Source organism: Hassallia byssoidea VB512170, assembly GCF_000817785.2.
GTDB classification, from domain to species: Bacteria; Cyanobacteriota; Cyanobacteriia; order Cyanobacteriales; family Nostocaceae; genus Hassallia; species Hassallia carrinoi.
The window spans coordinates 57,672-114,841 of record NZ_JTCM02000010.1; the positions used below are offsets into that span (position 1 = coordinate 57,672).

At 42.5% G+C, this 57,170-nt stretch carries 54 protein-coding genes and 2 pseudogenes (1 of these 56 only partly in view); 23 read left to right on the plus strand and 33 right to left on the minus strand.

Annotated features, from left to right (window positions below):
• Positions 1-4,024, minus strand: partial view of a hybrid sensor histidine kinase/response regulator gene (locus PI95_RS07475; protein ID WP_039739273.1) — the 5' portion only. Its footprint begins 1,904 nt before the window's first position; the window shows 4,024 of its 5,928 coding nt (coding positions 1-4,024); its start codon is at positions 4,022-4,024; the stop codon falls past the left edge of the window.
• 337 nt (positions 4,025-4,361) lie between these two features.
• Here PI95_RS07475 and PI95_RS07480 point away from each other — a divergent pair, with 337 nt between their 5' ends.
• Positions 4,362-4,688: a hypothetical protein gene (locus PI95_RS07480; RefSeq protein WP_039739275.1), complete on the plus strand. Its 327-nt coding sequence runs from the start codon at positions 4,362-4,364 to the stop codon at positions 4,686-4,688.
• Here the strand turns inward: PI95_RS07480 and PI95_RS07485 are convergent.
• Both PI95_RS07485 and PI95_RS35670 read right to left on the minus strand, forming a co-directional pair.
• On the minus strand, positions 4,654-5,094 hold the full coding sequence (locus tag PI95_RS07485; RefSeq protein WP_039739278.1) for a response regulator: 441 nt from the start codon (positions 5,092-5,094) through the stop codon (positions 4,654-4,656). The genes PI95_RS07480 and PI95_RS07485 overlap by 35 nt on opposite strands.
• Positions 5,095-5,732: 638 nt before the next feature.
• Positions 5,733-8,456 (minus strand): PAS domain-containing sensor histidine kinase, encoded by a 2,724-nt coding sequence (locus PI95_RS35670; protein WP_052324776.1) that lies wholly within the window; start codon positions 8,454-8,456, stop codon positions 5,733-5,735.
• A gap of 164 nt (positions 8,457-8,620) precedes the next feature.
• On the opposite strand from PI95_RS35670, the gene PI95_RS07495 reads away from it, so the two are divergent.
• Both PI95_RS07495 and PI95_RS07500 read left to right on the plus strand, forming a co-directional pair.
• Positions 8,621-8,857: a hypothetical protein gene (locus PI95_RS07495; protein WP_163518697.1), complete on the plus strand. Its 237-nt coding sequence runs from the start codon at positions 8,621-8,623 to the stop codon at positions 8,855-8,857.
• Between the two features lie 460 nt (positions 8,858-9,317).
• Positions 9,318-11,075, plus strand: a complete 1,758-nt coding sequence (locus tag PI95_RS07500; RefSeq protein ID WP_039739282.1) for an S-layer homology domain-containing protein — start codon at positions 9,318-9,320, stop codon at positions 11,073-11,075.
• A 56-nt stretch (positions 11,076-11,131) separates the two neighbouring features.
• Here the strand turns inward: PI95_RS07500 and PI95_RS07505 are convergent, their stop codons facing one another.
• Positions 11,132-12,091, minus strand: coding sequence for an aldo/keto reductase (locus tag PI95_RS07505; RefSeq protein ID WP_039739284.1), 960 nt, complete (start codon positions 12,089-12,091; stop codon positions 11,132-11,134).
• A 584-nt stretch (positions 12,092-12,675) separates the two neighbouring features.
• Here PI95_RS07505 and PI95_RS07510 point away from each other — a divergent pair.
• The 4 genes from PI95_RS07510 to PI95_RS07525 all read left to right on the plus strand — a co-directional run bounded on the left by PI95_RS07510 (position 12,676) and on the right by PI95_RS07525 (position 16,221).
• Positions 12,676-13,266, plus strand: coding sequence for a DUF1802 family protein (locus PI95_RS07510; protein ID WP_039739285.1), 591 nt, complete (start codon positions 12,676-12,678; stop codon positions 13,264-13,266).
• A gap of 335 nt (positions 13,267-13,601) precedes the next feature.
• Entirely contained in the window at positions 13,602-13,853 is a 252-nt protein-coding gene (locus tag PI95_RS07515; protein ID WP_039739287.1) for a hypothetical protein, read from the plus strand.
• Between the two features lie 436 nt (positions 13,854-14,289).
• On the plus strand, positions 14,290-14,970 hold the full coding sequence (locus PI95_RS07520) for a serine/threonine-protein kinase (protein ID WP_039739288.1): 681 nt from the start codon (positions 14,290-14,292) through the stop codon (positions 14,968-14,970).
• A 54-nt stretch (positions 14,971-15,024) separates the two neighbouring features.
• On the plus strand, positions 15,025-16,221 hold the full coding sequence (locus tag PI95_RS07525; RefSeq protein ID WP_039739290.1) for a DUF4336 domain-containing protein: 1,197 nt from the start codon (positions 15,025-15,027) through the stop codon (positions 16,219-16,221).
• A 54-nt stretch (positions 16,222-16,275) separates the two neighbouring features.
• Here the strand turns inward: PI95_RS07525 and PI95_RS07530 are convergent, their stop codons facing one another.
• From PI95_RS07530 to PI95_RS07550, 5 genes are all read right to left on the minus strand, one after another.
• Positions 16,276-17,994: an RluA family pseudouridine synthase gene (locus PI95_RS07530; protein ID WP_039739292.1), complete on the minus strand. Its 1,719-nt coding sequence runs from the start codon at positions 17,992-17,994 to the stop codon at positions 16,276-16,278.
• A 477-nt stretch (positions 17,995-18,471) separates the two neighbouring features.
• Positions 18,472-20,883 carry a cytochrome c family protein gene (locus PI95_RS07535; protein ID WP_163518698.1) on the minus strand — a complete coding sequence of 804 codons (2,412 nt, stop codon included), beginning with the start codon at positions 20,881-20,883 and terminating at the stop codon, positions 18,472-18,474.
• Positions 20,884-21,761: 878 nt separating this feature from the next.
• A complete protein-coding gene (locus PI95_RS07540) occupies positions 21,762-23,090 on the minus strand; it encodes a GTPase family protein (RefSeq protein WP_039740527.1) in 1,329 nt (442 codons plus the stop codon).
• Positions 23,091-23,531: 441 nt separating this feature from the next.
• Positions 23,532-24,101 (minus strand): Uma2 family endonuclease, encoded by a 570-nt coding sequence (locus PI95_RS07545; protein WP_039739295.1) that lies wholly within the window; start codon positions 24,099-24,101, stop codon positions 23,532-23,534.
• Positions 24,102-24,240: 139 nt separating this feature from the next.
• On the minus strand, positions 24,241-24,888 hold the full coding sequence (locus PI95_RS07550) for a bifunctional 4-hydroxy-2-oxoglutarate aldolase/2-dehydro-3-deoxy-phosphogluconate aldolase (protein WP_039739297.1): 648 nt from the start codon (positions 24,886-24,888) through the stop codon (positions 24,241-24,243).
• A gap of 244 nt (positions 24,889-25,132) precedes the next feature.
• Here PI95_RS07550 and PI95_RS07555 point away from each other — a divergent pair, with 244 nt between their 5' ends.
• The 4 genes from PI95_RS07555 (at position 25,133) to PI95_RS07570 (ending at position 29,599) form a co-directional block, all read left to right on the plus strand.
• Positions 25,133-26,224, plus strand: a complete 1,092-nt coding sequence (locus PI95_RS07555) for a WD40 repeat domain-containing protein (protein ID WP_039739299.1) — start codon at positions 25,133-25,135, stop codon at positions 26,222-26,224.
• A gap of 275 nt (positions 26,225-26,499) precedes the next feature.
• Entirely contained in the window at positions 26,500-27,342 is an 843-nt protein-coding gene (locus PI95_RS07560; protein WP_039739301.1) for a DUF2382 domain-containing protein, read from the plus strand.
• 251 nt (positions 27,343-27,593) lie between these two features.
• A complete protein-coding gene (locus PI95_RS07565; protein WP_039739303.1) occupies positions 27,594-28,550 on the plus strand; it encodes a DUF2382 domain-containing protein in 957 nt (318 codons plus the stop codon).
• Between the two features lie 167 nt (positions 28,551-28,717).
• Positions 28,718-29,599 carry a DUF2382 domain-containing protein gene (locus PI95_RS07570; RefSeq protein ID WP_039739305.1) on the plus strand — a complete coding sequence of 294 codons (882 nt, stop codon included), beginning with the start codon at positions 28,718-28,720 and terminating at the stop codon, positions 29,597-29,599.
• Between the two features lie 60 nt (positions 29,600-29,659).
• On the opposite strand, the gene PI95_RS07575 is transcribed toward PI95_RS07570, so the two are convergent.
• Positions 29,660-29,905: a hypothetical protein gene (locus tag PI95_RS07575; protein WP_039739306.1), complete on the minus strand. Its 246-nt coding sequence runs from the start codon at positions 29,903-29,905 to the stop codon at positions 29,660-29,662.
• A 233-nt stretch (positions 29,906-30,138) separates the two neighbouring features.
• Between PI95_RS07575 and PI95_RS07580 the strand changes: the two genes are divergently transcribed.
• Complete coding sequence (locus tag PI95_RS07580; protein WP_039739308.1) at positions 30,139-31,053, plus strand: ion channel; 915 nt, start codon at positions 30,139-30,141, stop codon at positions 31,051-31,053.
• A 20-nt stretch (positions 31,054-31,073) separates the two neighbouring features.
• Here the strand turns inward: PI95_RS07580 and PI95_RS07585 are convergent, their stop codons facing one another.
• Entirely contained in the window at positions 31,074-31,256 is a 183-nt protein-coding gene (locus PI95_RS07585; protein WP_163518699.1) for a hypothetical protein, read from the minus strand.
• A gap of 113 nt (positions 31,257-31,369) precedes the next feature.
• On the opposite strand from PI95_RS07585, the gene PI95_RS07590 reads away from it, so the two are divergent.
• Both PI95_RS07590 and PI95_RS35100 read left to right on the plus strand, forming a co-directional pair.
• Positions 31,370-33,037, plus strand: coding sequence for an alpha/beta hydrolase (locus PI95_RS07590; RefSeq protein WP_039739310.1), 1,668 nt, complete (start codon positions 31,370-31,372; stop codon positions 33,035-33,037).
• Between the two features lie 17 nt (positions 33,038-33,054).
• The gene (locus PI95_RS35100; protein WP_201280334.1) at positions 33,055-33,216 is read left to right on the plus strand and encodes a hypothetical protein; all 162 of its coding nucleotides are present in this window, start codon (positions 33,055-33,057) and stop codon (positions 33,214-33,216) included.
• Positions 33,217-33,306: 90 nt separating this feature from the next.
• Here the strand turns inward: PI95_RS35100 and PI95_RS07595 are convergent, their stop codons facing one another.
• Together PI95_RS07595 and PI95_RS07600 are read right to left on the minus strand one after the other, a co-directional pair.
• Positions 33,307-34,077 carry a hypothetical protein gene (locus PI95_RS07595; RefSeq protein ID WP_039739311.1) on the minus strand — a complete coding sequence of 257 codons (771 nt, stop codon included), beginning with the start codon at positions 34,075-34,077 and terminating at the stop codon, positions 33,307-33,309.
• Positions 34,078-34,458: 381 nt separating this feature from the next.
• Complete coding sequence (locus PI95_RS07600; RefSeq protein WP_039739313.1) at positions 34,459-35,604, minus strand: NAD(P)/FAD-dependent oxidoreductase; 1,146 nt, start codon at positions 35,602-35,604, stop codon at positions 34,459-34,461.
• A 44-nt stretch (positions 35,605-35,648) separates the two neighbouring features.
• Between PI95_RS07600 and PI95_RS07605 the strand changes: the two genes are divergently transcribed.
• Positions 35,649-36,155 carry a GNAT family N-acetyltransferase gene (locus PI95_RS07605; protein ID WP_039739314.1) on the plus strand — a complete coding sequence of 169 codons (507 nt, stop codon included), beginning with the start codon at positions 35,649-35,651 and terminating at the stop codon, positions 36,153-36,155.
• 64 nt (positions 36,156-36,219) lie between these two features.
• Here PI95_RS07605 and PI95_RS07610 read toward each other — a convergent pair whose 3' ends face one another.
• The 5 genes from PI95_RS07610 to PI95_RS37435 form a co-directional block, all read right to left on the minus strand.
• Positions 36,220-37,596 carry an AtzE family amidohydrolase gene (locus PI95_RS07610; protein ID WP_039739321.1) on the minus strand — a complete coding sequence of 459 codons (1,377 nt, stop codon included), beginning with the start codon at positions 37,594-37,596 and terminating at the stop codon, positions 36,220-36,222.
• Entirely contained in the window at positions 37,593-37,778 is a 186-nt protein-coding gene (locus tag PI95_RS07615) for a DUF4089 domain-containing protein (RefSeq protein ID WP_039739323.1), read from the minus strand. Before PI95_RS07615 ends, PI95_RS07610 begins: the two co-directional genes overlap by 4 nt.
• A 40-nt stretch (positions 37,779-37,818) precedes the next feature.
• Positions 37,819-38,163, minus strand: a complete 345-nt coding sequence (locus PI95_RS07620; RefSeq protein ID WP_039739325.1) for a DUF952 domain-containing protein — start codon at positions 38,161-38,163, stop codon at positions 37,819-37,821.
• Between the two features lie 105 nt (positions 38,164-38,268).
• On the minus strand, positions 38,269-38,484 hold the full coding sequence (locus PI95_RS07625) for a DUF6887 family protein (RefSeq protein WP_039739327.1): 216 nt from the start codon (positions 38,482-38,484) through the stop codon (positions 38,269-38,271).
• Positions 38,481-38,660 (minus strand): DUF6888 family protein, encoded by a 180-nt coding sequence (locus tag PI95_RS37435; protein WP_373695690.1) that lies wholly within the window; start codon positions 38,658-38,660, stop codon positions 38,481-38,483. The genes PI95_RS07625 and PI95_RS37435 overlap by 4 nt, the downstream gene beginning before the upstream one ends.
• Positions 38,661-38,841: 181 nt before the next feature.
• On the opposite strand from PI95_RS37435, the gene PI95_RS07630 reads away from it, so the two are divergent.
• The 3 genes and pseudogenes from PI95_RS07630 to PI95_RS07635 all read left to right on the plus strand — a co-directional run bounded on the left by PI95_RS07630 (position 38,842) and on the right by PI95_RS07635 (position 40,546).
• Positions 38,842-39,477 carry a 2OG-Fe(II) oxygenase gene (locus PI95_RS07630; RefSeq protein WP_039739329.1) on the plus strand — a complete coding sequence of 212 codons (636 nt, stop codon included), beginning with the start codon at positions 38,842-38,844 and terminating at the stop codon, positions 39,475-39,477.
• Positions 39,478-39,538: 61 nt separating this feature from the next.
• A pseudogene (locus PI95_RS37650) lies at positions 39,539-39,863 on the plus strand (IS701 family transposase); the annotation flags it as partial.
• A 272-nt stretch (positions 39,864-40,135) separates the two neighbouring features.
• Positions 40,136-40,546: a hypothetical protein gene (locus PI95_RS07635; RefSeq protein ID WP_039739330.1), complete on the plus strand. Its 411-nt coding sequence runs from the start codon at positions 40,136-40,138 to the stop codon at positions 40,544-40,546.
• 164 nt (positions 40,547-40,710) lie between these two features.
• Here PI95_RS07635 and PI95_RS07640 read toward each other — a convergent pair whose 3' ends face one another.
• From PI95_RS07640 to egtC, 6 genes are all read right to left on the minus strand, one after another.
• Complete coding sequence (locus tag PI95_RS07640) at positions 40,711-41,751, minus strand: SMP-30/gluconolactonase/LRE family protein (RefSeq protein ID WP_163518700.1); 1,041 nt, start codon at positions 41,749-41,751, stop codon at positions 40,711-40,713.
• A gap of 389 nt (positions 41,752-42,140) precedes the next feature.
• Positions 42,141-42,362: a hypothetical protein gene (locus PI95_RS07645; RefSeq protein ID WP_039739331.1), complete on the minus strand. Its 222-nt coding sequence runs from the start codon at positions 42,360-42,362 to the stop codon at positions 42,141-42,143.
• 253 nt (positions 42,363-42,615) lie between these two features.
• Positions 42,616-43,650: an L-histidine N(alpha)-methyltransferase gene (gene egtD, locus PI95_RS07650; protein WP_039739334.1), complete on the minus strand. Its 1,035-nt coding sequence runs from the start codon at positions 43,648-43,650 to the stop codon at positions 42,616-42,618.
• A gap of 147 nt (positions 43,651-43,797) precedes the next feature.
• Positions 43,798-43,962, minus strand: a complete 165-nt coding sequence (locus PI95_RS07655) for a hypothetical protein (protein WP_163518701.1) — start codon at positions 43,960-43,962, stop codon at positions 43,798-43,800.
• A gap of 31 nt (positions 43,963-43,993) precedes the next feature.
• Positions 43,994-45,346 (minus strand): SUMF1/EgtB/PvdO family nonheme iron enzyme, encoded by a 1,353-nt coding sequence (locus PI95_RS07660; protein WP_039739337.1) that lies wholly within the window; start codon positions 45,344-45,346, stop codon positions 43,994-43,996.
• The gene (gene egtC / locus PI95_RS07665; RefSeq protein WP_039739339.1) at positions 45,321-46,109 is read right to left on the minus strand and encodes an ergothioneine biosynthesis protein EgtC; all 789 of its coding nucleotides are present in this window, start codon (positions 46,107-46,109) and stop codon (positions 45,321-45,323) included. Before egtC ends, PI95_RS07660 begins: the two co-directional genes overlap by 26 nt.
• A 178-nt stretch (positions 46,110-46,287) precedes the next feature.
• On the opposite strand from egtC, the gene PI95_RS07670 reads away from it, so the two are divergent.
• Together PI95_RS07670 and PI95_RS07675 are read left to right on the plus strand one after the other, a co-directional pair.
• On the plus strand, positions 46,288-46,635 hold the full coding sequence (locus tag PI95_RS07670) for a DUF6717 family protein (protein WP_039739341.1): 348 nt from the start codon (positions 46,288-46,290) through the stop codon (positions 46,633-46,635).
• A 68-nt stretch (positions 46,636-46,703) separates the two neighbouring features.
• A complete protein-coding gene (locus tag PI95_RS07675; RefSeq protein WP_039739344.1) occupies positions 46,704-47,462 on the plus strand; it encodes a nucleotidyltransferase domain-containing protein in 759 nt (252 codons plus the stop codon).
• A 145-nt stretch (positions 47,463-47,607) separates the two neighbouring features.
• Here the strand turns inward: PI95_RS07675 and PI95_RS07680 are convergent, their stop codons facing one another.
• The 9 genes from PI95_RS07680 to PI95_RS07720 all read right to left on the minus strand — a co-directional run bounded on the left by PI95_RS07680 (position 47,608) and on the right by PI95_RS07720 (position 53,104).
• Complete coding sequence (locus PI95_RS07680; protein ID WP_039739347.1) at positions 47,608-47,988, minus strand: DUF423 domain-containing protein; 381 nt, start codon at positions 47,986-47,988, stop codon at positions 47,608-47,610.
• A gap of 30 nt (positions 47,989-48,018) precedes the next feature.
• The gene (locus tag PI95_RS07685) at positions 48,019-48,504 is read right to left on the minus strand and encodes a hypothetical protein (RefSeq protein WP_039739351.1); all 486 of its coding nucleotides are present in this window, start codon (positions 48,502-48,504) and stop codon (positions 48,019-48,021) included.
• An 87-nt stretch (positions 48,505-48,591) separates the two neighbouring features.
• Positions 48,592-48,867 carry a type II toxin-antitoxin system RelE family toxin gene (locus PI95_RS07690; RefSeq protein ID WP_039739354.1) on the minus strand — a complete coding sequence of 92 codons (276 nt, stop codon included), beginning with the start codon at positions 48,865-48,867 and terminating at the stop codon, positions 48,592-48,594.
• Positions 48,860-49,153, minus strand: a complete 294-nt coding sequence (locus PI95_RS07695; RefSeq protein WP_039739357.1) for a type II toxin-antitoxin system Phd/YefM family antitoxin — start codon at positions 49,151-49,153, stop codon at positions 48,860-48,862. Before PI95_RS07695 ends, PI95_RS07690 begins: the two co-directional genes overlap by 8 nt.
• 6 nt (positions 49,154-49,159) lie before the next feature.
• Positions 49,160-50,362 (minus strand): RNA-guided endonuclease InsQ/TnpB family protein, encoded by a 1,203-nt coding sequence (locus PI95_RS07700; RefSeq protein WP_039739360.1) that lies wholly within the window; start codon positions 50,360-50,362, stop codon positions 49,160-49,162.
• Between the two features lie 151 nt (positions 50,363-50,513).
• Positions 50,514-50,936: a hypothetical protein gene (locus PI95_RS07705; RefSeq protein ID WP_039739362.1), complete on the minus strand. Its 423-nt coding sequence runs from the start codon at positions 50,934-50,936 to the stop codon at positions 50,514-50,516.
• Between the two features lie 43 nt (positions 50,937-50,979).
• Positions 50,980-51,666 (minus strand): magnesium protoporphyrin IX methyltransferase, encoded by a 687-nt coding sequence (gene bchM, locus PI95_RS07710; RefSeq protein WP_039739364.1) that lies wholly within the window; start codon positions 51,664-51,666, stop codon positions 50,980-50,982.
• 80 nt (positions 51,667-51,746) lie between these two features.
• On the minus strand, positions 51,747-52,946 hold the full coding sequence (gene nagA / locus PI95_RS07715) for an N-acetylglucosamine-6-phosphate deacetylase (protein WP_039740532.1): 1,200 nt from the start codon (positions 52,944-52,946) through the stop codon (positions 51,747-51,749).
• Complete coding sequence (locus PI95_RS07720; RefSeq protein WP_236116968.1) at positions 52,946-53,104, minus strand: hypothetical protein; 159 nt, start codon at positions 53,102-53,104, stop codon at positions 52,946-52,948. The genes nagA and PI95_RS07720 overlap by 1 nt, the downstream gene beginning before the upstream one ends.
• An 11-nt stretch (positions 53,105-53,115) precedes the next feature.
• Between PI95_RS07720 and purE the strand changes: the two genes are divergently transcribed.
• The 3 genes and pseudogenes from purE to PI95_RS07735 all read left to right on the plus strand — a co-directional run.
• Complete coding sequence (gene purE, locus PI95_RS07725) at positions 53,116-53,622, plus strand: 5-(carboxyamino)imidazole ribonucleotide mutase (protein WP_039739366.1); 507 nt, start codon at positions 53,116-53,118, stop codon at positions 53,620-53,622.
• Between the two features lie 994 nt (positions 53,623-54,616).
• The gene (locus PI95_RS07730; protein WP_039740534.1) at positions 54,617-56,020 is read left to right on the plus strand and encodes an ammonium transporter; all 1,404 of its coding nucleotides are present in this window, start codon (positions 54,617-54,619) and stop codon (positions 56,018-56,020) included.
• Positions 56,021-56,210: 190 nt separating this feature from the next.
• Positions 56,211-57,044, plus strand: a pseudogene (locus tag PI95_RS07735) (SGNH/GDSL hydrolase family protein); the annotation flags it as partial.
• Positions 57,045-57,170: the final 126 nt, after the last annotated feature.

Genomic DNA, 57,170 nt, shown 5'->3' on the forward strand with positions numbered 1-57,170 from the left:
AAGTGCCTTCTACATGATTTTGCAAGTCGGTAAATAAAGTTTCCTCGATTTCCACCGACATTGTACCAGACTCGATTTTTGCTAAATCAAGAATGTCATTAATTAATCCCAGCAAATCGTTACCAGCAGAGTAAATCGTGTAGCTGTATTCGACTTGCTTTTGGGTCAAGTTGCGTTCGGTATTGTCTGCCAGCAGTCGGGCGAGAATAAGTAAACTGTTTAAAGGTGTCCGCAATTCGTGGGACATATTCGCCAAAAACTGCGACTTATATTTAGATGTCATTGACAGTTGTTCGGCTTTTTCTTCTATCGCTTGACGCGCTTGTTCGATTTCGCGATTTTTCCGTTCTACTTCTCGGTTTTGCATTGCCAAAAGTTCGGCTTTTTCTTCTAACTCTTCGTTAGTTTGCTGCAATTGTTCTTGCTGACGTTTTAGCAAGTCTTCGGAAGCTTTGAGAGATTGTGCTTGTTGTTCAAGTCGTTTGTTGGTGTCGGTAAGTTCTTTTTGCTGACTTTGCAGTTCTTCTGTGAGAGATTGCGACTGTTTGAGTAATTCTTCCGTCCGCATACTGGCAGCGATGGTGTTCAGCACGATCGCGATACTTTCTGTCAGTTGATCTAAGAAAGTCAGGTGAATTTCACTAAAGCGGTGCATTGATGCAAGTTCGATGACGGCGGTAACTTGTCCTTCAAATAATACAGGCAAGACAACCACATTCATCGGCGAAGCTTCGCCTAAACCGGAAGCAATTGTAATATATTCCTGCGGCACATGAGTTAAGAGAATTCGCTCTTTTTCTAAAGCGCATTGTCCTACCAAACCTTCGCCCAAGTGAAAACGATTTGATAAGTTTTTCCGTTCGCGGTAAGCGTAGCTGCTGAGGAGTTTCAAGAAGGAGGGGTGATTTTCGCTACTCTCCATCATGAAGAAGACACCGTGTTGAGCCGCCACCAAGGGCGCCAATTCTGACAAAATCAATTTGGTGACTGTTTCTAAATCCCGTTGTCCTTGCAAGATGCGGGTAAATCTTGCCAAGTTGGTTTTCAGCCAATCTTGTTCGGTGTTTTTCTGGGTTGTCTCCCGCAAATTGGCGATCATTTGGTTGATGTTGTCTTTGAGAATCGCTACTTCTCCTTGCGCTTCCACGGAAATCGATCGCGTTAAATCTCCTTTGGTTACACCGATCGCTACTTCGGCAATTGCCCGGACTTGCGTTGTCAAATTCGCTGCTAGTTCGTTTACGTTGTCTGTTAAATCGCGCCACAATCCTGATGCACCGGGAACTTTCGCTTGTCCGCCTAATTTACCTTCACTTCCTACTTCTCGCGCTACTGTTGTTACTTGATCGGCGAAGGTTGCCAAGGTATCGATCATTTCGTTGATTGTATCAGCTAAGGTTTCGATTTCTCCTTGGGCATCTAACATTAGTTTGCGTTTTAAGTCACCGTTAGCTACTGCCGTGACGACTTTGGCGATACCTCGTACCTGCGCTGTTAAGTTGCCTGCCATCGAGTTGACATTATCGGTCAAATCTTTCCAAATGCCTGCCACACCTGTAACTTGGGCTTGACCGCCTAATTTTCCTTCGGTGCCGACTTCTCGCGCTACCCTAGTGACTTCTGATGCAAAGGAACTCAGTTGATCTACCATTGTGTTGATGGTGTTTTTCAACTCTAAAATTTCGCCTTTGACATCGACGGTGATTTTTTTGGATAAATTACCATTAGCGATCGCACCCGCAACTTCGGCTATGTTTCGCACTTGTCCTGTGAGGTTGTCTGCCATTAAGTTGACATTATCGGTCAAATCTTTCCAAATTCCCGCAACACCCCGCACATATGCTTGTACACCCAACTTACCTTCGGTTCCCACTTCCCTAACAACCCGCGTTACTTCCGACGCAAAGGAGTTAAGTTGATCCACCATTGTATTGATGGTGTTTTTCAACTCTAAAATTTCTCCTTTCACATCCACGGTGATTTTCTTCGACAAGTCACCGTTTGCAACTGCGGTTGTCACTTCTGCGATGTTTCGCACTTGTGCAGTCAAACTACCCGCCATGAAGTTTACACTGTCGGTTAAGTCTTTCCACGTACCCGCGACACCCCTGACTTCGGCTTGTACGCCTAATTTACCTTCGGAACCAACTTCTCGCGCTACCCGCGTTACTTCACTAGAAAAGGAGTTGAGTTGATCTACCATCGTGTTGACGGTGTTTTTCAACTCTAAAATTTCCCCTTTCACATCGACGGTGATTTTCTTCGACAAGTCACCATTTGCGACTGCGGTTGTCACTTCCGCGATGTTTCGCACTTGGGAAGTTAAACTACCCGCCATGAAGTTTACACTATCAGTTAAGTCTTTCCACGTACCCGCGACACCGCGCACATCAGCTTGTCCGCCAAGTTTTCCTTCAGAACCAACTTCCCGCGCTACCCGTGTCACTTCCGACGCAAAGGAGTTGAGTTGATCCACCATAATATTGATGGTGTTTTTTAACTCCAAAATTTCCCCTTTGACATCGACGGTGATTTTTTTGGAAAGATCGCCTTTAGCGATCGCTGTGGCAACTTCTGCAATATTACGCACCTGTCCTGTCAAATTGCCTGCCATCAAGTTGACATTATCCGTCAAATCTTTCCAAGTTCCTGCCACTCCTCTAACTTCAGCTTGTGCCCCCAATTTCCCTTCGGTTCCCACCTCCCGCGCTACCCGCGTTACTTCCGAGGCAAAGGAATTAAGCTGATCCACCATTGTATTAATAGTGTTTTTCAACTCCAAAATTTCGCCTTTGACATCAACGGTAATTTTCTTCGATAAGTCACCGTTTGCCACCGCTGTTGTCACTTCTGCAATATTACGCACTTGTGCGGTTAAACTTCCTGCCATAAAGTTCACCGATTCAGTTAAGTCTTTCCACGTACCCGCCACGCCGCGAACTTCTGCTTGTCCGCCGAGTTTGCCTTCTGCGCCTACCTCCCTTGCAACCCGCGTTACTTCACTAGCAAAGGAGTTAAGCTGATCCACCATCGTGTTGACGGTGTTTTTCAAGTCTAAAATTTCCCCTTTGACATTGACGGTAATTTTCTTGGACAAGTCACCATTTGCTACCGCCGTTGTTACTTCCGCAATATTACGCACCTGTGCTGTCAAATTGCCTGCCATCGAGTTGACACTATCAGTCAGGTCTTTCCAAGTTCCCGCGACACCGCGCACATCTGCTTGTACGCCCAATTTCCCTTCGTTTCCCACTTCTCGTGCTACTCTGGTGACTTCACTAGCAAAGGAATTAAGTTGATCTACCATCGTGTTGATGGTGTTTTTCAAGTCTAAAATTTCGCCTTTGACATTGACGGTGATTTTCTTCGACAAGTCACCGTTAGCGACTGCGGTTGTTACTTCGGCAATATTCCGCACTTGATCGGTCAAGTTGCCTGCCATCAAGTTTACACTGTCGGTTAAGTCTTTCCACGTACCCGCTACTTCTGGAACTTGTGCTTGTACGCCTAATTTTCCTTCGGTTCCCACCTCCCTTGCTACCCGCGTTACTTCGGAGGCGAAGGAGTTGAGTTGATCTACCATTTTATTGACAATTTGGGCAGTTTGCAGAAACTCACCTTGCAAAGGTCTACCTTGAGTTTCGGTGGCGATCGCTTGCGATAAATCTCCATTCGCTACTGCCCGAATTACCCGCGCTGTCTCCGCTGTCGGTTGCACCAAGTCTGTAACTAACGTGTTAACTGACTCAACCGCAGCTTTCCAAGAACCTTTAGCATTTCCCAGCGTTGCCCGCTCGTTAATTTTACCTTCTTTACCGACAACATTACTCACACGTTCTAACTCAGCCGCCATCCGCTCATTCATATCAATGATATCGTTGAGGGTGTCAGCGATTTTTCCTCCTATACCAGTATGATCTAGCGGCATCCGTGCAGAAAAATTTCCTTTCTTTACCTCTGCTAAAATTCTTAAAAGTTGCTTTAGGTCAAGATTATCTGTATCATTTGCTATTTGTGTTGTCATCGCTTTATTTTTAAGGAATATTCGTTGTTAGGTTTTGCGCTAATCAGTTTCATTTGTTAGATGGCAAGCAGATACAACCTTGATGCCATACTAATGGTTAATATCAAAAGTAATATATTCAGCATTATGCAATTTAGAAGGCAATATCCGCTTCTACCTGAGGTAGAGGCAAGTTTATAATTAATCTATCCTCAGATAGATGATTAAATATACATACTACGCAGATATTTGAATTTGAGTTCGGGCGTTATAGTTTCTCGATAATTCGCCTTGAGATTCAGCCCACAAAGCTAATTTTAACAACCCTGCCCCCCTTCCCATCTTAGGAGGAACAACCTTGCAAGACGAACCCCAGGACGAAAACTTGAAAGGTCTGAAAGCTCATTTAAACAATTTAGTCGAAGCTGTAGTCAAAGCTGTGGTGATGGCAAATCAGACACAAGAACTTGATGATGTACTGATGATTAGAGACGAGTTGCATCGTCTGCCGGACTACTTAATGACAGAGGTGATTAACGACGTTATCTTAAATTTAGTAAAAATAGATGCTGATTTGTGTCGCTGGTTTATTATAGATATTTTTCTGCGTGATGCCCAAGCAGAAGGCAAAGCTGATGTTGCCGAGAGAATTAACTTGCTAATCGCTGATTTGCAAAGGCGTTAGCTGAAGAATCTTTCATCGCTAAAATGGTACTTACCTGCTTTAGCAATTCATCAAAGTCAATTGGCTTACAGATAAAACCTTCTACTGCCACATCAAATTGCTCAGATGTATCTAGTTGTTCGCAGCCTGTAATCAGAATAATTGGAATAAAAGGCAAATTAGTGTTTTGCCGAATGCATTGAACCACTTCATAACCATGCATTCCTGGCATCATCACATCCAACAGCAGCAAAGCCGGAGGTTCTGCTTCAATCATCGAAAGAGCATCCTGCCCATTATCAGCAACTTCTACTTGATATCCTTCTGCCTGCAAAACTGTCTCAATCAAGAATAAGTTATCAGGTGTATCATCAACAACTAAAATACGTTTAACTTGTGAATCAGATGGTAGATCCAAACTTTCCATATAATAAGCATTTAGTATTCCTTAGCTTTAGTGTGTTGGCTGCAAGTCTTTAATTACTTCCGCCCAAAGGGGGATTTATAGAAGATTGGGCATTGGGCATTGGGGATTGGGCATTGGGCATTGGGCATTGGGGAGGCAGTGCGTTGGACGGGTTCCCCGGCTTGAAGCACCTGCCGTCATTGGGCATGGGGGATGGGGTGTGTTTTCAAGTTTTAAAGCCCTCAGCCACCGAAGCCGCTGGCTATACGAACAGAACTGACGAAGGTGGGCTAAATTCGTAATATTGCTAGCTTGCCTAATCGCGGGCTTTGTACGCGCAACGCTGCACTCTTTTTGTGGAGATGTCTAATGCGTCGGCTTGCATTATGAATACATCGGTCCGTTATCTTATAACATCGGTCCGTTATCTTATAACATCGACCCGTTATCTTATAACATCGACCTGTTATCTTATAACATCGACCTGCAAAAATTAACCCACCCTTTGTTTAACCAAGCCGAGGTTAACTTTTAATCGCACCTCTAACTAAAATTACTGTACTCTCTACAATTTACAACACTGGATGCATTCATGAAGTGACTCCCCCTGCTCTTTGAAAGCTTTCCTTCGGTGGGTGTCGGGAGTTTGAAAACAGTCTCTAGTCCCTAGCTTTATCTGGTAAAAGTGGTAAATTGACGGTGAAGGTTGCTCCTTGTCCTTCACCGGGACTTTCAGCGGTGACTGTTCCGTTATGCATTTCGACGATATGACGGACGATCGCTAATCCAACACCTAATCCGCCAAATTTGCGGGTGATACTGCTATCAGCTTGACGAAAGCGATCGAACACATAAGGCAGAAATTCATGACTAATTCCTATACCTGTGTCCCTGACTGTAATTTGAGCAAAAAGTGGGGAGTGGGGAGTGGGGGAGTGGGGAGTGGGGGAGAGGGGGGGATGGGGAGAGGGGGGGATGGGGAGATGGGGGGAGGGGGAGACAAGGAGAGGGGGGGATGGGGGGATGGGGGGATGGGGGGATGGGGAGAAAGAAGAATTATTCTCCTTGTCACCTTGTCCCCTTGTCTCCTTGTCTCCAAGGAGTCCACCTTGTCCCCTTGTCTCCTTGTCTCCAAGGAGTCCCCCCTGTCCCTCTTGTCCCCCATTCCCCATTCCCCATTCCCCATTCCCCATTACTGAGAGTGTAATTTGTATGCGTCCTTTTTTTGGTGTGAACCTGATAGCATTCGAGAGGAGGTTATACACAACTTGCTGCAAACGGTTGGAGTCACCGGAAACCCAGAATTTGGGATGAATTTGAGATGTCAGCTTGGTATCACATAAATGCAGATTGTCTGGGGAAATCGGCGTTGCGGCTTGTGTTTCTGGTAATTTTAAAGTGGGTAGATATTCTGGCTGATGAGAATCATAATTTGCCTGGGTAAGCTTGCCATCATTTTGTAATGAGTCTGCACTTTCATTGACTGGCTCAAACTGATAATCTGTATTTTCAGAAGAGTGATTGGGAGAATACGCAAACTCTAAATCAATTGACTTTTCCTCAGCAGACGATCGCACGCTTCTAATTGCACCTTCAATCGCGTTCACCAAATTCATCGGGCAAACATTCAAACGCAGTTTACCTTGCAAAATCCGCGATATATCCAGTAAATCTTCTATTAGTTGTTTTTGCAAGCGAGCGTTGCGCTCGATTGTTTCCAACCCTACAGCTTTAGTTTTTTCATTCAAATTGCGGGTTAGAAATATCTGCGTCCAGCCTAAAATAGAGGTGAGTGGGGTACGCAGTTCGTGGGAAAGAACAGCTAAAAATTGGTCTTTGGCACGATTTGCGCTGTCTAGTTCCGCTGCTTGTTGCCGAAGTTGATTTTCTAATAATTTGCGTTGCGTAGCTTGCCGATAGGCATCGCTTATATCGACAACAAAGCAAATCTCACCATCAGTACCATCATCTAACCCGGCTCCACCAATTAGCACCGGAACTCGCGAACCATCTTTACGTATATACTCTTTTTCGTAAGGAGTACAAGTACCTTGCTGACGAATTTCCGCTCTAGCTTGCTCTTCTAGCGATTGATATTCTGGTGGTGTTATTTCTGACAACTTCAGGCGACCTGCTTGTAAATCTTCTTGGGTGTAACCAATAATATTAAGATATGCCTGATTCGCTAATGTAATTTCGCGATCGCTTGTGCAGAATTTCATCCCAATCATGTTAGACTCAAAGATGCGTCTAAAGTTGGCTTCAGTACGCTTGCGATCCGTAATATCTAGCAGTACTCCATTCCAGAAAACAGTTTTATCTGGTTGTTGTCGCGAACGAGCTGTTCCTTGCAACCATTTTATTTTGCCGGAAGGTGTGATAATTCGCCACTCATGCCGCCATTGTTCTCCTGTGGCAGCATAATCGATCAAAGATTGTCTAAAGTCTTTCAAATCGTGAGGATGAATTAGTTGCCATGCTAAGTGAGGATTTTGTCTAATTCTTTCCGAGTCAATTTCATAAAGCTCGCTGCAACCCGAACTAATATAAAGAAACTCACCTATGCCTTGAGGATCTTGACGATATTGACAAATTACTCCCGGTACATTCTCCGCTAAATTGGCAAATCGCATTTCCGCTTCAATCAAAGCTGATTCGGTTTGCTTGCGATCGCTAATATCAGTCAGCATGATTAATGAGCCGAGAAACTCATTCTGCTGATTTAAGATAGGATTGATTGAGGCGATCGCCCACAAATCTGATTTATCTTGACGTAAAAAGCGAAAATCAAATTGCTGTTTAATTCCTGGTTGACGCTGTTCGATGTGTATTCTTGCTTCAGCATGAAGCGACTCATCGATAAAATCAAAAATGGAACGCTGTAACATTTCCTCACGAGTGTAGCCAAGCATCTTGGCTAAACTCTGATTTACATATTCTGTTCGCGCTTCTGCGTCGATGATCCAAATTCCCTCAGTTGCAGTATCTAAAATGCGATGACAACGTTCTTCGCTGCTAGCGAGCGATCGCATACTCGCCTGAGCTTCTGTCTTATACTTATGTAGCGCCCCGCATAATACACTGATGAGTGTCCCTTGCAAGGAAAATAAGCTCAAGCGTGTAATATTCGGCAAATCAAGGTCGAGTGACTCGGTAACAAAAATAAAGAAATAAGCGCTAACAACTACACACAAGCAAGTCGCTAGCAATCCTGGCATTATACCACCATACCAAGCGCTGACCATCACTGCCCCAAAAAATAGCAAAAGATGGCTGTGAGTCATCCCCAACCAAGGATCTAACATCAGTATCACCACTAATGCCAAGACTACAGCCAGAATAGCAATCCCATAAAATTTTATTTGGGAGCGAGTAACGTACATTGTGCGACACTACGAGCAAATATAATAAATTTTGTTAAATTACGTTTACCTTACAATAAGTCAGACTTTTTATGCATTTATCTAAGGTTCAGGTTTTATCGTCCTTCTGTGGGTAGAAGTCAGGAGTGTTCTTGAGTGGTGGAGTGGGGAGTGGGGAGTGGGGAGTGGGGAGTGGGGGAGTGGGGGGAGCAGGGGGAGCAGGGGGAGCAGGGGGAGCAGGGGGAGCAGGGGGAGCAGGGGGAGAGAAATTTTGCCCAATGCCCAATGCCCAATTCCCAATTACCCATTACCCAATGCCCAATTACCAATTCCCCATTCCCCATTTACGATTGGGCGATCGCTTACAACGTTCAAGATATAAAGCTATTCTGATGAGCGAATGTAAGGGTATTTACTACTAAGCTGTGTCAATAATTGTTCTTTCGCCGACTCAACGATTAGTTAATCACGCACTCGTAGCAAAGAGTGGTCTTCATTCGCGAACAGTTCTACACTCTTTCTGGAGCGATGCAACGAGTGCGTGAGGCAAAAAATCTTTAACAGCGCCGAAAATAGCCAATAATAACATCTATATTATTGTTTTTGCCGTATCAAAACACTAGCTTGCGATAGATGTTTTCTAGTTGAAAAAAAAGATATTACATAAATACTGATTGTTAATCGGTAAAAAGTCTTAGTTTTGATGATTCTCTAGGTTGATGACAACGAGTCGATCGCTGCTCTAACCTGTAAAGTCTCAATCTGGTATTGCCTGACCTTAGCTTTACTGATTTTTTAAGGTGTAGATTTTAGCTTGCTTAGTCTCAAAATCAGGGTTTTTCATTTTGACTCAGTATAGAAATTATCTTTGAGGAGATTATAATGTTTAGTTTATTTCGTAGGTCATCAGCGGCATCGGCTTTTTTCGCTATCAGCATGATAACTGCTACAATTACGCCGATAACAATAAGCGCGATCGCATCAGCTCAGACTACTCCATCCGAAACTCCTACGCAAACTCCAACCGAAACTCCAACGCAAACTCCAACCGATACTCCATCGGAAACTCCAGCCCAAACCCCAGCCCAAACTCAAACAACTACAAGCTTTAGTGATGTATCATCTAATTACTGGGCGAGTCCATTTATTCAAGCTTTAGCTCAAAGAAACGTCATCAGCGGCTTTACTGATGGTACATTTAAACCGGATCAACCTGTTACTCGCGCTCAATTTGCCGCGATGATTCAAAAGGCTTTCAATCAAACTCCCACGCGACAGTTAAGCCAAGGTGGATTCAGAGATGTTCCCGCTAGCTACTGGGCAGCTTCGGCAATTCAAGAAGCTTACGAAACCGGATTTATGTCAGGATATCCGAATAATCGGTTTTTGCCAAATCAGCAAATTCCCAAAGTTCAGGCACTGGTTGCATTGACAAGTGGTTTGGGTTTGAATGCTGGGGACACGACAACAAGTGTTTTGAGTACCTACTACTCAGATGCCGCAGATATTCCAGCTTACGCTGTCAATAATGTCGGTGCCGCGACTCAAGCTAACTTAGTTGTTAACTATCCAGAACTGAAAGTATTGAATCCCCAGGTGTCTCTAACTCGTGCGGAAGCAGCAGCACTTTTATATCAAGCTTTAGTTAGACAGGGACAATTACAACCTATTGCCAGCAATTTGCCGGCAGCTAACTATATTGTAGCCGGAAGCGCCACCGGCACTCAAACAAGTACAAGTACAACGACAACCACAACAGGAAATACAACAAGCACTGCGACCACAACATCTAGCAACATCGTAGCTTTTGCTGGGTCTACTAGTTCGTTTTCAACTTTGACTACTGCACTCAAAGCAGCAGGTTTAACAGAAACTTTGCAAGGAAAAGGTCCCTATACAGTCTTCGCACCTACTGATGAGGCATTTGCAGCTTTACCTCAAGAGACTCTGCAAAGATTGCTAGAACCGCGCAATAAAGAAACGCTAAGACGAATTTTGACATACCACGTCGTCAGCGGTCAAGTAACTTCGGCGGGAGAAGCAACAACTCTTGCAAACAAACCTGTAAATGTTCAACTCGATAGCGCTAGCAATCAAATTACAGTGAACAATACTAGGGTGATCCAGCCGATTCAAACTAGCAACGGTGTGATTTACGCGATTAACGAAGTTCTTATCCCACCCGATGTTAATATAAGTCAGCTAAACAATGAAATTTCCCCAGGTAGAGCTACTCGTGGTGGTTCCAGCTACGTTGGAGTTGCTGGTAACATTGGTCTTGGGGGTGATTCAGCTTTGAGCGAACCTAACTTTGCGGTAATTAGCAAACTCGGACTGACACGTAACTTCTCAGTGCGACCTTCTGCGGTGTTTGGCGATGATACTACGATTCTGGTTCCTATCACTTTAGACCTGACACGCAGAACAGCAGATGCGGCAGGGCAAACTTTTGGGATATCTCCTTACGTAGGTGCTGGGGTTGCGATTGAAGCTAGTGACGATGCAGATTTTGGTTTACTGTTAACTGGTGGTATAGATATTCCTTTAGGTTCTCGATTTACCGCAACAGGTGCAGTGAATGCAGCTTTTCTCGATCAAACCGATGTCGGATTGCTGTTTGGAGTTGGTTTTAACTTTTAATTATGTAGTAAGCACTTCAGTGCTTGAAAGAAAGCGCTGAAGCGCTTACTACGGTTTTACCAATTCCACATAATTGAGCTTGAGTCTAAATGGTCGGTGACAATGCGTCCAATTCCATCGATTTCTTGAAGTTCATCTTCAGACAGTTTGACGTCAGCAGCTTTGGCGTTAGCGATCGCTTGTGATGAGTGTCGCGCACCGGCGATCGCATTAGCTTGGGGTTGGGCAATTAACCAAGCTAATGCTAACTGAGCTAAAGTACAATTGTGGCGATCGGCGATTGGACGCAATTTATCTAAAGCTTGTTGGGCACGTTGGTAATTTTCGCCTTGAAATAGTTTATTTTTCGCACGATTATCTTGCGGGTCAAATTTATGATCCGCTGCAAATTTCCCTGTTAATAATCCTTGCGCTAAAGGTGAATAAGCAACGATAGATATATTGTTTTCTACACAATATGGCACTGCGTCTTTTTCTACTTGTCGCCAGAACAAAGAATAAGGCGGTTGTAAACTATCAATACGTCCATAATTGGCTGCTTCTTGCAATTGAGTGCGGGAGAAGTTAGAAACACCAATGGCGCGAATTTTACCTAGTTCTTTCAGATGATTGAGTGCTTTCATTGTTTCCTCAATCGGCACTTTTTCGCTATTAAAAGAGCCAGAGGGCCAATGAATTTGGTAAAGGTCAATATAATCTGTTTTCAGATTTTTCAGAGAGCGATCGCAAGCTTCAATTACTAAATCATACTTGAGATGGTTGGCAAAAACTTTTGTGGCATATTCAACGCGATCGCGTACATCTGATAAAGCTTCAGCCACAATTTGTTCTGAATGTCCTTCACCATATACCTCAGCAGTGTCAAATGTGGTAATACCCGCTTCAAACGCTGCTTTTATCGCTTTAATTGAGTCAGCATCCTCAATTCCTACCCACATTTTTTTCCCCGCTTGCGAAGTCCCCATCAAGATGGGTGTGATTTGCACGTCCGATGTTCCCAAGCGTCGCTTTTCCATGTTTAATTCCTGACTGATAAGGCTTTTTTGATTTTATGCATGTGTTCTCATTTTATCTCCTAATATGAAAGTAAAAAAGCGATTCTATCTGCTAAATTATTTCTATAGACTTAGATAAAGCGGTGTAGCATTTATCAGATTTAATTAACTACGTCAGTTTCTCAAGAGCGAATTTTATTTTGCAGTTTGGGGTGAATAATATCTCTAAATATATTTAGATGTTGGAATTATTTGTTGATACGTGAATTTTGCCTGAGTTGCATTTGAAATTAAAGCAAAGCGAAAGTAAAATTAATTTGTACTTGTTAACACAATTATTTTTTACTTTGTTGATACTTGTAGTACTTCTTTAGATATATATTTTGAAAAAAATGTTATTATGTTAATCTGCTAATTTTTCCATAGACAACAGAAATAAATGGAGCTTTGGCAGAATTATTGATTAAGTTCTCTATCAAGCAGCGACTGAGTTGATTTTCTATTGTTATAGTGCGATGTTTCTGGAAGAAGCGGCTGCAAGTCTAGGCAAACGAGAGTAAACGTACTTGATGTTAGTCTTTCGATTAAAACACTACTAAGTATTTATGCTAAAAACTACAATCCACGCTCTCAAAGAATGGGCAGTTGCCATCAAAGCCTTAGAACAGGGTGAAACGATAATGCTACTACGCAAAGGCGGCATTCACGAACAAGGTGGACGTTTCCGAGTTGCCCATGAGGAGATTTTGCTCTACCCAACTTATGAACATCAACAGTCTTTTATGCTGAAAGCTGAGTATGGCAAAGATGTACAGCCGGTGACATCTGGTTGGCATCCAGAAACAGTAGCGATCGGCAGTTGGGCAGAAATTACTGATATTTTACCAGTTAGTGACGAGTCAATTGTCAAAGCGTTACTGCCATTTCATATATGGAATGAGTATTTTATTAGCGATCGCCTCATATGGAAAGCGCGTCAACCACTTTACATTCTGCTGCTGCGGACTTACAAATTACCCAAAGTGCAAGAAATTGCCTATCGTCGAGAATACTCAGGCTGTAAATCATGGATTGATTTGGCAGAGACGATTAACTTGCAACCAGCTGAACCTGCATTATCTGACTTTGCCTACAGCCAGCTAGTAACAGAAATTCGCGGCATTGTCGGTGACAAGTTGTATGCTCCATCATTTTGAGAGGAAAGGAAAGAAATATTTTCTTGCAATCTTGTTTGCAGGTTAAATTTTGTGACGAAATAGTAGCTCATAATACATACACTGAGGAAAACCGCAGATAACATTAGAGAAATCTTACCCTTGGAAAAATTCTAGGGAAAGATTTTTTTTATCGCTGTTTTCTTCGCAGCTTTGGGATGCCCTGTATCTATGGTTAGTAGCACAGATTCGTCAAAGTATTTAATTCGACATGCTAACAGCGAAAACTAGGCAAAGAAAAATTACCCCACAAGGGTGAGGCTAGACTTGACAAAAGTCTGTCATTATGCATTTAAAGGAAATACGAGGAGTTTGCCATGCATCGACAAATGTGCTGGTTATCTAAGTTTGGCGGCGATGGAGAGAAAATTTTACATTTGCAGACTGCACCTAATCAACCGTGGCGTCCTTACACAGCTTTTCCACAATATGCAGTAGCGGATTACAAAATAGAAGGCGGTTCTCTGGGTTGGGCAACTTACCAAAAGCTTTTGAAAGCAGGCTGGACTGTAGTACATAGCGCACGGGCAAACGAGTTTAGCAGCAACTCGGCAGAAGTTAAGAGTTAGGAGTTAGGAGTTAGGAGTTAGGAGTTAGGAGTAGGAGTAGGAGTCTCCTAACCCACTAAGAATTTCGGCGTTGGTGTAACGTGTTTGAATTTGGTGATGTCAACATTTGGATCTAGGCTTGTAGAAGCAATTCATGAATTGCTTCTACGCTCATTCATACCTTGATTGGTGCAACGCCAGAATTTATATAATTTTATATCCAATATCTGCACTTGAGAAACATTGCACAGATGCATTTGTGCGCCAAGCAACCTCTGCACTTGGCTATTTGCGTTCATACGATAATTGAATATACAAACATAGGTTAGGCATATGGGCGATCGCGGCTTACTGTTTTTAAGTAATGTAAAATGCTTAACCTTAAAATTAACGACAGTTAAGCTGGGTGGGATAATTTATTGAAGTTATCTCCAGGGCAAACGTATACTTATCCTGTATGGATACACACATTAATCGGCTGATCGAGAGTATCCACCAACTACTACCAGGATTGCAGATCGAGAGTGTCGATCCCCACGACCCGGTGAAAGTCCATTATCTACCTGACCCTTGGCGGCTTTTGGGAAAGGGAAACTACGCCGCAGTGCTTTATCACCCGGATTACCCAAACCTGGTGGTGAAAATTTACGCCCCAGGACGACCGGGCTTTGAGGAGGAAGTGGAGGTATACCGCCGCTTGGGTTCACATCCAGCTTTTTCTCAGTGTTTGTATGCCGTAGACAACTTCTTAGTGCTGAAGCGGTTGTATGGTGTAACCCTCTATGACTGCATCCACCGTGGTCAGCGTATCCCTAAAAAGGTTATACAAGACATCGACTCTGCGCTAGACTATGCTCGTGGGCGCGGTCTTCACCCCCATGATATCCACGGACGCAATGTAATGATGCACGAAGGTAGAGGACTAGTTGTAGATGTTTCGGACTTCCTCCATCGCGAGACTTGCTCAAAGTGGAATAACCTGAAGAAGGCATATTACTGGCTGTACCGTCCTTTCATCTCTCCAATAAAGCTGCGGATACCCTACTTTGTCCTCGATGCTGTCCGCAGAAGTTATCGTCGATGCGCTTGGTTTAAGACTACTTGCTATCGGTTAGTACGTTCATTTATATCGCCATAAGTCCTCAACCCTATATAATAGTCTAAGTGTTGGGCATTTGCAAGGGGTCGCAAAGTGACTGATGATGTAAACGCACAAAAGATTCATCCGAGAGACTTTTCATGGTCTTTCTGGTTCACTTTGCCACTTTACCCGTATGGTAGACGCCAGACAATTCGCAAAGAAGTGGTTAAAGACACAATTTGGACTTTTGACCAGCTTCAGGGGATTTTCTACGTTGTTGTGCCGATTCGCATGACTGTTGTTAAGCTGGATGAAGGTGGTTTGCTCGTTTATGCACCGATCGCACCCACTCCAGAATGTATCCGGCTGGTCAAAGAGTTGGTGACACACCACGGCGATGTTAAGTATATCATTCTGCCAACTATTTCTGGATTGGAACACAAAGTTTTTGTCGGTCCGTTTGCGAGATGCTTTGCGAATGCAGAGGTATTTGTAGCTCCAGAACAGTGGAGTTTCCCGGTAAATTTGCCTTTAAGTTGGCTCGGTTTGCCTTCTAAACGCACTCGGGTTCTTCCAGAAGACAGCAGTACAGCACCTTTTGCAAAGGATTTTGATTATGCGATACTCGGTCCGATTCATTTGGGACCGGGTAAGTTTGCCGAAGTTGCATTTTTCCACAAGCGATCGCATACTCTGCTTGTCACCGATTCTGTTGTTTCTGTACCAGAAGATCCGCCGGCGATCGTACAATTAGATCCATATCCTTTACTATTTCATGCAAAAGACAAAGCGACTGATATCGTTGCCGACAATCAGCTAAACCGTCGTAAAGGATGGCAGCGTATCTCTTTATTTGCTTTATACTTTCAACCGAGCGTATTAGAAGTACCCGCATGGAGTGAAGTGTTTCGCAACGCTTTCAAAGCACCGGAACGTTCAAAAAAAGCTTATTTCGGGTTGTTTCCCTTTCAATGGAAACAAAATTGGAAACAGTCATTTGATGCACTGCGCGGAGACGGTCGTTTGTTTGTGGCACCAATTTTACAGACTCTCATTCTCAATCGCGCACCCCAAGAAACTATCGATTGGGCTGATAAGATTGCTAGTTGGGACTTTCAGCAAATTATTCCCTGTCACTTTGACGCACCGATTCAAGCACAGCCGTATCAGTTTAGACAAGCATTCTCGTTTTTAGAAAAGCAGTGTAGTAGTTATCTTCTGCCAGAGGAGGACTTTACATTACTGAAGACAATTGACGCAGGTTTGAATAAGAGTGGTATTGTACCACCTGCAAAGGATAGGGTTTAGAAGCGATCGCTTTTTGAGGGCTTCAGCCCTCACTACGAAATATACGTTATATCTTCAAAATGGTGTATTTGCTTGTAAATGCACAATTTCTCCAGTTTGCGGATGCTGAAAGCGAAGTTCTCTGGCGTGCAGATATAAGCGATTTGCGTTGTTTACGCATCCATAAAGGCGATCGCCTAATATACTTACCCCAAGTCCTCTAACATCGGCAGCGTGAACTCTCAATTGATGGGTGCGTCCGGTTATTGGTATAAATTCTATACGAGTGTAGTCTTTTTCTCTCGCAATTACCCGGAAGTGAGTTAAGCTGAATTTACCGCGTTCATCGACTTGCTGATAAGGGCGATTTTGTAAATCTGCCGATAATGGTAATTTAATCGTACCTCGATCAATTGTCAGCAAACCGGAAAGTACCGCTTCATAAACTTTGTAAATTTGGCGTTGCTGAAACTGTTGGCTGAGTTGACGATGAGAAGAGCGATCGCGTGCTAGCAAAAGTATACCAGAGGTTTCTTGATCCAAACGATGCACAGATGCGATCGCCATGCCATCAGGTAACTTTTGATGCAAGCGAGTCAAGACACTATCTTGGCGATCGCGATATCGACCAGGCACAGAAAGCAGTCCTGGAGGTTTATTCACTGCAATTAGCCATTCGTCTTCATAAATAATCGGTAAGACCTCTCCCCTACCCCTCTCCTGCAAGGAGAGGGGATAAATTACTCCCCCTCCCCTTGCAGGGGAGGGGCTTTCTCCCCCTTCCCTCATAGGGAAGGGGGCGGGGGGGTTAGGTCTTAATCCTGACAGCAAAAACCCCATCAATGGCTGACAGCGTTCCACACAAGCACCGTAAAACTCTCCCTGAATTTTGTCTTGTGCAGAGGATGCACCCCACCAAAACTCAGCCATTGCTAGAGGTTTGAGGTTGTGTGTTGCCGCATAATGCAGCAGTTTTGGGGCACAACAATCTCCCGCTCCAGTCGGCAAACCTCCGGGTATTAATTGCTGCAAAGATTGCGATTGCCCTAGAAAATTCACTAGGGTGTAAGCTGCGTGCATCTGCGTTTGTAATTGCCGGGAAAGTTGTTTGCGCTGTTGTTTCAGTTCGCGAATCTGTATATCTGCGGTTTCAATTATCTGCTGAAGCGGTTGCAAAGTTTCATCTCGTAAACGTTTAAATCGTCGTTGCTCAATTTTCTGCTGACGACTTTCTTCATCGAGTTGTTCAAGGGCAATAATCAAAGCTTCTCCAGTCAGCGTTTGGCAGAGTATCTGACGTTTTTCGTGTCGTTGCTGTTTATAATTTTGATGGCGATCGCTCAGAAAGTGCAACTTAATATCAAACTCGCTTTTAAGCGTTTCGTATTCCTGCCTTTGGGGAAGTTGCTTTAAAGTGATAATTTCTTGCTTGATAGCTTCTAATTGCGCTAATGTGCGAGCTTCTTCTAATGCTACTTCATCTCGTCCCAGAATTGGCGGAACCCAGCCCTCAACTATGCTGTTACCATTGAGAAGACCGGAGAAGGCTTTGATTATTCGTTGTTCGCCCGTAGGTAGTTCAACTAATAATATTCCATACATCTTGCCTTCACGACAGTATAAGTCATTTTGGGCAAGATGTTGCATTAATTTATGTGCGATCGCTTCTACCAATGAAGTGCGGGGTAGTTTCAGAACGCCATCAGGACAACGCCCTTGATAATAATAGCTTGGAGATGAGTTGGTGACTGTATAATTGTCGATGAAATCTGAAAGCCGATGAAGAATTACCATATAAGGCTATGATATCAAATCAAAAAAACGCGATACTTCAAATTATTGCCTCCTAAAATTACTGCTTCGTCAATCGCGGCTAAAAGTTATTATCTTGATTTTATAAGGATACCCCTTGACAAATCCTGCTTTTCCTTAACTTGTCACTAATCGTCCGAATCCTCAAAACAGATAAGTAAGAATTATCGGACTGACAAAGCGATCGATAATCACCGATCGCGTATTTTTTACATTGTTAACTTTAATGCACTGATTGTGTATCTTGTCAATGGGTAAGTTCTAAATTAGTCCATCCCATTCGGCGATATTTGTCAATTCTTTCGCTTGTTTTTTCGCTTATTTTGACCCTCACCCTCAAGAAGCACGCCGAATTTTAAAGAAATTATGGTTGCGAAGATATAAAAAGAAGGGACGTTCCTAAAAACGTCCCCGTAGTGAAATTCACTTTCAATCGATATTAGAGATATTGGAGAGCCTCTACAACTCCCTCAAGAAATCAATCATCGCTTGTTGATCGGAAGGTGTCAGAGAACGGAAACGAGCGATAGATTCGCGTGCTTCACTTCGATGAGTAGTCGAAAGCTCACTGTCATAAGGTGGGCAAATGACATTCTCAGGTGATGTGCCGTATAAGCTGTAGTCGATAACATTGCCGATTATATTGGTGACTTTGCCACCTCTGGGAACAGGGCATCCACCACCCCGCACCTTAGAAGTCTTAAAGTCATCGGGTGCAGGTAGGTCATGTAACTCAATTGCTGCCAGAATCGCATCGTCTACTGAGCGAACAACTAAAGGTGCATTGGTCACTTCGCTATTGGTCGTTACAGTACCCGCAGGCGTGGTGTCACGGTTTAACGTACTTAAGAAAACACGAGCATCATGCAGGAATGGGGGACCGACTCTCCCAATTCCTGTCAGAGGTGGTGTCCGGAACTGATCGCCGTCAGCACTACCTTTCTGGTTTGAGAAGGCATCACTACTCAGGTTGCGGGGGAGATCATAGGTCGTGAAGGTCTTGCGGAATTTACCTTTGCGCTCCTCATATCGATCATCGTCATCGGAATCTTTGCCGGATTTGTCACGACGAACAATTCTTTCAGAGCGGCTGATCAGGATGGGGTCGCGGGGAGTTGGCGCAAACCGTTCAGCATCTATGGTTGGGCCTCTATGGATATTAAAATCTGAGAACAGAGGGGCCCAACGGTAGCTGAGAGCATCTACAAGTGCTTGTGCATCAGGACCCAAGGATGGGTCGCCAAGAGCCGGAGACAAACCAGTTCTTTGAATTGGAGTATGACAGCTGACGCAACCAACCATGCGATCGCTCTGGTTAATCGCATTGCGATCTCGACCATCGCCGCGTTTAGGCATCTTATCGGGAATCGTCCGGTTAGCAAAGGCAACCAGGTCAATACCAAAAAGCTGCGCCCCTCGTTGTACTCTACCAGCAGGGCTGTTGCCTCTGATAGGCCTGGAGGGATTTCGGGAATTTAGCACCGCCAAGAGATTGTTGCCAAATTCTGGGGGAGCCGTCCCGCGGATGAAATTGCGCGCACTAAATGGGATGCTGACAGAAATCTCTGGATCATCGATTAAACTGCGGCAGTTGCGATTATAGGGGGCAATGTTGCCGTCAGCAATCACTTGCTCAAAAGGAGAGATCCGGTTGGTCATGCTCAGAGTACCAAACGTCCCTCCCACAATAAACTGCATCATCTCTGTACCATTGGCACGTAAACCAAAACGCCCTAGTCCTTCGGCGAGTTGATCCTCTCGGCCACGAGGCACATTCGGAGGAACTGTATTGTTCCCACCTGTGATGCAATCACCGGTACACTTAAACAAAGAAGTGTTGAGGGAGGAATTGTCACCTCTGACATCGTTGGGGTCAGGCACACTGGAAATATCGACGTTTGGAATAGCCTCTACCAACCCACGAGCAATATATGGGGGACCAGCAAGTTCAGTAATAGCACGTCTAAATCCAAGTGGACTCAGTCCCGTAATTGGATCGACGGTTCCGAGGTTTTTATCTTCTGCAATGCTGGGGATAGCCTCTGGTCTGCAATCTAGACCGTATAAAGCTTTCAGTTCTTCAGAAGGAGGGCGCACGTGTTGCAAGAAACCACCAAAATTCTGAGTTACACCGAGGAAATTTGGCGTATTAGTCAACGGGTCAAAAGATGTCAGAAAATTGACCTCTTCTTGACTGGGTGAAAAGTCTCCAAAGACTGTAAAGGCTGCGGTTCGCCCTGTATTATTAACCGCATCTAATTCTCCACTGGTGTTTAGACTCAGACGACTTAAGTCAACAGAACCATCGGGATTGACCGGATCTAAGCGTCTACCGGGAGCTTGACCGCCATCTGTGGTATTGCCTGATACAATACTGAAGTTTGTGGTAGTTGTCCTGCCAGCTCGACTGACGAGAGAAGAACCTGTGAGTAGTCCTTCATTGGGAACTGACTCAATGTTATTCAGGTGACAACCCGTACATCGAGTTTGCATGCCTACCGACCCGAAACCGTCCTCAACTTTTTGTGGGGTAGTAAAGAACTCAGACCCTTCTATCACTCTTTCACGAATTGAGGTTGGTATAGAAGGATAAAGTAATCTATCCAACTGCGGCAAAGTTTTTACGGGGGTAAGTCCGACATCGCCATAGGTGTCCCGACGCACACGCTCCGCTGGACGCAGGGGGCGATCGGGAGGTTGAACCACAAAGTTGGTTGCAACCTCGGCTTGGCGGCGGGCCATTAAAGTATCTTCGTCAGGAAGAGGAATCTGACCGAACACTTTGAGTGGGTTAACATAAGCAATCAACACTGAAATGCTCAAAGATAAACCCACTATCATCAAGACACTGAGAAGTTTAAGTCTTCGCATTATGTTTTTCCGCCTTATTCAAGATTGAGTAAGACAAGCTGAAGATCGCGAATTCCATATTGGATTTGTATCCTCTACTTAGAAGTAAGTATCAAAAGTAATAGCCGAGTGATAATGGTACTTAGATATTGATTTCGCAAACCCTAAGGGTAATTACATATATACTTTACGACGAGACTAAAGTAAAGCCATATAGAACTAAATATTTCTACATAAAAAGCCCTCCATCGTAGGGAGGATTGCGTAGAGTCGATGGGAGGTATTATCCTCCGCACCTTTGTGGCGCGAACCGTGCGTGCCACTTTCATGGCACACGGCTCCCGATATTTGAGCGAATTTACCCCCAGGCAAATGCACCTAAAATAGCTTGACAATGTATATTTTATGTGTATACACTGAAAATGATAAATATGATTGATGTGTCATCTAAAGGATGAAGGATAAAGTAAGAACCAGCAAACAAAAATAATCTAACAGAGAAAATGATGCCGTTTGATCGCCGCGCCTACTCGATTGAAATACATTATTTATTTTCCATAAATAAATAATGATTTTTGCACCTTTTTTTTCATCCTTCATCCTGAATACTTCATACTTCCAAAGGTCAATATCTGACTTGAACCAGGCGATCGCCTTCTTTGAATAGCAGCCAAAGTCTTAATAAAAATTAGAGATTATCGATCGCGAATGAGCGCAAAAGATATCCTAAATAGCGATAATTCATAAATTATCGCACTCGTAAATTTTTGCGTAAGTCTTAACTCGATTAATTACGGGGTAAGCATCGTATACCTTTAGTTTAGGAAAACGATGCAGTGTCTACGCACTTGATAACATTGCCATTTGACAACCAAAAATAAAGTTACATATGCGATCGCCTACCGTTTAATTCCCTTAAACCGTTCTTTCGCACTTTCAAAAGCAACTTGCATCACTGACTGAATCTTCTTCGGATCGGGTTTTTTACCTCCCATCAAATCACCAAAGTAAACACAAGCACCTTCCCCCAACGACCAAGTATAAGCTGCTGCCCAAGATGCAGCAATTACGCTACCAAAACCAGGTATAAATTTAATTAACTCGCGGGCGATCGCCTTTGCTAGAAAACCACCTGCGATCGCACTTACCAAACCCCCCGCTTGCGATGGTGTCAGCGTCTGTCCATACAATTTACCCAACAACCCCACCATCGATACTTGCAATGCGGTTAATACTGGCATTGTCGCTAGTGGCAACGGTACCGCTGCCAGGGTAGCCGCCATAATTGCAAATGCTAACATGTAACGACGCCCTACATCGCGGTAGAGGTTGCCAATTTGCTCACCAGCAGAGCGATCCAATAACTGATAAATTGCTTGGGATTCAGCTTCGGGAAGTAAATCTGCTAAAGTATCTCTTAACGCCTCTAAACCATAAAATACTGGTGTGTAGCCGTCTTCTTCTAAAGTAAAATCGATCATGATAGAGCGATCGCACACTCCACTAAAAGCTTGCTCAATTGCGGCGAATGCTCGCTTGACTTCCTGATAATCTGGTGGATAAGTTGGATGATCTGCCGTAGCGGGAGGATAAACTTCATGCAAGCAAGTAACCGCTAGCAAACAGGGAATATCTGGATATTTATGACGTAATTCTTTGGCAATTTGTCGTAGCGAGTCAACAGCAAAGTCATTGATTTTCACCGTGAGAATCAAAATTCTCGCACCGCGACTTTCTTTTTGCAAATCGTTAATTAATTCCTGAATGATTGCCTTTTGCTCTTGATACACATCTCCCAAACCGACCGTATCCGTAAAAATCAGTAAAGGCAGGTCATTTGAAGGATAAGCGTAGCGTTCAGTATGTTGCGTATGCGGACGATATCCTTGACCGACAATCTCGGCAGAAACTCCCGTCAGTCCCCGGACAATCGAACTTTTTCCGGCTTGTGGTTTACCAATCAGTAGCGCTTCAGTAGTTGGTAGTTCGGCGCGAACTGTCTGCAAAATCTCTGCTACTTGAGCTTCGCTGACGCTCAACTGTTTGACAAGCCTTTGTGCTACTTGCTCTAGGGGTAAAAGTTGCATGAAGCGACTTGTGGCATTATTCCAGACTTCTGCGATGCGCTTTTTACTGAAATTATTGCCCGAAGTTTTTACATCATCAATCGATTCATTCGACTGCTGAGAATCAGTTGATGGCAAGTTAGCATCATGTTGCTCAGTCATTTGCATTGCTTGTAGATAGATTGACACTATATTCTGTCTATCATTGAGGACGCTTCATGGATCTATTTTTAAACCCAGAAGACACCTGTAGTCATTTTAGATGATGAGACACAATTGTTCGTCTACCTGCCGACAGTCGTGCGGAGGGTGTAGTAAGCGTTTTAACGCTTAAATAAAGGACTCTTGTCCTTACTACATTTTTGCATTAAAGATCGGAACTATCCTCAAAAATATTTCCGCAGTCTGTGGATTGCTGTGAGTCAAAGTTAAAATTTAACTTTTTCACGCCCTCGTCCCCCATTGAATTTTGTACTTGATCGGCAGTGGTGGGATATTACGAAACGATGTCTCTTGACTCGCGGATGCAGTGTGTACATTGTGGTCAACCTCGCCATTTCATAACTAAAAATTAGGGTTGCCTCCGGTGATCGCTATGTGTCACTATTCAGGAAAAAAGCAACGGATAGAACAACAAAATCCCGGTAAAAGTGGCGAGGTTATTTCATCATCGCCTAACAAAGTAGCAACTAAAATTAATCGCGCTTTTTCTCGTCGATAAACTTCAACCTGTTTAGTTAACCGATCGACAATCCAATACTCCCGCACACCTTGAACTGAATAAAGTTTGAGTTTTGCTTCTTTATCTCGAAATTCGTTTTGTTTACCAGGAGATAAAACCTCTACAACTAACTCTCGTGCGCTTGTCAAATGTCCCGCTTCATCTTCAATTTGAGCTAGTCGTTCTCGACTTACCCAAACTACATCCGGTATGACGCTATCTGCTTCCGAAAAAATTACACCCGGAGTAATAATTGTTTCCCCTAAACCACTCGACTCTGACCAAGCATCAAGTTGTCGAGCAATTTTAACACAAACCTGTTGATGGCGGCGATGAGGTGAGCGAGTCATGAAAAGTTCTCCATCAATAATTTCATAGCGCGTCCATTCATTCTGCGGTAGACCCTCTAAATCGTAAATTGTCCAGCGTACTCCCTCAATAGTTTGGCTCATAATGGTTATCGTCTGGCTTATTGTCTTTGTTTGATTTTATCTAATTCAAAAGTCTTTCAATTAAGCGATCGCCTACCGTTTAATTTCCTTAAACCGCTCTGTTGATTATATAAATGTAGTAAGCGTTTTAACGCTTAAATTAAGGACAAGAGTCCTGACTACATTTTTGCATTAAAGTTTTTGCCAATTGAGCGATCGCTTCCCAATCTCCACTATTTACCAGCTTAGGAGGAAATAATTCACTACTCAAACCAACTGCAACAGCACCTGCGGCTAAAAATTCTGGGGCATTTTCTAAAGTAACCCCACCTGTAGGAATCAAGGGAATTTGTCCCAATGGTCCTTGTAAACTTTTAATATAATTAGCTCCTCCCACCGCTTGCACGGGAAACACCTTGACACAACTTGCACCTTGTGTATATGCGCTAACGATTTCTGTAGGAGTCAGCGCCCCTGGTATAATTGGTACATGTTTTGCAATTGCGGTTTGAATCAGAGTTGAGTCAACGTGGGGTGTGAAGAGAAATTGCGCTCCAGATGCGATCGCTTCTTCCATATGATTAAGATTTAACAGCGTACCAGTACCAATGATGCATTCTGGTAATTCTAAGCGCAGTTGAGCGATTAATTCCGCAGCGCGATCGCTATTCCAGGTAATTTCGATTAACCGCATTCCTCCTGAAGCGATCGCCAATGCCATTTTACGTCCCAATTCAAATTCAAGAGCGCGAATCACGGCGATCGCTCGATGTTTTTGCAGTTGTGATAACCAAATTTGATTGAACATCTAAAATTCAACAGCGCTAACAGTTGTTTTGGCAAACGTTACAGGCTATCATATTTTTCTTTGCTTGCATATAGTAATCGGCGCATAAGAGCGTGAAAAGTTAGATCCCCGACAACTTATGCGAAGTTGGGGATCTGGACACCGGGAATTTGAGCGCTTGCGCGCACACTACGTGAACACAACTCAAATAAGATTGCTACATATATAATTTACAATTTCACAAACACCTTTATTTTGTACACAAATGAACCTTCATCAATTATCATCTTCATCAGTTATGGCGTTGATAATCGCAGCAACGCTTGCTAGTGGTGCAAACTTATTTCCATCCTTGGCACAATCGCAACTAACACCAGCGGAGAAATCTAGGCAAAGCTTTCAACCAGTTTACCAATTGCGCGGACATATATGGGATGTTGCCTCTCTTGCTTTATCGCAAGATGGGCAAATCCTGGTTAGTGGTAGTTTCGACCAAACAATTAAGGTGTGGAACCTAAATACAAAAAAACAGCTGGCTACCTTAGATGGACATCAAGATGGAGTTAATGCGGTTGCGATTAGTCCGGATGGGCAAATTCTAGTTACTGCTGGGGGAACGGCGCAAGCTAATACAGACAATAGTATCAAATTATGGAACCTAAATACAAGAAAATTGCTTGGTACTCTACAAGGTCATTCTCAAGGCATAACTTCGCTTGCGATCGCACCAGACGGGCAAACTCTCGTCAGTGCTAGTTACGACAAGACCATCAAATTATGGAACCTGAATACAAAAAAACTGCTTGCCACTCTACAGGGACATTCTAGCCGAGTTAGTTCTATTGCCATCAGTCCGGATGGACAGCAGCTCGCTAGCGGAAGTGGTGAAGTGGATACTACAAATAATATCATCAACTTATGGAACCTGAAAACAAGTAAATTACTGCGTACCCTGACTGCACATTCTGGGGCAATTAGTTTTCTTGCCTTTAGTCCGGATGGAGAAACGCTTGTCAGCGGTGCAGATCCTTCTGTGAAGATATGGAACGCAAACACCGGAGAATTGCAGCGTACTCTTAATTTATCTTCAATTGGGGGCATCAGTGCGATCGCCATCAGTCCGGATGGACAGACGCTGGTTAGTGGTGCTTTAGATACTTCGGTTAAGTTGTGGAATTTGTCTACCGGAACGCTACTAAAAACGCTGGTGCAACCTCCCAGCAACAATCAAAATTTTGATCGTCTTACCCCTAGTAGTATCGCTTTTAGTCCGGATGGCAAAATTCTGATTATTGGTCATGGTGGTGAAGCTGCTTTGTCTAATTTCCCAATTGACATTTGGCGGATATCTTTTTAATAAGCAGATATACATCTATAGTGCGATAAAATAACAAGCGATCGCCTAACTTAAGTAATACTTTTTTTCCATTCATAAGTATTTTTTTTCTATCTTAAGTGGTATTTAAATCTGTAATTCCGGGTGAATCATAGCTTTTGGGGTTTAAGATAAAATCATGAGACATTAATCTTCATCAACATCAATTAAATTCTGTCGCCAGCGGGAGGTAAACAAACAAAGTAATGTTTAGGCTATTCCTAGATAGATATTTTAAACATCTTAGGAACAGCAGTATGCCTCTTTACAAACTCGAAGACTTTGACCCGAACTATAGAGATACCTTTGCTGGTGATGACATTAAAGCTTTGGATCTCTATACCGAAGGAGGAGAAAAAATTGGCTCAGTAGCTGATGCATTAGTCGATCCAGAAGGTCGTTTTCGTTATTTAGTCATTAATACAGGTATTGCATCTTTAGGTAAACAAATATTGCTTCCGATTGGTCTATCCCACATTGACTATAATCAAAAGCGCGTCTACGTTGATGGACTCAGCAAATCACAAGTAGAACGTTTACCAGAATACAAAGACAGCATAACCGTTGATTACGACTACGAAGAACAGGTACGCAACGTTTATCGTCCAGAAGGTAGAGAGGTTAATTTAAATCGCGACACTTACAATTATCAGCAAGAACCTTCTTTCTATAATTTGAACGAGCAATCTCATCAAACTTTGAAACTGTATGAAGAAAGATTAGTTGCTAATAAAACTCGTGTCAAAACTGGAGAAGTCGCAGTCGGCAAGCATATTGAAACTGAAACTGCACGAGTTTCAGTACCAATTGAAAAAGAGCGAGTTGTGATTGAGCGAGTTACTCCCACAACAAGCGAAGCTGTAGTAGATTCTCGTGAACTTCAGTTCCAAGAAGGTGAAGTTGCACGCATAGAACTGTACGAAGAAACCCCGGATATCCATAAAGAAGCGTTTGTCCGTGAAGAAGTTAGAGTCCGCAAGGTTGTAGATCAAGAAACGGTTGAAGCACAAGAAACAATTCGTCGCGAAGAGTTAGATATTGACACTCAAGGTGATTTGCGTGTGAATGAAAGCGGTTCTAATGTTAACAAAAGTATTTAAGAGCTGATTAACAAATTTGTTGAGTGCATTTCATGATGCAAACAGGTAGAAAATTTATATTTCTGCCTGTTATTTTTTTGATAAAAATATAAATAAGTTTTGTAAAGAAAGCAAAGAGATTAGATAAATTTAAATATCTACCATTAGAATGCAGAGATAACTAATTGAAGTCAGTCGTTAGAAAGAGGTAGATAAACTGATAAAAAATTACCATATTAATGTAGGATAAATAAAGTTGGAGTAAAAATAATATGCCTCTTCACAAACTAGAAGATTTTGACTCAGACTATCGCAACAGTTTTGACGGTGATGACATCAAAGGTAAGAGTGTATATACCGAAGGAAGCGACGAAAAAATTGGTACTGTCAGCGACGTTTTAGTGGATGAAGATGGACATTTCCGCTATTTTGTTGTTGACTTAGGCTTTTGGATTTTTGGTAAGAAAGTATTGTTACCAGTTGGTCGTTCTCGCGTCGATCATGGTGCCGATCGCGTATATGCATTAGGAATGACCAGACAGCAAGCAGAAGATTTACCTGAGTTTAGCGATCGCCTTGCAGTTGATTACGACTACGAAGAAAAAGTACGCGGTGTATATCGTCCATCTGCTGGAGTTACAGCTGAACGATCCTTAGATACACCTACACCATTAGATGCAACAACCGGTTTGGGTGCAACCAGTTTAGGTGCAGCAACTGGTTTGGGTGCAGCAGCGTATCAGCCAGCACCAGGGGCAGATGCAATTGTCGATCGTCCCACTTACAACCGCGACACCTACAATTACAAGCTAGATTCTTCTTTGTACGACCTAAACGAGCAGGATCATCAAACCCTGCGATTGTACGAAGAACGCTTAGTAGCTAACAAACAACGTCGTAAAACCGGTGAAGTAGCGATCGGTAAGCACGTTGAAACTGAAACAGCACGAGTTTCAGTTCCAGTAGAAAAAGAGCGCGTAATAGTCGAGCGAGTAACACCCGCTGATGCTGGTAGAACTGTTACTCCTGATGCAACTGCTTTCCGCGAAGGTGAAGTAGCACGCATGGAAATTTACGAAGAAACTGCTGACATTAATAAAGAAGCATTTGTCCGCGAAGAAGTCAATATCAAAAAAGTTGTTGACCGCGACACAGTAGAAGCGAAAGAAACTATCCGTCGTGAAGAATTGGATGTAAACGCTCCTAATCTTCCCATCGAAGAACGCTAATATCACACAATGCAGACTTCAGACACGAACACAGTCTGTCCTGCGGTCTAACTAATTAAATACAGTACAGGTGAAGCTTTTTAATTAGCTTTGCCTGTACTTGTAATCAATTGGATAAACAAATTTCATTTAGATTTTTACAAAAAATAATTAACAAATTTTTGCATATGAATAGTCAAACTGTGGTACAAAACGCAGAAAATACTGACAACGCAACTCGTATTATGTCTCTGTTAGAAACCTTACGGCAAAAAGTACAAAACTTCGCTGTCCTAGATATGCAAGGTCAGCGAGTAGGTGAGGTGAATAATCTAGTTTTAGATGCCAATCGTCAGCTAAACTTAGTTGTATCGGAAGATCCTAATCCGCTTAACAATAATCGCTTTTTCTTACTACCAAGTAAGCTGATCAAAAAAATTGACACCTCAACAAGGTCTGTATATATGGAAATAGATAAATTAGCAATATCTAATCAGGAATATTTAGGACAAGAAATACCATCAAACGAAAAAATATTAGATAATTCCCATATTACACCAGTCAATAACTCAACTTTAAATAGTACAGTAGAGCAAAAATCTAATTTAGAAAAGGTGGTAGAAGAAGATATTATTCGTTTGCTAGGTGAAAGATTAATTGTTGACAGCACCAAGCGAAAAATAGGTGAAGTTATTGTTCGCAAAGAAATTGAAACCAGGATGGTACAAGTACCAGTCCGCAGAGAGAAACTTATTGTTGAACAAATCAGCCCAGAACACAAACAACTTGCAGAAATTGATTTAGGATTGACAGAAATCTCTGGTATTGATTTGGCTGAAAACCAAAAACCTGCTGAATTTGCAAGTCTTGACGGTAGTTTAACAGTGAGTGGTGATTTTAGTTCGCCGAAAATAGCTAGTTTACTTTTAAATGCGATCGCTCTTGAGCGCAATCATAAATGCAAGCAGGTGCGAGTGACAATCGTTGTTGAAGATGAGTCAACTCAAAATAAATATCAAGAATGGTTCGATCGCTGTTCCCAAGGTCAAGATCCAAACGCAGAAAAATAGTATACATCGTAGAGACGTTCCGCCGGAACGTCTCTTTTTATTTGTGGGGAAAAGCGCTAATTAAAACTCACAAACCGAGTCTCGCTCGATAGAACAGGTATTTTTAGCAAAATCGTTTCTTTCAACTTTGAATATCTGCATTTTCTTCAGAGGTGCTAGAGATTTAAGATTATTTGGGAGAATGAACGGTTTTTGATTGGGTTGAAGCATGTCTGCGAGTGCTATTGCCGAACAAGTCATATTCGCAAAGCTTGCTACACCCATCGCTTTAAACCAAAACTCAGATTTTTTTAAACTTGATTGCATAAATCGTCTGTAATGATGAAAGATTATAGACGATTTTATACTTTAAATATCAAAAACATATTCGGAAAAATACGTATATTAAAATCTAAATGTTCCCGTCACGGCGGATAATATAAAGTCCAAAAAAAATGCAGTTGTAGCCGTTCCAGCGATAAAATTAGCACTCTCCTGTTCCGATTAAAGTAATAATCAGTAAAGACTTGCGTCCAAACAGTTTTTCTGGCTACAAGAAAATGAAATTTCGACCGCAGAAACCCTCAAGGAATCAACGGCAGCGTCGGCTTCCACGAGTTAACATCAAGATCCGGGATGGAAGGTTCCAGATTATGGGCATGAATACTTGGTATTCATACTGGCGCGAACCGTATCATCTACTACTTACTATTCCTTGGTCTGGCTTTTTGCTGTTGATTGCTGTCACGTATTTGGCAACCAATGGTATATTTGCACTCTTCTACTTAGCAGGAGGAGATTGCGTCGAGAATGCCCGACCGGGTTCTTTTTTGGATATGTTTTTCTTCAGTGTTCAAACTTTAGCATCTATCGGCTACGGTGCGATGTATCCAAAAACGACTTACTGCAATATTATTGTCACAATTGAAGCAATGGCAGGTCCGGTGGCAATTGCTGTGATGACTGGATTAGCTTTCGCTCGTTTTTCTCGACCGACTGCCCGTGTAATGTTTAGCCGTGTCGCCATTATTACACCTCATGAGGGAATGCCAACTTTAATATTTAGGACGGCAAACCAGCGCGGCAACCAGATTTTAGAAGCGCAGATGCAGGTATACTTAATCCGGGACGAAGTTACTAAAGAACAAGAGTTTATCCGCAGAATCTACGATTTGCAACTGATTAGGAATCACTCTCCGAGCTTTACTTTAACTTGGCTGGGGATGCACGTAATCGATGAGTCGAGTCCACTTTATGGGATATCAGCCGAGTCTTTAATTGAGACAAATACCACGATTACAGTCTTATTAACTGGCATTGATGATACAATTGCCCAGTCAGTCCATGCCCGTCATGATTATACTGGGCGGGAAATTCTCTGGAATTATCGGTTTGTAGATGTTATTTACCGCACTGCCGAAGGGCATCGCTACATCGATTACAACTTCTTCCACGATGTATCGCCTTTAGATTAAGAAGGGAAGAGTGCTTCAGTTTACTCGTTAAGCGGTGGTTGTAATGGTTTGACAACAACCCGACCATTTTCAACCACAGTACAATTTTTCGGCTTTTGGCATTGGTTGTCTGCCACACCTGTGCCTTCTTTTTGAGATTGGATATTTTGCTCCCTTTGTTGCTTAAGGACAACGACACAAGGAGCGCATAAGGCGGATGACATATGAGGTATTCTGAGCTTCTATATTAATTATCGCTCTGCTGGGGATCATTGGCAGAAAAATTTGCTTAATGTTTAAGTAACTTAAACTTTGAAATTACTCTAGGGCACACTTGATGAAAAAAATATTCAGATACCTGAGTTTCGCTTTTATATCCACAGTTTTAACTGCAACTCCTTCAATTGCAGCTGACCAAATCGCTTTTTATTATCCTCCCTTTGGGGAATTTACTTTATCCACTGATTCTCTAGAAACTTTTGCTAAAGAAGGTAAAATTACTAAAGACTTTGCCTTTTATGCTGAACGCGCTACTCCCCAACAACTTGCTCAACTGCGGGAATTACTCCAGCAGAAGTTTAAAGTCACTCCTACTTTAGTATCTCAGTTTAGCTACTCACCTTTAGGGGAAAAGGTAGTGCAACGTTTGGGAGAATTAATTCAAACTGATAAGCAACAAAACGGCTTTTATGCAATACGCGGCGCTTTGATTTTAGCTGCTACTGACCCCCAAGGCTTAACTGTTGTCAATGTGCTGCGGCGATTTCCCAGCAATAGCGTGCGGATAAACTTCACAGAGGGGTTGCAGGTAGTATCAAACTTGACAGACTTGCTGAAAAGAAGAGATGCGATCGTTGCTTTTATTCAAAAAGAAGCAAACGCAGAAGCGCAAGCTGCAAAGATTGACTTTTCCAAACAGCCAGATTTGCGATCGCCTGGAAATTTTCGTTTTTCAAAAATAACCCTGGAATTGAAAGACCAAACACGCGATCGGCGTTTACCCGTCGATTTATATTTACCACAGGGGGGACAAGGGGGACAAGGGGGACAAGGGGGACAAGGGGGACAAGGGGGAAATTTATCTCCTCTGATTGTCATTTCTCACGGTGTCGCTTCAGACCGCTTTGCTTTTGTTTACCTAGCGCAACATTTAGCATCTTACGGTTTTGCTGTTGCCGCTTTGGAACACCCTGGTAGTAATGCACAACGCTTTCAGCGGTACTTTGCGGGTTTGGCTGGTCCACCAGAACCGACGGAATTAATTAACCGACCTTTAGATGTCAAATTTGTGCTGAATGAACTTCAGCGCTTGGAAAAGTCCGATCCGCGAATGCAGGGTAAACTGAATTTTCAGCAAGTCGGAGCATTTGGTCATTCTTATGGCGGTTATACTGTTTTCACCCTGGCTGGTGCAAAAATTAACTTTGGGCAAATCCGTCAGGATTGCAATCCGAATAAATCCTTGAATTTGTCGGTGTTTTTACAGTGTCGGGCAAATGAGTTAACATCAGCAAATTATCCTTTAAAAGACGATCGCATTAAAGCTGCTTTTACGGTTAATCCTTTCGTCAGCAGCATTTTTGGTGAAAGTCAAGTGCGTCAAATTAAACTTCCGTTTATGGTTGTGTCAGGGAGTCAAGATATTGTCACTCCTACTGTACCAGAGCAAATTCGTCCTTTTACTTGGCTTGGTAGCAAAAATAAATACTTAGCAGTGATTGAAAATGCTACACACTTTACTGCTTTAGCCGAATCAACCGAGGATAATGGTGTATTACCTATACCCCCAGCTTTCCTCGGTCCACCTAGTAAAGATGCTCATTCTTATCTTAATGCTTTGAGTGTCGCTTTTTTTCAAACTTATCTTTTGAATCGCCCCGAATATCAAGTTTATTTGCAGCCAGCTTACGCCAAATATATCAGTAAAGCTCCCCTCAATCTTAGTTTTTTACAGTCTTTAACGCCAGAGCAATTAACACCGTTTGTAAATGGTGGAAAAAGATAGGGAATGGGGAGTGGGGAATGGGGAATGGGGAATGGGGAATGGGGAATGGGGAATGGGGAATGGGGAATGGGGAGTGGGGAATGGGGAATGGGGAATGGGGAATGGGGAATGGGGAATGGGGAATGGGGAATGGGGAATGGGGAATGGGGAATGGGGAATTGTTAGTTGTTAGTTGTTAGTTGTTAATACTCCCTACTCCCTACTCCCTACTCCCTACTCCCTACTCCCTACTCCCTACTCCCTACTCCCCACCCTATTTTCATCGCAATTTAGGAAAACAATTTAAATCGCGCTAATTGAGTTTCAATCGTTTGAGAAAGTATTTTATCCAGGTCGATGTCATCTGTCCATTCGAGAATTTGCGATCGCGGTAAGTCAAAGGGAAATTGTCCCGCTAAATCTGGACGTTGCATTTTTGCTAGTAAAATTTGTTCAGAGCGCTTACTCTGAATTGCATAGCCAATTTCAATGCAGACGTTGGGACTGGGTATTAGTTGAGCGCTTTGTTTACCGTCGATGCTAGCAATGGGTGTAGTGTCAGCGATAAACAACAAACTTTTGCGGATTTTTCGCATCATTGTCCGGTTTAGTCGTAGAGAACCATCGCCAGGGCGGTAGGATTCAACTAAGGTTAAAGGTAAGCGCGATCGCATATTCAATATTTCTAAACTATTTTGCAGCCCTTGTCGCAAAGCGTCACTCGAAAAGGCATACTCTGTTTGATAGCATAAAAAAATTGTTGGCTCTAACTGCGCTAAAACCGCTTGTTTGGTGAAATAAATTTCATGACTAATTAAGTCAATGTTGGCTACGCAATAACCACCGCTACCTTCAATATAAAACTCAATATTTTCTCCTTCCAGATAGCGGACAAACCAAGTTGATTGCTTAACTTCGTCACTTTCTTCTAAAAAGTCCGCTCTTAATCCCGATTTCAACAGGCTTTTTTTACTTAAGCGAATATCTGGCGGACGTTTTTCCAGTTCCCGAATCGGCTCGTAATCTTCAAGATACCATGCTCTGAGCGCAATAATTGACATAAGGCGCTATTTTAAATGTCTCTTAATATTCAACCTCGTACAAGCTTACACCCAGGCGGGGCAAAAATAACAACAACACCCAAGCTTCTACTAGCTGCGTTATTTCCTCTTTTTGTTTCTTCTAGCCAGGGATGCACTTACTTTCATCACATCAAACAAGTAATGAAAATCAGTGACAGCGCCCCCTAAACTTCTATATCTGAGGAAATCTCGGCGTTCGCGTTGGGTGTTGTTGTGTTTTTAGGAGACAGATGTAAATCAAGCAGCGTTTTTACCTCTTCTTTTCTTTCGTTTTAGCTGTTGTATCTGCCAGGAAGCTTTTTAGCTTCTACTATTAGATTATCACCTTTAAAAAAGAAGAAAATTATTTGCAACTAAACTTTACCTTTGGGGAGACATCTGACTAATGATATCGTCTTTCGCTCCAGCGATAAAATTAGCAAAACGCTCTGCTAGCGGTGGTACAATAACTAAAGGACTCCTAAAACCAGAGAATATATGAACATTTGTAAATGCGGGAATAGCACCAATCAAAGGTAAACTATTGTTGCTAAAAGCGACTAAGCAATGATGCCAAGTACCTGCTACATTTTCCAAGGCTGGTAAAACGTTGCCGATACTTTTTCTTAACCATTCTTCACTTTCTTTAGCATCTATTTTGGCGTTTACATCGGTGAGAGTGCGGCTAATTTGCCCAAAACGCACACTACCATCGACAAATTGAACTGCACCCGCATTTAAAATAGGTGGTACTATTTGATTACCCGGTTCATCCCATAATTCATCAACTGAAGTTGATTTCATTTCTAATTTAAACCTTTGCAGATTTGCTGGGATGATTAAGGTTTGTAACTGCACATCAACGGGTGGAGTTTCAATCATTTCTTCATGGGTAAAATACAGTTTAATGGAAATACCCGCTGATTTTAATAGCTGTCGGCTGAGTCCCCCAGCGCAGATGACGACGTTAGCACTGTGATAAGTTGTGGTTGTTGTTTGTACGCCGTGTGGTAAGATTTGTAAGACTTGCTCAAATTGAATTTCACCGCCAGCACGTAGAAAAGCTTGGATGTATGCTTGTACTGTTTTTTCTGGGTTGATATGTCCCAGTTTGACTGTTAAAGCACCAGCGATCGCTTGAGGATTCAATAGTGGTTCTAATTCACACGCTTCTTTTATAGTAAGTAATTTAGGAGGCGTAGCAACATGCGTGTATAATGCAGCAATTGCTTGGGGATCGCTATTGTTGGGAATTGTTAATAATAAATTTAATTCGCGAAATTCGATGTCAGCGTCTAGCTCTTGTGAGAGAATGTGGTAACGGGCGATCGCTTCGGTTGATAATTGCCGGGTTAATGGTGTAGTAGCAGACCAATAAGCTAAACCACCATAACTATAGCGAGTGGCGTTGTTGGCGATCGCGTTTTGTTCTAATAATAGTACTGAGAAGCCTTTTTTTCTTAGTTCGTAGGAAAGTGCAGCACCAGTTATTCCACCACCAATTACAATCCAGTCGTAGGTTTTCATATCAATAATCTCACGCAGAGGCGCAAAGGCGCAAAGAAGAAGTAATGGATATTCGTTGTGAAGGTTTATTGGATTATGCTGCAATAGCTGAGGTTAATATATTAGCTTTTGGGCAAGAGAATGAGGCAAGGCTGGTTGAGGAAATTCGTTGTTCTCAAGGTTATATTCCGGAACTTTCTTTGGTGGCAGAGATAGATGGGGTTATAGTTGGTCATATCCTTTTTAGTTATATTGATTTAATTGGTGAGGAAAGTTTACAGGTACTGAGTTTAGCACCTCTAGCAGTTCTTCCACAGTTTCAAAGACGAGGAATTGGTAGCGCACTTGTAGAAGCTGGGTTGGAAAAAGCAAATGCTATTAATGAAGCTTTAGTTATTGTACTGGGTCATCCGCACTTTTATACGCGCTTTGGTTTTGAGGCTTCAGTTAATTATAAAATTACCTCTCCTTTTCCGGTTCCAGAGGATGTCTTCATGGTTAAACCACTGCAAAACTATCACCAAAAATATCAGGGTAAAGTTGTTTATCCTCCAGCTTTTTCGGCTGTTTAAATTCATAACAAATAACAATTCCAACTCTGCGTACCTTTGCGTTAACCTCCGCTAACTGGTGCGTTTAAAAATCAACTATTTTTGCACCGACAATACCCTTTGCTTCTAACACAGATGCAACTTGTAAAATTAAAGCTTCGTTGTAGGGTGCGGCTATTAATTGCACTCCTAATGGTAAGTTATTTTGCTGTTGAATTGGTACTGATAAAACGGGTAAGCCGATGAAAGATAATGGTTGCGTGTATAATCCTAAATGGGGACGGACAAGAATTTCTTCACCATCCAAAATCATCGTTTGTTGACCGATTAATGGTGCTGGACAGGGAGTAGTTGGAGCGATAATTACATCTACATGCAGAAAGATTTCGCGGACGCGATCGCGATACCATTTTCTAAAGCGTTGCGCTTGGATGTACCAACTACTAGGAATTAAAGCACCTGCAAGAAAGCGATCGCGTGTTGCAGGATCGAAATCTTGGGGACGCGATCGCAATTTTTCTAAATGCAGATTTGCACCTTCACTCGCGGTAATTACAAACGCCGCTGCACGAGCGCGATGTGCTTCTGGTATTGTGATATAATCTCTGACATCCAAAGCACGAGCAACTTTTTCAACTGCTGCTAACGCTTCTGGATTTGCTCCTTTGAGAAAATAATCATCAGCGATCGCAATTCGCAAATTATCAATATTTTGTATGAAATTGCGCGTTTCTACACAGGGACGCTTTGTGCAAATCGGATCGCGATCGTCTTCACCTTGAAGCACATCAAACACCGTTGCAATATCGCGCACCGAAGTAGCAAAAGGTCCAATATGGTCAAAACTGCTAGAAAATAAAGCTACACCAGCGCGAGACAACCTACCATAAGTCGGCTTCAAACCAAAAATACCACAAAAAGCCGCCGGAACGCGAATAGAACCATTAGTATCAGAACCCAGCGTCAGCGGAACCAACCCCGCAGCAACCGCAGCAGCAGATCCACCAGAAGAACCACCAGCTACCCGACTTAAATCATGAGGATTGCGAGTAGCACCATAATGAGAATTTTCCGTCACAAAACCATAAGCGTACTCATCCATATTCAAAACACCAACAAGAACCGCACCCGCTTGCTTCAACCTTGCAACCGCTGTTGCATCTTGAATAGCCGGCGGATTTTCCGCATTAATTTTCGATCCTGCCAAAGTTGTTAAACCAGCAACATCAAAAAGATTTTTCACCGCAAACGGAACCCCGGCAAACAAACCAGGATAATTACCTTGCGCTATTTCCCCATCTATGCGTGCAGCAGAATGCATTGCAGATTCAGCAGTCACACTCGTAAAACAATTTAACTCATTATCCCGCGCCGCAATTCGTTTTAAAGCAGCTTCAGTAACATCCACCGCACTAACTTTACCATCACGCACAGCAGCTGCTATCGATAAAGCATCATTCATGGTTCAAAAATTGGTGCAGCTTCAACATCATCCGGTAACTCAAACGAATTGACGATTTGAGCGATCGCCATAATTCTCTCAAAATTTGCCACCACCACCACCCGATACTCATCCCTCAACCGCAAATCCACCAACAACCCCATCAAATCCACATACTCACCCACATCAAACTCCCTCTCCATCCCTCCTCCTTCTTGGCGTCCTTGGCGTCTTGGCGGTTCGTTATACTAAATCTACACCATGACGCGGCAACTCAAAAAACCCATCCTCCCCACACACAAACTCAACCACCCCCAACACAGCATCAACATTCAAAGCACCATAAACGTGAGGAAACAAATCCTCCACCCCCTCATAACGAATTTCCGGTTCAACCTTCTGCGAATCAATGCAAAGAAGTACCAAATCCCCTTGACTTCTAAAACGGAAATTTGCCACCTTGATAACTTGCGTAGGTGTCGAACAGTGAATAAAACCCTCCGAATCCAGAGTATCACCGCGATAAAATCCTGCAAGTTTCGCTTTTTCCCATTCTTCGCGTCGCGTGATGTGCAAAATAATTGTCATATAGCAATTTTATCTGATTTTTGAAAAAGACGAACCGCACTTTTAAAGCAGCGGTTCGTCAAACAAACTTAAGTATTCTTTTAGCATGAAAAAAGTAGCTATTAATTATGCTTCTTTTTCTCGCTCTTGACGGAATTTTTCTAACAATTGAGGAAAATGTTTTAGATCCTCAATTGATTGTGGTGCTGGATAAAACTCCGAAGCCGGTTCAGCATTTACTTTGTCCATGTATGCATAAAATGCTTCATTATCTTCTCGATGTTCAAGCATATAAGCAAGTAGCTGTTTTTTAGTCATTACCTGAAAATTTGGCTTTGTCATAATAGCCTCCAAAGTCCATTACGATTTATCAAGATTGCTGTCTCTTCTCCAGCCAGGAAAAATACTTCACCAGTTCGTTCATCTATACGAATGATATAAACAGGCAAATACATTTTTGTTGCCCAGTAACTTAAGATAAAGCAAGTCAATAGTTGTGCCGAAGTAGGAATAGTGATTCTCCCCTGATATACTCAGACTGACATAAATATACTCGCTTTTGGTATGCGCGGAATGCTAACTACTACAAACCTATTAATTCTTGAAAGTCTTTGATAAGTTTCTGGAGTTGAAGATATTTTAGTCGATTTTCCGCTTAAAATTAAAGCGATCGCCTTTATTCTTTAGCTTCCCGATACCTTGACTTACTATCACCAACGGCAAAACGCTTTTTCTCAACAATACCTGAGTGAATTGCAAGGACAAATTTTCGGGTGTCCTTATTTTACAGTCAACAACCTCAATCGTGACTTTGTGGGGACAAAAGGATTTTCCGTAGTTTTTAGGCGATCGCATCTTACAACAGTTGAGCAACGCTTTCCCTACTTCAAATCTTACTTAGACTTAGCACTGCAACCTGAGTGTAATGCTTTTTACCTCAATCCCCTCTTGTTAAAATCAGGCTCTCGTGTAGATCCGCACATCGATCGCTCTTTGCGTTCTTATTGTAAAACTATCGAACCGCCGGCAGTCGTTAGTGTTTTATATGTCGTCGTACCTGCGGATATAGCGGGAGGAGAACTCGTGTTGCGATCGCACAAACGTCAAATTGGGCAAATTCTTCCGAAATCAAACACTTTGCTATTTTTCCAAGGAGATTTGACGCATTCTGTCAACTGTGTTAATAGTGAGAGCGATCGCTTGAGTTTAGTTTGCGAACAATACAACCTCGAAGACGATCAACTGTACGACATTCCAGAATTTAAGCTTGAATCAAGAGCAAGTCAAGCTGAGAATCGACAAAGTAAAAAGCGAACAGCGAAAGTGAAGCATTAATATCATGTCTAGTACAGTTCGGCAGAAATAAATAGACCAGAATCGTGGGAGAATAAATGCTGTCTCTACCGACAGAACGGATTTTGTCGCTGCCAACGATTTATCTCAAGACTCAACGTCCGTTGTACAAAAAGTGTGTAAGGTGCGTTGGAAGGTTGAGGAGTTACACCCTTGAATTAAAACAATTGACCGGGATTGAATCATGCCAGTGTCGCAAAGGTCGGATTCAAAGAAACCATATTGCCTGCGCTATTTGAGTCTGGCTTAGGCTGAAAAATTTAGCTTATAGAAGTTGTCAAACAATTTATCAAATAAAGCATGGATTGTTGTCAAATTATTTAATTCAACAACTAAAACGTCCAGATATTCCCATGTTTCTTGTTTAGTTTTTGGCTACTCGGCAAGAGTTCCGTAGGCGATCGCTGTGCCAGTTGCGTAAGTCCTGAGACAAAAGGTTTCTTCTGTCTGATTATCCCCCAGCATCAATTTCTTTGATTAAAAAAAAGTAGCCCATATAATTCTTGCTGACTCAGCCCTCGGCACTTACAACATTATAACGAGTCGCTGAATAAATATTTCTCTAACGACGCATTTATTAGTTTCACCGACTTTTAAGCAGAAGAATAGAGTAATTAGTACAGAAGGTAAAGGCGTAGCAATGTTAATTCGTGAAGGTGATAATTTTCTTGAAATGATTGCAGCACCAGGAAACCCACAATATGACACTGGAGTGTCTTTTGAGATTAAAGTACAATCATTCGGATTTACAGGTCAAGGTTCGATGTATGTCGATGATTTAAGCTTAAAAAGTTTCTATGAACAGTTGCAAAAATTGGAAAATCAAAGGCAGGGTAAAGTAGAACTTTCATCAATGCCCCTTCAGGTTTGGCTGAAGATTTGTTCAATAGACAGTCTTGGGCATATGGCTTTGTTTGGGCGAATATCCCGATGGGAAGTGGTGTTAAGGTGTGAACATATTTTAGAGTTTGGGTTTAGCTTTGACCCAACACTACTACCGAGCATTGTTAAATATTTTGAAACAGTTGTCAGTGGAAGGTTCAATCTATAAGCGCACAAAGATTGGTAGTGACCTACACACCCCTAGTACGGCACGGCGAAAATACAGCGTTTTTCAGGTAAATGAGGTACACAGGTAGGGGCACAACAATGTTGTGCCCTTACAATAATCTGTACCGAACCTTGTTGCAATCTGCTGTAACTAGTACCATTCCGTTAATATCCGTCGCCTGTGGCAGTCAAGCGAATGCGATAGATGGCTGTGTTGGCTGTAATAAAGAGGCTGTTACCATCTTCTCCCCAGGCTACATTGCTTGTTCGTACACCCGTTTCAATACTCCCTAGAAGCGTCCCATCGGGAGCAAAGATGAAAACTGCCTCGGGTGCAGCAGCGTACATATTACCTGCCCGATCAACCTTGATCCCATCGGGATTACCCTGGCGGTTGCGTTCCCATGTCCAGCCATCCGCAAACGTGCGACCATTTTGAAGTGTGCCGTCCGGTGCTACATCGTATGCCAGCCATCTCGATTGTTTGGTGGTTGAATCGGAGATATAGAGAATCTTTTCATCTGGAGAAAATGCAATGCCATTGGGAGAACGAATCTCATCAGTCAATAGCGTTAATTTGCCATCGGGCGATAGGCGGTAAACGCCACTGAACGGGAGTTCCTTCTCTGGGTCATCATGTCTTTGAGTTGGCAAACCATAGGGAGGATCGGTGAAGTACAGGTCACCATTAGATTTGTAAACCAGGTCATTGGGACTGTTCAACCGTTTGTTGTCATACCGATCTGCCAGAGCAATTTGGGTGTTGTTCTCTCTGTTCTCTAACCGAGCGACGCGACGATTGCCATGCTGACACATCACCAGTCTGCCCTGGCTATCAAAGATTAACCCATTAGAACCGGGTTCTATTCCGTTAAAGGGAGTGTCCCCCGTATATCCACTGGGACTCAAATAAGTCGAGATCCCTTTCCCCGGTTCCCATTTGTAGATTTTATTGGCTTTCACATCCGAAAACAGCAGATATTTCTCTTTTCGATTCCAGACCGGACCTTCCACCCAGAGAAATCCATCCGCCAATTTTTCTAATTTGGCATCAGCGGGAACAATACTGTTAATACGGGAATCATAGCCGACAATTCTGCCAGGAATGGTGGGAGCCTTAGTGTCAATCGGCGACAAATCTTCCTTATGCTCAATGCCAACCCGATTGGTATGCCATTTTTTGTTGTTGGCGGATGCTTGTGTCAATTTTGTCGAACCACCAATCAAAAGTGCTGCTAGAACAAATGAACAAAGCTTTTTCATAATTTGCAATGTTGATATAGGTTTATTATCCTCTTATTAACAAGCAAGTTCTAGTTGTTAAGCTGTTAATAACTACTTACAAAACCACAACCATACTCATATCTCTAGTCTTTAAATAGCAACACTCCCTTGCGATTCTTTACACAATCTTTAATAAAATTTATCGTTAACTTCACCTGTTATTCACTAAAACTGTGTAGCCGGGAAAGTAGCGAAGGTATCACCAGCCGCCACATGATGGTTCAAACCTTGATTCAGTGTAACCTTGAAGAAGAAGTCAGAAGTCAGAATTCAGTCCTGCTGAATCAATAGATTATTTTCAATTACCGAAATTAGTTATCCAAATCGCGATATTCATAATCGAAATCGCGATATTCATTATCCAAATCGCGATATTCATAATCGAAATCGCGATATTCATAATCGAAATCGCGATATTCATAATCGAAATCGCGATATTCATTATCCAAATCGCGATATTCATTATCCAAATCGCGATATTCATTATCCAAATCGCGATATTCATTATCCAAATCGCGATATTCATTATCCAAATCGCGATTTTTGTCACTAACACAGAAGCACCCCTCCCCTTAATCCCCTCCCCGCAAGCGGGGAGGGGAGACAAAGCCTAGCTTTGGCGGGGTGGGGTTCTTTGGGTTTAGTAAGTAATCAAACGGACATGATATGAATGGATATCTCGACTAATGTTTAGCATAGAAGTTATTATGCATGAAATTTGCACTTAATTTCATGCTATTACAAAGAGACGTTACATATAACGTCTCTACTGTCCTCAGCTATTATCTATGCTTGCAATTGGCAAAGTAACAAACCAAACCACTGATTTGCATCTTTCCACACATCAAGCGGTATCAAACCTTTTGCGGCAAGTTGCTGCTTAATAATATTGATGTCGAATTTACGGGAAATTTCCGTGAGGATTGTTTCATTTTGCTGAAAATGAACATTGAGATTGAGAGCGCGTAATTCCACAGTTTGCTTCTGCATACTTTTCAAATGCATCTCAATCTGATTTTCAGTTTCATTATAAAACGCTAAATGTTCAAACTGCGTTGTGTCAAAATTCCCTTCAAACCGTCGATTTAAATGATCCAACATATTCAGGTTAAACGCTGCCGTTACACCTTGGCTATCATCATAAGCTGCTTCTAAGATGTGTTTCGGTTTTTGCAAGTCTACCCCCAATAAAAAATACTCTCCCACTTGCAAAGCGTCTTTAATTTCCGATAAAAACACATCACACTCTTGAGGATTGAGATTACCCAAGGTGCTACCGATAAAACAAATCATTCTGCTGGGTAATTGCTTCGGTAAAAGTTGCGCTAGTGCCATCTCATAAGTTCCGGCGATCGCGTGAACTTGCAATGAGGGATAATCTGTTAATAGCTGCTTGGCACTAGTTTCTAACATACCTGCACTCACGTCAATCGGCAGATAACGCAAAGGATAGCCTAACTGCTTGTATGCATCTAAGATAATACGGGTTTTGGTTGAGCTACCGCTGCCAAGTTCCACCAGTTCGCAATCCCCTGTAATTTTGGCAATTTCCTTAGCACACTTTTGTAAGATTGCCGTTTCTGTTCGCGTAACGTAATATTCTGGTAACTCGCAGATTTGCTCAAATAACTCAGATCCGCGATCGTCGTAGAAGTAACGAGGGGGTAGGGATTTGGGTGTTTGAGTTAACCCCTTAACTACATCACTCCCAGCACTAGAGGAAACAACCAAAGTTGGTTCTAGCAAACGCTGTATTTCTAAGCGTTTTTCAATAGTATTTTGGGAAGTAACCTGACTTGCGATCGCTTTAGATATTGACATTAAACCTCCGATGACTTGGTGTGATGAGTTGCATTGTCTTTTGTGCAAACCTCCAACCAAAGCTAGTGAAACACGAAGCGACATCAAAGTAAATCACGCTTGAGCTAGATTACACAAGCATGAAGGCTATGTTTTGCGGCTTTTACATTAAATTTGCCAGGATTGGGCATTGGGGAATGGGCAATGGGCATTGGGGAGGCAGTGCGGTGGACGGGTTCCCCGGCATAAAGCACCTGCCGTCATAGGGCATAGGGCATAGGGTATTAATAATTCCTCCTTGTCCCCCTGCCCCCCTGTCCCCCTACTCCCCACTCCCTACTCCCAACTCCCTACTCCCCACTCCCTAAAGGACGCATCGAAACCCCGCAAAAATCTGACGCACACCGGGATGATACCAGTTGCGAAAACTAGAACGCAGTGCGAAAGGACTAGTTGCCCAACTACCACCTTTTAAAACTCGGTGTTGTTGGTCAAAATAAACTTGCGAGTAACCTATATAAGGATACATCTCGAAATTATCGTAGCCATCAAACCAGGATGCAGTCCATTCCCAAACGTTACCCAAAGTATCATACAAACCATAGGCACTTTGTCCATTTGGGTAAGCATCTACTGGGGTTGTGTTGATAATTAAGCGATTCTTCTGTGGAGATGTTAGATCAACGCAATTACAATGTTGCGATGTCGGTTCTTCATCACCCCAAGGATAGATGCGGCGACGATTCATGTCTGCATCCCAACTAACTGCTTTTTCCCACTCGGCTTCTGTGGGTAATCTCTTACCGACAAATCGGCAATATGCGTCTGCTTCGTACCAACTAACACCACAAACTGGGTGATTATCCGCAGATAAAACATCGTGCCAATAAAGCGGTTCCCCTACCTGCTCTATTTGCAACCATTCCCAGCCAGCCTTCGACCACCAACGCGGATTTTGATAGCCTCCCGCTTCCATAAATACGCGATACTGCCCGCAAGTCACAGGGTAGCGCTCAATATAATAAGTGTTTAAATATACCTGATGTGCTGGGCGCTCGTTATCAAGAGCATCAATCGAGTTGCTACCCATCTCAAATTCACCCGCTGGGATTTTGATCGGAGGAGGAGAGGGGGAGAGGGGGAGAGGGGGGGAGGGGGGGAAAGAAGAATTATTCTCCTTGTCTCCTTGTCTCCTTGTCTCCTTGTCTCCAAGGAGTCCCCCTTGTCCCCTTGTCTCCTTGTCCCCTTGTCCCCCCTGTCTCTCATTCCTCTTGGCTAATTCCAACAAAAAGGCGATCGTTTCGCAGTGTTGGCTTTCGTGTTGAAGTAAAAAGCGCAAAAGACGTTCTTGCTGATTCAAATCAGCTACTTCTAGGTAATCTAGGACTTTTTTTCTAACTGTGTCTAAGTAATAATAAATTTCTTCCAGGTTTGGTAATTGGACTCGTTGTGATTTGGGTAAACCATCAGCTGCAAAAAATTTGCGGTATTGCGGAAATAAACAAGCATTACCTGCACTGCGTTCTAGTAGCCATAAAGACTCGGTGTAGGCAATATGTCCCAAGTGCCACCCTACAGGGCTAAAATCGGGATGAACCTGACAGCGAAATGTGGCATCGTCCATATCAAGGAACAAAGCCACAGTGTTAGCGCGACATTGATAGAAAGCGAGCGAAATTGCTTGTTGTAAATTAGATTTTCTCAATTTGGATATCACAGTCTTCTTCCACAGTCATAATGCTATTTTCCGGGAAAGCAGTCCAATTACTAGCGAATAGCGGTTCAGATGCAATAATTACCGAGTTAGGGAAAATGGGATCGTCCCGCAACCAGTAAAGAGACGGAGCAGGTGAATTTGCAGCAAAGCGTGAAGCAATTAATCGATGTCCATCGCTAATTATCACATTTGCGGAAACATCTACTTCATGACGTTGGGCTAAATCGCAAAGCGTTAATAATGTCTTGCGTAAAGCAGATTCTAAAGTTAGATGTTGATTTTCTTGCCACAGAGAAAGCAGTAACGCAAAAATATGCTCAGAATCAGTGCTTCCATTGATTAGTTCGTAAAATTCATCAGATAAAATGCTGCGAATTTTTCTGTATAATGTTTTGCGGAAATTCTCTATTCTGCCATTGTGAATGAATAGTAAATTTTGATAGTTGAACGGTTGACAATTAGCAAAATCCATTGCTTGACCTGGTGTAGCACTGCGATCGTAAGCCACTACACATTTAGACTCAACGTAACGGCACAGATTTGGTAAATTAATATCATTCCAAATCGGCAGTGTATTTTTGTAGGTGAAAGGTTCGGTATCTTTTTCCGGATGATACCAGCCAACACCAAAGCCATCAGCGTTGACTACCCCTGAAATCATTTCGCGGGGTTGGTAACTCTGGACTATCAGCGAGTGTTCTGGTTTGTATAATAGATGGTCTAAAGAAACTGGTGAACCAAGGTAGCCAAGTAATCGACACATAATTGAAGTATTTGCTTTAATTGAGCTAGGGAATTGAGAGTTAAAGGAATATTTGATTTATTTGTGCTATGCGAATTTGATTTTTTTGTGCTATGCGATCGCTCTCCTAAAATTACTTACTAACCCTTTGCATAAGTTAACATTTTTGGAAATTAATTATTGTCTGTAATGGTGAGGTATGACGAACTCAATGATGGTGATTTTCCCCTATCGACATAATTCGACATGGGTGTTTGACGATGAACGAGTCGGATTAGTTCACGAACCCTTTGTCAGTGGTGTACCGGAAATGATTGACATTTTGGTGCAAGACATTCCCAATGTTGATGAAGGTTTTAAACTTTTATTTTCTGCAAATCCTTTCCCAGGTTATCAAGCAGAATTAATTTGGTTAAAAGAAGAATATAATGGACATTGGTATTGTTGGACTCAAACAAATATGCAAGGATGGCTATGTCCGGCATTGTTTAAATACTTTATTGAAGCGCCCAAGAAGATATATTGTAAAGCAGAAAGTATTTCTTAAGTAAATTTTATGAGTTTCGCACGTCAGCGGTTCAGCGCTTCAGCGCTGACTACAAATAAGAACTAAATATGAATATTCCCGATTTAAACACAATTATTTATCAACAGCCTTACCCGCTGTTATTCGCTACTATTAGCGGTTCCCATTTATATGGTTTTCCCTCACCCGATTCTGATTATGATTTGCGCGGTGTCCACATTTTACCAGTGCGCGAAGTTGTCGGACTAAATACTGGAGAGGAAACTATTGAATTATCGCAAATCAACGAATCTTTAGAGATTGATTTGGTTACTCATGATGTGAAAAAATTATTTTTATTGCTACTGAAAAAGAATGGTTATGTGCTAGAGCAATTATATTCACCTTTAATATTGAAAAGTACGCCAGAATATGAGGAATTAAAGATTATTGCTAACGGTTGCGTGACTCGTTACCACTGCTACCATTATTTTGGTTTTGCCGCAACGCAATGGAAATTGTTTGAGAAAGAACAACCGCGTCGAGTTAAACCGTTGCTTTATGTTTATCGAGTGCTGTTGACTGGTATTTATTTGATGCAAACTGGAATTGTAGAAGCAAATTTAGTTAAGCTTAATGAGGTTTTCAATTTATCTTACATTCCTGATTTAATCGCAGCGAAGCTGACAAATGTAGAAAAATCAGTTTTGCCAGATGCTGATTTTTCTTTTTATCAACAAGAATATAATCGCTTGCGAGAGCAATTGGAAGTTGCATCTCAAGCAAGTACACTACCTGAAGCACCTTCGGGTAAAGCAGCTTTGGATGATTTACTCATACGTTTGAGAGTTAGGAGTTATGATAGTTAGGAGTTAGGAGTTATGAGTGATAAGTTAAGAGTTAGGAGTTAGGAATTAAGAGTTAAGAATTATCAGTTCTTAATTCCTAACCCCTCACTTTTAACTCCTAACTCCTCATTCTTAACTCCTAACTCCTCATTCTTAACTCCTAACTTTACTTTAAACTCCAAGCGGCAAAAGCCAAAGCACCCCAACCGGCAATAAAAGCAGCACCTCCGAGTGGTGCGATCGCTCCCAATATTTTTACATTTGTTAACGAGAGAGCATACAAGCTACCTGAGAACAAAGCAATCCCAATGATGAACAGCCACCCACTTGCTAATAAAGTCGGTGGCGGAGATTGTTGGTAGATGCTCAATAGTAGTGCTACTAACAATAATGCCAGAGCGTGGTACATTTGATAACGGGCAGCGGTTTCAAATATTTCCAGCGATCGCTCGCTAATTTTCTCCCGCAATGCATGGGAAGCAAACGCACCACCCGCAACCGACAAACCGCCGAAAATAGCACCTATACTCAAAAAAATTTGCGTCATGGAGTTATCCCATTTTCGCTCTCTTAGGGTTTAGACATCAAAATGATAAGAGATTGCCCCATCTTCGCTTACTTTAAAGTTAGCATGAAATTCTTGCGCTTTTTCATCTAAATATTCTCTAGCGACGGCAGCTGGTAGCTGTGACTGCATTGCAAAGCTTAAAACGGTGACACGTCCATTGTTTTCAGTCAGCATTTGATAAAAAAGAGATTGCAAGCGATCGCTCACCTGTTGATTAATCATTTTTTTCTCTTGCTGAGTGTCACGGTACAATCCAAATGCTAGCCATCCCCCCAGTATTAAAGTAGGAACGCCAAAAACTAAACCGCCTACAATAGTATTATCATCAGGATAGGTAGCATTTGTATCCACAAATTCTTCATCCCAATCTACGGGTAATCGCCGAGATGCATTCTGCATGGAGATTTTGTTAAGTGCTGCTGAAACTGATAGCGTCATAAACATAAATCCCAGTGTAAGCAGCCATCCAGAAGCTAATTTTCCAGCTGTCTTCATAGTTCCACTTCAAAGAATGAGCTTTGTTTGTGATTCTAGCCTCACTTGCCAAAAGCTTCCACTAAGTCTTTGTACTACCGTATGACGTTAGAGATTTTCATACACCTCGTCATCGTTGCGCTTGCCTACTCGAAAAACTTCGATTGTATCCTCTGAAATTGTGTTTTGAATGCGATACTCACCACTATCGACTCGATAAACACCTGAATATCCTTTGAGTTGCTTATAATCTTGAGGTCTAGGATCTTCTGGTAGCAGCAAAATTTTAGTCATCACCTGCTTAAAAAATTTGAAAAGCAAATCTATTAAATCTTTACGAGCAGATTTGGTAATACGTAAAGCAAGCGGACTGGATTCAGTCATTTAAAATATTTTCTACTGTAAAATCAGTGTTATGAAGTTTGTTGTAGTCAGCAATCACTTCTTCTACTGAATAAGACTCAGCGTTACTTTCAGTTACTGCACGTCGAAAATCTGCCACATCTATTGCATCTTCCAATGCTTCCAAGCGCTTTAAGTCCGCATAGCTGATAACTGCTGCAACAACCTGTCCTTCTGATTCAATGACAATACGTTCCTGTCCTTCTTCCACAAGAGCGAGAAGTTCTGAAAACTTTTCTTGTGCCTGAGTTGCTTCGACTTTTGTCATGATGAACTACCCCACCGCAAGGCGGATGGGGTTTCCAACTTCAATGGGAACTGCATCTAGCAAAACCGAAGTTTTACCAGGTTGACTTACATTCCCTCCATTGGCTGTAGACCTAGTTCCTAAGTCCAATATCCGCAAAGCCTCATTTCTAATATTGATAGCAGCATTGATATCTCTATCGTGGTGGGTTTGGCACTTATCACAAGTCCAAGCCCTGATATCTAATGGCAAACTATCAACCTTATTGAGGCACACACTGCACAGTTTGGAAGAAGGAAAGAACCTGTCAATTTCTGTATAGGTTTTTCCTTCCCATTCAGCTTTGTACTTGAGCATAGTGCAGAACTGCCCCCAACCACAATCACTAATAGCTAAGGCAAAATTGTGGCTGCGTACCATGCCTTTTACACAAAGATTTTCTACAGCAATTACTTGGTTTTCGTTAACTATCTTGCGGGATAGCTTGTGCAGAAAATCTTCTCGTACTCGTGAAACCCTAGAGTGAACTTTAGCTACTAGCCTTTTAGCCTTAGCTCTAGCAAGACTACCTTTTTGCTTACGAGCTAAACTCTGTTGCTTCTTTTTGAGATTCTTAGCATGTCTTTTTGTATGTCTAGGATTATCAAACTTACTGCCATTACTGGTTATGCAAAAATGAGTTAGACCCAAGTCAATTCCAACTGCTTTACCATCAGTAGATGCTTCTGGGATAGCTTTGCCGTCATCAACTATGATAGCGACATAATATTTACCATCAGTATTCTGAGAAATAGTGGTAGTTACAAATTTTCCAGCCACTTCTCTATCTTGCCGACAATAAATACTTCCTACTTTCCCAGGTAGTTTGAGATAGTCACCATCTAGTTTTACATTAGCTGGATAACTAATCGATTGCCTGCCATGCTTAGATTTGAATTTTGGAAAACCTGCTCGTTTCTCAAAGAAGTTTTTGTAAGCAGTCGATAGATTTAGTGCTACATATTGCAGGCATTGAGAATAAGCGTCAGTTAGCCAAGGATATTCTTTCTTGAGAGCTGGTAGCAGCCCCTGAATAGCACCTCTTGATAAGCCCTTTCCAGTAGACTTGTATGTCTCCTGGCACAAGTTGAGAGAGTGGTTCCAAAACCAACGACAGCAACCGAAGCTTTTTGCTAAGGCTACTTGCTGCTCTGGAGTTGGATACAATCTAAACTTGTAGGCTCTATACATTATCGGAATTATTTATTACTGATAACAGTATATCACGCTCCAAAGAAATAATGTCGCTTGCTATCGGGCACGCTTCGCACTCCTTGGTTTGTTTGTTGGTCGCTATCCATCCCCACGCCCTCGACGGATGGGGAATTCCGCGACATTCAGGTTAAAGATGAAACAGATAACTAATGTTGCCTTTATCACTAGGTTCAAAAGTAGCGTTGAACTCTTTAGCTTTTTGATCTAGATATTGTTTAGCTTGTTCCCCAGATAGCTGTGTCTCCATCGCTAACTGCAAGACGGTAATTCTACCATTATCGGCTTTGAGCATTTGATAAAAAGTAGAATCTAGGCGATCGCGTAACAATTTTTGATGTCTTCTACGCAATCCCCAAAGCATGTATCCTCCCCCTGCTGCTAATGGCAGACCGAAGGCTATTCCTGCAAAAAAAGTATCTGTCGCCTCTTGCTGTTCTATGGTAGTCTGGTCTTTATCTGCTAACTGCGATAAGGCACAAGCACTCATCATCAAACATATAAATCCGAAGGAAAGCAAGAACCCAGCAGTTATTTTGGTGAGGAATTTCATAATTGCGGCAAAATATAAAAGCTATATTGCCGCGATCTTAACCTCACTTACGTGTAGCTTCCAGTATTCGCGAAAAGTAAAAGCGAGTCCGAGTCATTGACTGTCTTTCCACGCTAAAACCGTTTTTTTCCAATATTTTCACCACATCAGCTTCACGATGCAAATAAGCGCGAGTTGCTTTACTCGGTCCTGGGAAAAAACTGCCGATTTTTTTCAGTATACTCAGAGCGAAGGTTTTCGGCGCAAAGCTGAGAATTACCCGCGACTGTGCTAAAGAAGATAGATGAGAAATCATCTCGTCTGCTTTTTCTTGGGGATAGTGGATGAGAACATCCAGGCAAATGACGGTATGATAACTACCACTCAACGCTTCTAAATCTTGGACGGCGAAAGTGGGATTTTCTGCTTGTCCTAAGGTTTCTAAAGCTCTATCCTTGGCTTCCTGCACCATTTTGTCAGAAATATCGCTGGCATAAACTTTCGCATTATCTGCCGCTAGGGGGATGCTAAGACTACCCACACCACATCCAGCATCGCAGATTGATATTTCTGCTAAATTGCGATCGGCTTTTAACCAGCTAAGGACTGTATCGACGGTTTGCTGATGTCCGTTGCGGATGTCTAGCTGAACTTTGTTGACTTCGCCATCACCATAAATACGTCTCCAGCGGTCGAAGCCTGTGGAATTGAAATAATTTTTAACAATTGTTTTATCGTCGGTTGCGTTCATGTTGAATTTTTAAGGGTTCCCAAAAGTTAAAGTTATCATTGATGGGAACTTCTAAGAAGGCAGAAAATATGGATTTTTTCTCACGCAAAGTCGCTAAGACGCAAAGGTAATCGCTGCCAGGTTAGTTGTTTGGTTGTTTCGTCGAAATGCCAGCGTAATAAGTTTGCAGGTTGATTTGGGGAGATTCCGGTTAAAGCGTTCCGCAAGGTTGCCGTACTCGGCATCGCCTTTCTTGGTGCTTCGGTTGCGAGAATTATTGCAGTTTCCACATCACAACCCCACTTTACCAAATTCTGCACTCCTACCAATAAAGGTAAAGTCGTCCCGGATAAAGTTCCATCTGGCAATCTTGCAGTGCCGTTTTTTACTTCAATTTGTCGAGTATCCCAAGGATACACCCCATCAGCAAGTCCCAAAGGCGATAAAGCATCACTTACTAAAAAAAGTCCTTTTTGAGAACTGGCGCGTAAGAGAATTTGTAGCATAATCGGGGAAACATGTTCACCGTCGGCAATAAAACCACACATGACATCAGGATTAAGAATTGCTGCGCCTAATAATCCCGGTTCGCGATGATGTAATAATGGCATGGCGTTAAAAGCATGAGTCACCATCGTTGCACCCAGTTTAAAGGCATCTTCGGCTTGCAATGCGGTGGCTTGAGAATGTCCTAAACTAACGATAATGCCCTTGGAGCGTAAGTAGGGAATGACTTCACCAGTAGGATCTAACTCTGGTGCGAGAGTAATGACTTTGACAATCTGGGTATAATCGCCTAAAACTCGCTTTACTTGTTCAATTGTCAAAGGTAACAGATATTCTGCTGGATGTGCGCCGCGCTTTTGGTAATTTAAAAATGGTCCCTCTAGATGTACACCAAGAATTTGCGAACCGACTTTTTGATGAGAAATAAAATCAGCACAAACAGCAAGCGATCGCTGAATATTATCCACCGAAGTTGTCACCAGCGTCGGTAAAAATCCATCTACCCCCACATCCCAAAGATATTCACAGATTTTCTGGAGAAAGTCCAAATTTTCCGCTTTTAATTCCGGAAATGCCAACCCCAAAGCACCGTTAATCTGCAAATCGACACCACCCAAAGAAACCCAATCACCACGAAGATCGAGCAATTCCACTTCCTGAGGTGCAACGCGCTTGAAAACTGTAGTCATTGGTAAAATTCGCTCAATTATACCCTCACGAACAAAGAGCATCTGCAAATCTTTGTATCCCGGCACTCTAGCATTGATAATATCTATGGGCGTTGCTTTGCTCATCACGATAGTTTGGTAATTGGTAATTGGTAATGGGTAATGGGTAATTGGTAATGGGTAATGGGTAATGGGTAATTCTTCCTTGTCCCCCTTGTCCCCCTTGTCCCCCTTGTCCCCCTGCCCCATTCTCCATTACCCATTCCCCATTCCCCACTCCCCACTCCCCACTCTTATGATCAGTATTATTATGGGCAGCGATTCGGATTTACCCATCATGCAGGGTGCGATCGCTATTTGTGAAGAATTTGGCATTCAAACCGAAGTTGCCATTGTTAGCGCCCATCGTACCCCAGAACGCATGGTTGAATACGCACAACTTGCACACCAACGCGGCATAAAAGTGATTATCGCCGGTGCTGGCGGTGCTGCTCATCTTCCCGGAATGGTTGCATCTTTAACTCCACTTCCGGTTATCGGTGTTCCCGTTCCCAGTCGTCACTTACAAGGACTTGATTCGTTGTATTCTATTTTACAGATGCCTGCGGGTATCCCAGTTGCAACCGTGGCAATAGGTAATGCGACAAATGCGGGTCTTTTGGCAGTACAAATTCTTGCTACCCAACAACCTGAATTGTTGGAAAAAGTGCAAAAATATCGCCAAAATCTCTGCGAATCGGTAATGGCAAAGCAAGCCAAGTTAGAACAACTAGGCTATCAGCAATATTTGTCCCAGATGTAAGCAGCTGTCATGCGTGAGTTGTGGTTACTTACTTAATTTTTAATTATTTGTTAATATCTATACTTAATCTTGATACTAGGGGTAACTAAAATTACAAGTAAACTTGTTGTCCCGGAAAAAATTTACCAACCTCTTATCTGTATGTAAAAATTTATTAAACTTTTTTAGCTAAATTTAATAATATCTTGACTTTTATATCCCGATGTCTGGAAATGCTGACACTGTAACGGATACAGTTACTTTATTTACGGTTTTGGGTACGTGGAGGTAAAGGCAAAAACCAAAAAATAGTATTTAAGGCTACAGAATTCCTGATTGGCGTAATAGAAAATCAATCTACTTTATTCGTGGATTCACCAAAAGTTTTCTACAGAAATCATGCTCATGAATTCTGTTTAGAGGCGTTTGTGCATTGTTGCACAATTTCAGGTGTTGATATTAAAAAAGGTAATTCTTCCGAAATCGATTCATTGTTTATGCTCAGTTACCCTTGAAAAAATTATCTCTTTAAAGAATAATTTTTAAAGAGTCAATGAAGGAGACTTGACTGTTATAGAAAATACATAATAATGATTTATTATGAAATCCGTAATATATACAGAGGTAGCAGCTTAGTTATTAACTTCAACAATGTTTATATAAACTGCTTCATAACTAAGGAATAAGCTCTTTGTCCTTTCCTTCAAAAACAGTTGATTGTAAACCGGAATCAACACAAAAATTCACATTATCTCAAGAAAATGCAAATAAACTTTAAAAATTGTCGGGTTAAATATTGCTGATTTCAAAGAAAATGCTATTGCTGGAAAAAAAGTATGCAAAAAACTCCTAAAATGCACATTGATTTAAAATTTTGCAACTAGAAAAAGGAGTATATTTCAGGTAGATTCCCAAGAACGAAATTTGAGTAACTTCCAAGATAAAAATGAGTATCAAAAAGTACTCAGATTCAGGTAAAAACAGAAAATTGTTGGTACTCATGAACAAAAAAGAAGTGTTGAAAAAAGTTGTGATAATAGGGGCGATCGCCTCATTGCTTCTAGGTGTACTGACGGGTAATGCCTTCGCAGCACCCACAGATGTAAACGCAGCAATCACTAATGCTCAAGAATCTGCGGATACAGCATTTATGCTGATTTGTGCAGCACTCGTATTGTTGATGACACCTGGATTAGCATTTTTCTATGGTGGATTTGTGCGATCGCGCAATATCCTGAATACATTGATGATGAGCTTCGTGCTGATGGCGATTGTTGGAGTCACCTGGATTTTGTGGGGTTACAGCCTTGCTTTTGCACCAGGTAATCCGTTCATCGGTGGCTTAGAGTGGTTTGGGTTAAACAATGTCGGCTTAGAAACAACCGATTATCTCAAAGGAACAAACCCGGCGGAAATAGTTTCCTATGCGCCGACAATTCCCCACCAGGCATTCATGATTTATCAAGCCATGTTTGCCATTATCACCCCAGCGTTGATTAGTGGTGCGATCGCCGAGCGGATGAACTTCACCGCTTACTCATTATTTGTGCTGCTATGGTCTACCTTTATTTACTCTCCCCTAGCGCACATGGTATGGGCTAAAGGCGGATTTTTGGGCTTGGCTGGTGGATTGGGCGCCCTAGACTTTGCAGGGGGCACAGTCGTGCATATTAGTTCCGGTGTTTCTGCCCTCGTCGCCGCCATGTACCTCGGACCCCGGAAAACCTATCCCGACCGTCTTAGCCCTCCGCACAACGTTCCCTTCATCTTGTTGGGTGCTGGCTTGCTGTGGTTTGGCTGGTTCGGCTTCAACGCAGGTAGTGCCTTGGCTTCTGGCGGTTTGGCAACAACCGCATTTGTCGCCACCAACACAGGTGCGGCAGCGGCAGCTTTAATGTGGCTAATCCTGGAAAAAGTCTTGCGCGGTAAACCAACAGCAGTTGGTGCAGCCACAGGTGCAGTTGCCGGATTAGTTGGTATCACCCCAGCCGCCGGATTTGTCACACCTCTAGCTGCGATATTAATTGGCGGTATCACCTCGTTTGTTTGCTTTTATGCCGTCAGCTTCAAGCACAAAGTCAATATTGACGATGCTTTAGATACCTTTCCCGTGCATGGTGTCGGTGGGACAATCGGAGCGATTCTCACAGGAATCTTTGCCACCACCGCAGTCAACTCAGCAGGAAAAAATGGCTTGTTGTTTGGCAATCCCGGTCAACTGGTAACGCAAATTATCGCCATTGTCGTTGCCTATATCATTGCTGCTGTCGGCACCTGGATTATTTTGAAGATTCTAGATGTCACAGTCGGGTTGCGAATCAAAGAAGAAGCCGAACTGCAAGGCATGGATATCAACGAACATGGCGAAGAAGGATACAACGAAGAATTCGGAGAGCGCATTAGTGTTACTAATAGGTAATGCGATTTCTGACTGCTGACGATATCTTGAGCAGTCCGTTTAGAAGAGCGTGTTCATACAATATCCCTGACAAGTTTTACGAAGTCGGGGATATGAAGCTCGATATTTTCATAAATCTGCGCTCGTATTGCTCTAATTCGATTTAAATCATCTAAAATCTGATTCAAAGAATTAGTAAATATCGCGCCTTGTGTCTACTCCAGCAAAAATTTTTCCTACCTGGGCATTTTTCTCCGTAGTAACCAACGGGATACTGATGTTAGCGATCGCCTTGCTACTTTTACGACAGCAGGGTTTGACCGCTTTTTTTTGGTCTGCACATTCTGCGACACCAGTCAAGCACAACAGTCAACCCCAAGTCACACCTGCCAAAATTACACCTGAACTAGGACCTCGCCATAAACTTGATTATCGCCAGTGGGTAGATGTCCTCAAAAAAGAAGCCAAAGCCAAAGCTGAGAAACCTCCCCAAAATTTAAATATCCTCGCGGGAGATTCTCTCTCATTGTGGTTTCCTACAGAGTTATTACCTGAAGACAGAAATTGGCTAAATCAGGGAATTTCTGGAGAAACTAGCGAGGGACTATTAAAAAGATTAAATTTATTTGACCGCACCCAGCCTCATACGATTTTTGTGATGATTGGCATTAATGACCTGATTCGAGGTGCAAGCGATGAGACAATTTTAGAGAATCAGCAACAAATTATCAGTTACCTGAGAAAGGTGCATCCAAAAGCGCAAATTGTTGTTGAATCGATTTTGCCGCATGGAGGAGAATCAGCAACTTGGGAAAGACGAGAGAAACTCTTGGCTATTCCTAACAGTCGCATTCGCAAGCTGAATCAGCAACTGCAAGATATAGCCACAAAAGCAAATGTCAAATATCTCAACTTGCATCCTTTGTTTACCAACAAGCAAGGTAATCTTCGTCCCGAATTCTCTACCGATGGCTTACACCTAAGTCCCCAAGGCTATCTTGTCTGGCGTTCTGCGTTGCAAATGTACACTCAAATAGAACTGGATAAGGGGGATAAGGGGGATAAGGGGGACTTGGGGGACAAGGGGAGCCAGCGCGTTGCGGAGGTCTCCTCCGTTGTAGCGACTGGCGTGGACAAGGGGAGCCAGCGCGTTGCGGAGGTCTCCTCCGTT

Bases quoted from the DNA above. Each gene is read 5' to 3' on its own strand.
- PI95_RS07485 (WP_039739278.1), bottom strand. From the start codon at position 5,094: ATGGAAAGTTTGGATCTACCATCTGATTCACAAGTTAAACGTATTTTA.
- PI95_RS35670 (WP_052324776.1), bottom strand. From the start codon at position 8,456: ATGTACGTTACTCGCTCCCAAATAAAATTTTATGGGATTGCTATTCTG.
- PI95_RS07500 (WP_039739282.1), top strand. From the start codon at position 9,318: ATGTTTAGTTTATTTCGTAGGTCATCAGCGGCATCGGCTTTTTTCGCT.
- PI95_RS07505 (WP_039739284.1), bottom strand. From the start codon at position 12,091: ATGGAAAAGCGACGCTTGGGAACATCGGACGTGCAAATCACACCCATC.
- PI95_RS07510 (WP_039739285.1), top strand. From the start codon at position 12,676: ATGCTAAAAACTACAATCCACGCTCTCAAAGAATGGGCAGTTGCCATC.
- PI95_RS07515 (WP_039739287.1), top strand. From the start codon at position 13,602: ATGCATCGACAAATGTGCTGGTTATCTAAGTTTGGCGGCGATGGAGAG.
- PI95_RS07520 (WP_039739288.1), top strand. From the start codon at position 14,290: ATGGATACACACATTAATCGGCTGATCGAGAGTATCCACCAACTACTA.
- PI95_RS07530 (WP_039739292.1), bottom strand. From the start codon at position 17,994: ATGGTAATTCTTCATCGGCTTTCAGATTTCATCGACAATTATACAGTC.
- PI95_RS07535 (WP_163518698.1), bottom strand. From the start codon at position 20,883: ATGCGAAGACTTAAACTTCTCAGTGTCTTGATGATAGTGGGTTTATCT.
- PI95_RS07540 (WP_039740527.1), bottom strand. From the start codon at position 23,090: ATGACTGAGCAACATGATGCTAACTTGCCATCAACTGATTCTCAGCAG.
- PI95_RS07545 (WP_039739295.1), bottom strand. From the start codon at position 24,101: ATGAGCCAAACTATTGAGGGAGTACGCTGGACAATTTACGATTTAGAG.
- PI95_RS07550 (WP_039739297.1), bottom strand. From the start codon at position 24,888: ATGTTCAATCAAATTTGGTTATCACAACTGCAAAAACATCGAGCGATC.
- PI95_RS07555 (WP_039739299.1), top strand. From the start codon at position 25,133: ATGAACCTTCATCAATTATCATCTTCATCAGTTATGGCGTTGATAATC.
- PI95_RS07560 (WP_039739301.1), top strand. From the start codon at position 26,500: ATGCCTCTTTACAAACTCGAAGACTTTGACCCGAACTATAGAGATACC.
- PI95_RS07565 (WP_039739303.1), top strand. From the start codon at position 27,594: ATGCCTCTTCACAAACTAGAAGATTTTGACTCAGACTATCGCAACAGT.
- PI95_RS07570 (WP_039739305.1), top strand. From the start codon at position 28,718: ATGAATAGTCAAACTGTGGTACAAAACGCAGAAAATACTGACAACGCA.
- PI95_RS07575 (WP_039739306.1), bottom strand. From the start codon at position 29,905: ATGCAATCAAGTTTAAAAAAATCTGAGTTTTGGTTTAAAGCGATGGGT.
- PI95_RS07580 (WP_039739308.1), top strand. From the start codon at position 30,139: ATGAAATTTCGACCGCAGAAACCCTCAAGGAATCAACGGCAGCGTCGG.
- PI95_RS07585 (WP_163518699.1), bottom strand. From the start codon at position 31,256: ATGTCATCCGCCTTATGCGCTCCTTGTGTCGTTGTCCTTAAGCAACAA.
- PI95_RS07590 (WP_039739310.1), top strand. From the start codon at position 31,370: ATGAAAAAAATATTCAGATACCTGAGTTTCGCTTTTATATCCACAGTT.
- PI95_RS35100 (WP_201280334.1), top strand. From the start codon at position 33,055: ATGGGGAATGGGGAATGGGGAATGGGGAATGGGGAATGGGGAATGGGG.
- PI95_RS07595 (WP_039739311.1), bottom strand. From the start codon at position 34,077: ATGTCAATTATTGCGCTCAGAGCATGGTATCTTGAAGATTACGAGCCG.
- PI95_RS07600 (WP_039739313.1), bottom strand. From the start codon at position 35,604: ATGAAAACCTACGACTGGATTGTAATTGGTGGTGGAATAACTGGTGCT.
- PI95_RS07605 (WP_039739314.1), top strand. From the start codon at position 35,649: ATGGATATTCGTTGTGAAGGTTTATTGGATTATGCTGCAATAGCTGAG.
- PI95_RS07610 (WP_039739321.1), bottom strand. From the start codon at position 37,596: ATGAATGATGCTTTATCGATAGCAGCTGCTGTGCGTGATGGTAAAGTT.
- PI95_RS07615 (WP_039739323.1), bottom strand. From the start codon at position 37,778: ATGGAGAGGGAGTTTGATGTGGGTGAGTATGTGGATTTGATGGGGTTG.
- PI95_RS07620 (WP_039739325.1), bottom strand. From the start codon at position 38,163: ATGACAATTATTTTGCACATCACGCGACGCGAAGAATGGGAAAAAGCG.
- PI95_RS07625 (WP_039739327.1), bottom strand. From the start codon at position 38,484: ATGACAAAGCCAAATTTTCAGGTAATGACTAAAAAACAGCTACTTGCT.
- PI95_RS07635 (WP_039739330.1), top strand. From the start codon at position 40,136: ATGTTAATTCGTGAAGGTGATAATTTTCTTGAAATGATTGCAGCACCA.
- egtD (WP_039739334.1), bottom strand. From the start codon at position 43,650: ATGTCAATATCTAAAGCGATCGCAAGTCAGGTTACTTCCCAAAATACT.
- egtC (WP_039739339.1), bottom strand. From the start codon at position 46,109: ATGTGTCGATTACTTGGCTACCTTGGTTCACCAGTTTCTTTAGACCAT.
- PI95_RS07670 (WP_039739341.1), top strand. From the start codon at position 46,288: ATGACGAACTCAATGATGGTGATTTTCCCCTATCGACATAATTCGACA.
- PI95_RS07675 (WP_039739344.1), top strand. From the start codon at position 46,704: ATGAATATTCCCGATTTAAACACAATTATTTATCAACAGCCTTACCCG.
- PI95_RS07680 (WP_039739347.1), bottom strand. From the start codon at position 47,988: ATGACGCAAATTTTTTTGAGTATAGGTGCTATTTTCGGCGGTTTGTCG.
- PI95_RS07685 (WP_039739351.1), bottom strand. From the start codon at position 48,504: ATGAAGACAGCTGGAAAATTAGCTTCTGGATGGCTGCTTACACTGGGA.
- PI95_RS07690 (WP_039739354.1), bottom strand. From the start codon at position 48,867: ATGACTGAATCCAGTCCGCTTGCTTTACGTATTACCAAATCTGCTCGT.
- PI95_RS07695 (WP_039739357.1), bottom strand. From the start codon at position 49,153: ATGACAAAAGTCGAAGCAACTCAGGCACAAGAAAAGTTTTCAGAACTT.
- PI95_RS07700 (WP_039739360.1), bottom strand. From the start codon at position 50,362: ATGTATAGAGCCTACAAGTTTAGATTGTATCCAACTCCAGAGCAGCAA.
- PI95_RS07705 (WP_039739362.1), bottom strand. From the start codon at position 50,936: ATGAAATTCCTCACCAAAATAACTGCTGGGTTCTTGCTTTCCTTCGGA.
- bchM (WP_039739364.1), bottom strand. From the start codon at position 51,666: ATGAACGCAACCGACGATAAAACAATTGTTAAAAATTATTTCAATTCC.
- nagA (WP_039740532.1), bottom strand. From the start codon at position 52,946: ATGAGCAAAGCAACGCCCATAGATATTATCAATGCTAGAGTGCCGGGA.
- purE (WP_039739366.1), top strand. From the start codon at position 53,116: ATGATCAGTATTATTATGGGCAGCGATTCGGATTTACCCATCATGCAG.